Annotated in this window: 45 protein-coding genes, 1 tRNA gene and 2 riboswitches (2 of these 48 only partly in view); of the genes, 27 read left to right on the forward strand and 19 right to left on the reverse strand. The window is 70.8% G+C overall.

Annotation, left to right across the window (positions count from 1 at the left end; all coding sequences use genetic code 11):
* The 8 genes from BM355_RS01840 to BM355_RS01880 form a co-directional block, all read left to right on the forward strand.
* Positions 1 to 1131: the 3' portion of a protoporphyrinogen/coproporphyrinogen oxidase gene (locus BM355_RS01840; RefSeq protein WP_245760523.1), read on the forward strand. Its footprint begins 468 nt before the window's first position; the window shows 1131 of its 1599 coding nt (coding positions 469-1599); its start codon lies beyond the left edge, outside the window; the stop codon is at positions 1129 to 1131.
* Positions 1128 to 1721 (forward strand): VanZ family protein, encoded by a 594-nt coding sequence (locus tag BM355_RS01845; protein WP_091693415.1) that lies wholly within the window; start codon positions 1128 to 1130, stop codon positions 1719 to 1721. Before BM355_RS01840 ends, BM355_RS01845 begins: the two co-directional genes overlap by 4 nt.
* A gap of 237 nt (positions 1722 to 1958) precedes the next feature.
* Positions 1959 to 2708, forward strand: coding sequence for a hydrogen peroxide-dependent heme synthase (gene hemQ / locus BM355_RS01850; RefSeq protein WP_091693419.1), 750 nt, complete (start codon positions 1959 to 1961; stop codon positions 2706 to 2708).
* Between the two features lie 95 nt (positions 2709 to 2803).
* Positions 2804 to 4024 (forward strand): ferrochelatase, encoded by a 1221-nt coding sequence (locus tag BM355_RS01855; RefSeq protein ID WP_245760545.1) that lies wholly within the window; start codon positions 2804 to 2806, stop codon positions 4022 to 4024.
* A 5-nt stretch (positions 4025 to 4029) separates the two neighbouring features.
* Positions 4030 to 5109, forward strand: coding sequence for a hydroxymethylbilane synthase (gene hemC, locus BM355_RS01860; protein WP_091693427.1), 1080 nt, complete (start codon positions 4030 to 4032; stop codon positions 5107 to 5109).
* Between the two features lie 9 nt (positions 5110 to 5118).
* A complete protein-coding gene (locus BM355_RS01865) occupies positions 5119 to 5919 on the forward strand; it encodes a uroporphyrinogen-III synthase (protein WP_245760524.1) in 801 nt (266 codons plus the stop codon).
* Positions 5916 to 7250, forward strand: a complete 1335-nt coding sequence (locus tag BM355_RS01875) for an ASCH domain-containing protein (RefSeq protein ID WP_218154293.1) — start codon at positions 5916 to 5918, stop codon at positions 7248 to 7250. Before BM355_RS01865 ends, BM355_RS01875 begins: the two co-directional genes overlap by 4 nt.
* A gap of 158 nt (positions 7251 to 7408) precedes the next feature.
* Entirely contained in the window at positions 7409 to 7948 is a 540-nt protein-coding gene (locus BM355_RS01880) for a GNAT family N-acetyltransferase (RefSeq protein WP_091693936.1), read from the forward strand.
* A gap of 10 nt (positions 7949 to 7958) precedes the next feature.
* Here BM355_RS01880 and BM355_RS01885 read toward each other — a convergent pair whose 3' ends face one another.
* The 5 genes from BM355_RS01885 to BM355_RS01905 form a co-directional block, all read right to left on the reverse strand.
* On the reverse strand, positions 7959 to 9527 hold the full coding sequence (locus tag BM355_RS01885) for an MFS transporter (protein WP_091693430.1): 1569 nt from the start codon (positions 9525 to 9527) through the stop codon (positions 7959 to 7961).
* The gene (locus BM355_RS01890; RefSeq protein WP_091693432.1) at positions 9527 to 10975 is read right to left on the reverse strand and encodes a M20/M25/M40 family metallo-hydrolase; all 1449 of its coding nucleotides are present in this window, start codon (positions 10973 to 10975) and stop codon (positions 9527 to 9529) included. The genes BM355_RS01885 and BM355_RS01890 overlap by 1 nt, the downstream gene beginning before the upstream one ends.
* Before the next feature lie 158 nt (positions 10976 to 11133).
* Complete coding sequence (locus BM355_RS01895) at positions 11134 to 11979, reverse strand: NYN domain-containing protein (RefSeq protein WP_091693435.1); 846 nt, start codon at positions 11977 to 11979, stop codon at positions 11134 to 11136.
* Between the two features lie 21 nt (positions 11980 to 12000).
* Entirely contained in the window at positions 12001 to 12834 is an 834-nt protein-coding gene (locus BM355_RS14505; protein WP_143109380.1) for a GNAT family N-acetyltransferase, read from the reverse strand.
* A 169-nt stretch (positions 12835 to 13003) separates the two neighbouring features.
* Entirely contained in the window at positions 13004 to 13195 is a 192-nt protein-coding gene (locus BM355_RS01905) for an addiction module antidote protein (protein ID WP_245760525.1), read from the reverse strand.
* 249 nt (positions 13196 to 13444) lie between these two features.
* On the opposite strand from BM355_RS01905, the gene BM355_RS01910 reads away from it, so the two are divergent.
* The 3 genes from BM355_RS01910 (at position 13445) to hemL (ending at position 18638) form a co-directional block, all read left to right on the forward strand.
* Positions 13445 to 16165 carry a hypothetical protein gene (locus tag BM355_RS01910; RefSeq protein ID WP_177227795.1) on the forward strand — a complete coding sequence of 907 codons (2721 nt, stop codon included), beginning with the start codon at positions 13445 to 13447 and terminating at the stop codon, positions 16163 to 16165.
* A 152-nt stretch (positions 16166 to 16317) separates the two neighbouring features.
* Positions 16318 to 17304: a porphobilinogen synthase gene (gene hemB / locus BM355_RS01915; RefSeq protein WP_091693450.1), complete on the forward strand. Its 987-nt coding sequence runs from the start codon at positions 16318 to 16320 to the stop codon at positions 17302 to 17304.
* Positions 17304 to 18638, forward strand: coding sequence for a glutamate-1-semialdehyde 2,1-aminomutase (gene hemL / locus BM355_RS01920; protein WP_091693454.1), 1335 nt, complete (start codon positions 17304 to 17306; stop codon positions 18636 to 18638). Before hemB ends, hemL begins: the two co-directional genes overlap by 1 nt.
* Positions 18639 to 18732: 94 nt before the next feature.
* Here the strand turns inward: hemL and BM355_RS01925 are convergent, their stop codons facing one another.
* The 6 genes from BM355_RS01925 to BM355_RS01950 all read right to left on the reverse strand — a co-directional run bounded on the left by BM355_RS01925 (position 18733) and on the right by BM355_RS01950 (position 23375).
* Positions 18733 to 19089: a type II toxin-antitoxin system PemK/MazF family toxin gene (locus BM355_RS01925; RefSeq protein WP_091693457.1), complete on the reverse strand. Its 357-nt coding sequence runs from the start codon at positions 19087 to 19089 to the stop codon at positions 18733 to 18735.
* Between the two features lie 2 nt (positions 19090 to 19091).
* Positions 19092 to 19313: a hypothetical protein gene (locus tag BM355_RS01930; protein WP_091693459.1), complete on the reverse strand. Its 222-nt coding sequence runs from the start codon at positions 19311 to 19313 to the stop codon at positions 19092 to 19094.
* Positions 19314 to 19624: 311 nt separating this feature from the next.
* The gene (locus BM355_RS01935; protein ID WP_091693465.1) at positions 19625 to 20509 is read right to left on the reverse strand and encodes a MetQ/NlpA family ABC transporter substrate-binding protein; all 885 of its coding nucleotides are present in this window, start codon (positions 20507 to 20509) and stop codon (positions 19625 to 19627) included.
* A gap of 98 nt (positions 20510 to 20607) precedes the next feature.
* Complete coding sequence (locus BM355_RS01940; protein ID WP_091693468.1) at positions 20608 to 21288, reverse strand: methionine ABC transporter permease; 681 nt, start codon at positions 21286 to 21288, stop codon at positions 20608 to 20610.
* Positions 21285 to 22349, reverse strand: coding sequence for a methionine ABC transporter ATP-binding protein (locus BM355_RS01945; RefSeq protein ID WP_091693939.1), 1065 nt, complete (start codon positions 22347 to 22349; stop codon positions 21285 to 21287). The genes BM355_RS01940 and BM355_RS01945 overlap by 4 nt, the downstream gene beginning before the upstream one ends.
* Positions 22350 to 22414: 65 nt before the next feature.
* A riboswitch (SAM riboswitch) is annotated at positions 22415 to 22515 on the reverse strand.
* Between the two features lie 104 nt (positions 22516 to 22619).
* Positions 22620 to 23375, reverse strand: a complete 756-nt coding sequence (locus tag BM355_RS01950) for a 3'-5' exonuclease (protein WP_425435577.1) — start codon at positions 23373 to 23375, stop codon at positions 22620 to 22622.
* 74 nt (positions 23376 to 23449) lie between these two features.
* Here BM355_RS01950 and arfB point away from each other — a divergent pair, with 74 nt between their 5' ends.
* From arfB to BM355_RS01990, 8 genes are all read left to right on the forward strand, one after another.
* Complete coding sequence (arfB, locus tag BM355_RS01955) at positions 23450 to 23893, forward strand: alternative ribosome rescue aminoacyl-tRNA hydrolase ArfB (protein WP_091693474.1); 444 nt, start codon at positions 23450 to 23452, stop codon at positions 23891 to 23893.
* Positions 23894 to 23954: 61 nt separating this feature from the next.
* Positions 23955 to 24049, forward strand: a riboswitch (TPP riboswitch).
* Positions 24040 to 25653: a bifunctional hydroxymethylpyrimidine kinase/phosphomethylpyrimidine kinase gene (locus BM355_RS01960; protein ID WP_091693478.1), complete on the forward strand. Its 1614-nt coding sequence runs from the start codon at positions 24040 to 24042 to the stop codon at positions 25651 to 25653. It overlaps the preceding riboswitch by 10 nt.
* Complete coding sequence (locus BM355_RS01965) at positions 25650 to 27035, forward strand: MFS transporter (protein WP_091693481.1); 1386 nt, start codon at positions 25650 to 25652, stop codon at positions 27033 to 27035. The genes BM355_RS01960 and BM355_RS01965 overlap by 4 nt, the downstream gene beginning before the upstream one ends.
* Positions 27032 to 27811 (forward strand): hydroxyethylthiazole kinase, encoded by a 780-nt coding sequence (thiM, locus tag BM355_RS01970; RefSeq protein WP_091693484.1) that lies wholly within the window; start codon positions 27032 to 27034, stop codon positions 27809 to 27811. Before BM355_RS01965 ends, thiM begins: the two co-directional genes overlap by 4 nt.
* A 5-nt stretch (positions 27812 to 27816) precedes the next feature.
* A complete protein-coding gene (locus BM355_RS01975) occupies positions 27817 to 28503 on the forward strand; it encodes a thiamine phosphate synthase (protein WP_091693943.1) in 687 nt (228 codons plus the stop codon).
* On the forward strand, positions 28500 to 28916 hold the full coding sequence (locus BM355_RS01980; protein ID WP_245760526.1) for an MGMT family protein: 417 nt from the start codon (positions 28500 to 28502) through the stop codon (positions 28914 to 28916). Before BM355_RS01975 ends, BM355_RS01980 begins: the two co-directional genes overlap by 4 nt.
* Positions 28917 to 28966: 50 nt before the next feature.
* Positions 28967 to 32344, forward strand: a complete 3378-nt coding sequence (locus tag BM355_RS01985) for an ATP-dependent helicase (protein ID WP_091693492.1) — start codon at positions 28967 to 28969, stop codon at positions 32342 to 32344.
* Positions 32344 to 35901 carry an ATP-dependent helicase gene (locus BM355_RS01990; RefSeq protein WP_091693495.1) on the forward strand — a complete coding sequence of 1186 codons (3558 nt, stop codon included), beginning with the start codon at positions 32344 to 32346 and terminating at the stop codon, positions 35899 to 35901. Before BM355_RS01985 ends, BM355_RS01990 begins: the two co-directional genes overlap by 1 nt.
* An 18-nt stretch (positions 35902 to 35919) precedes the next feature.
* Here the strand turns inward: BM355_RS01990 and BM355_RS14510 are convergent, their stop codons facing one another.
* Entirely contained in the window at positions 35920 to 37269 is a 1350-nt protein-coding gene (locus tag BM355_RS14510) for a macrolide 2'-phosphotransferase (RefSeq protein WP_245760527.1), read from the reverse strand.
* A 110-nt stretch (positions 37270 to 37379) separates the two neighbouring features.
* On the opposite strand from BM355_RS14510, the gene nudC reads away from it, so the two are divergent.
* Both nudC and BM355_RS02005 read left to right on the forward strand, forming a co-directional pair.
* Entirely contained in the window at positions 37380 to 38387 is a 1008-nt protein-coding gene (gene nudC, locus BM355_RS02000) for an NAD(+) diphosphatase (RefSeq protein ID WP_091693947.1), read from the forward strand.
* Entirely contained in the window at positions 38388 to 40562 is a 2175-nt protein-coding gene (locus tag BM355_RS02005) for an ATP-dependent DNA helicase UvrD2 (protein ID WP_091693498.1), read from the forward strand.
* A gap of 10 nt (positions 40563 to 40572) precedes the next feature.
* Here the strand turns inward: BM355_RS02005 and BM355_RS02010 are convergent, their stop codons facing one another.
* Positions 40573 to 41595 carry a TOMM precursor leader peptide-binding protein gene (locus tag BM355_RS02010; RefSeq protein ID WP_143109383.1) on the reverse strand — a complete coding sequence of 341 codons (1023 nt, stop codon included), beginning with the start codon at positions 41593 to 41595 and terminating at the stop codon, positions 40573 to 40575.
* Positions 41596 to 41755: 160 nt separating this feature from the next.
* Between BM355_RS02010 and BM355_RS02015 the strand changes: the two genes are divergently transcribed.
* Complete coding sequence (locus BM355_RS02015) at positions 41756 to 42412, forward strand: M48 metallopeptidase family protein (RefSeq protein ID WP_091693504.1); 657 nt, start codon at positions 41756 to 41758, stop codon at positions 42410 to 42412.
* A gap of 33 nt (positions 42413 to 42445) precedes the next feature.
* Here the strand turns inward: BM355_RS02015 and BM355_RS02020 are convergent, their stop codons facing one another.
* Positions 42446 to 43951 carry a zinc-dependent metalloprotease gene (locus tag BM355_RS02020; protein WP_091693508.1) on the reverse strand — a complete coding sequence of 502 codons (1506 nt, stop codon included), beginning with the start codon at positions 43949 to 43951 and terminating at the stop codon, positions 42446 to 42448.
* A gap of 202 nt (positions 43952 to 44153) precedes the next feature.
* Here BM355_RS02020 and BM355_RS02025 point away from each other — a divergent pair, with 202 nt between their 5' ends.
* The 3 genes from BM355_RS02025 (at position 44154) to BM355_RS02035 (ending at position 48728) form a co-directional block, all read left to right on the forward strand.
* On the forward strand, positions 44154 to 45287 hold the full coding sequence (locus tag BM355_RS02025; protein WP_091693512.1) for a YlbL family protein: 1134 nt from the start codon (positions 44154 to 44156) through the stop codon (positions 45285 to 45287).
* A gap of 310 nt (positions 45288 to 45597) precedes the next feature.
* Entirely contained in the window at positions 45598 to 48543 is a 2946-nt protein-coding gene (locus BM355_RS02030) for a UPF0182 family membrane protein (protein ID WP_091693516.1), read from the forward strand.
* A gap of 111 nt (positions 48544 to 48654) precedes the next feature.
* Positions 48655 to 48728, forward strand: a tRNA-Met gene (locus BM355_RS02035).
* Between the two features lie 170 nt (positions 48729 to 48898).
* Here the strand turns inward: BM355_RS02035 and BM355_RS02040 are convergent.
* Both BM355_RS02040 and BM355_RS02045 read right to left on the reverse strand, forming a co-directional pair.
* Positions 48899 to 49705 carry a PspA/IM30 family protein gene (locus BM355_RS02040; RefSeq protein WP_091693519.1) on the reverse strand — a complete coding sequence of 269 codons (807 nt, stop codon included), beginning with the start codon at positions 49703 to 49705 and terminating at the stop codon, positions 48899 to 48901.
* Between the two features lie 146 nt (positions 49706 to 49851).
* Complete coding sequence (locus BM355_RS02045; RefSeq protein WP_245760529.1) at positions 49852 to 51999, reverse strand: TPM domain-containing protein; 2148 nt, start codon at positions 51997 to 51999, stop codon at positions 49852 to 49854.
* A gap of 261 nt (positions 52000 to 52260) precedes the next feature.
* Between BM355_RS02045 and BM355_RS02050 the strand changes: the two genes are divergently transcribed.
* Complete coding sequence (locus tag BM355_RS02050) at positions 52261 to 53775, forward strand: S1C family serine protease (protein WP_091693522.1); 1515 nt, start codon at positions 52261 to 52263, stop codon at positions 53773 to 53775.
* A gap of 73 nt (positions 53776 to 53848) precedes the next feature.
* Entirely contained in the window at positions 53849 to 54616 is a 768-nt protein-coding gene (locus BM355_RS02055) for a PIG-L deacetylase family protein (RefSeq protein ID WP_091693955.1), read from the forward strand.
* 20 nt (positions 54617 to 54636) lie between these two features.
* Here BM355_RS02055 and BM355_RS02060 read toward each other — a convergent pair whose 3' ends face one another.
* The 3 genes in view from BM355_RS02060 to BM355_RS02070 are tightly spaced (at most 56 nt apart) and all read right to left on the reverse strand, a layout consistent with a single transcriptional unit that may run on beyond the window.
* Positions 54637 to 56220, reverse strand: coding sequence for an anti-sigma factor domain-containing protein (locus BM355_RS02060; RefSeq protein ID WP_091693525.1), 1584 nt, complete (start codon positions 56218 to 56220; stop codon positions 54637 to 54639).
* A 56-nt stretch (positions 56221 to 56276) separates the two neighbouring features.
* Positions 56277 to 56822 (reverse strand): tRNA (cytidine(34)-2'-O)-methyltransferase, encoded by a 546-nt coding sequence (locus tag BM355_RS02065; protein WP_091693530.1) that lies wholly within the window; start codon positions 56820 to 56822, stop codon positions 56277 to 56279.
* A gap of 2 nt (positions 56823 to 56824) precedes the next feature.
* A protein-coding gene (locus BM355_RS02070) for a J domain-containing protein (protein WP_177227796.1) crosses the window boundary here: on the reverse strand, positions 56825 to 57671 show its 3' portion. It continues 221 nt past the right edge of the window; the window shows 847 of its 1068 coding nt (coding positions 222-1068); its start codon lies off the right edge, out of view — the gene reads right to left on this strand; it ends in the stop codon at positions 56825 to 56827.

A 57671-nucleotide genomic window follows, 5' to 3' on the forward strand; every position in this document is an offset into this window, starting at 1 on the left:
GCCCGCCAGGACCTGAGCGACCCTGTGGACCGGTGGCGCACGGCCGTGCAGGAGGGCACCCCGGTCACGGTGGGTGAGCTGGTGCGCGACCGCCTGGGTGAGGGTGTGCTGAACACCCTGGTGGCCCCGGTGGTGGCCGGCGTGCACTCGGCCGACCCGGAGACCCTGGACATCCGCACCGTGGCCCCGCGGCTGCTGGAGACCCTGGTGGAGCACGGCTCCCTCTCCAGCGCGGTGGCCGCTCAGCGTGCGGCAGCCCCTCCCGGCGCGGCGGTGGCCTCCCTGGCCGGTGGCCTGCACACCCTGACGGATGCCCTGGCACAGCAGATCCACGACGACGGCGCTCACCTGATGCTGGACACCCGCGTGGCGCGTGTGGGCCAGATGGAGGACGGCTGGCAGGTGGAGACCCGTGGTGGCGACGACAGTTCTGTCCTGCGGGCCGACCGACTGGTGGTGGCCACCGACGGCCCCGCGGCGTGGGACCTGCTGGCCCCGGTGTCCGGGGGAGTGCTGGCCGCAGAGGACCGTCCGGCTGAGGGATCCGGTGTGGCCTTGGTGACCCTGGTGGTGGACCACCCGGGGCTGGACGAGGCACCCCGGGGGACCGGGCTGCTGGTGGCACCGTCCGTGGACGCGCAGACCGTGGCGGCCAAGGCCATGACGCATTCCACCTCCAAGTGGGAGTGGGCGCGCAAGGCGCTGACCTCGGACGGCACCCACCCGCACCGGCATGTGGTGCGCCTGTCCTACGGGCGGGTGACCGACGCCCCGGACTCCACCGCGCTGGGGTACCGGTCCCCGGATGAGGAGCTGATCGCCGCCGCTATGGCGGACGCCGCCGTGCTGACCGGTCTGACCGGGCCGGAGGGTTTGAGTCCTGGTGGGCGCAGCATCGGTGAGCCGGGGCACCCGGTGGCGGTGGCCGACGTCGTGCGCTGGCGCTCAGCCCTGCCCGTGGCCACGCCGGGACACCGAGAGAAGGTGACCGCGTTCCGTCAGTGGGTGGATGCCACTCCCGGGCTGGACGCCGTGGGCGCCTGGCTGTCCGGCACCGGACTCGCCGCCGTGGTGGGGGACACCCGCAGGCGCATGGCAGACGGTGTGTCTGAAGACTCCGGTCCGCGATGAGATCAGCCTTCTCCACCTTCCAAGGGGTCATCCCCGCGACCCTGCTGGCGGGCGTGGTCCTGGCGATCCTCATCTGGGCGATCCGGCAGCGCATCCCCGCAGGCCGCCGCTGGACGCCCACTCGGACGGTGCTGCTGTGGGTGGTCCTGAGCTGGCTGTCCGGCGTCCTGGCTCTGACCGTGCTCCTGCCGGCCGGAGGATCCGGCGCTCCCATGCTGGGCCCGGACAGCATGCGGGTGGATCTGGTGCCCTTCCGTGACCTGGTCGAGAACGGGGGAGGCCTGGGCGGGGTCGCGTTACTGGAACGGAGTGCGAACCTGGTGATGTTCACCGTCGGGGGACTGCTGGCCGCACTGGCACTGAACTGGGGCGTGGTGCGCACCGGGATCGTGTTGCTGGTGGGTGGGGTGGCCATCGAGACCATTCAGTACCTCGCAACCACCCGGTCCGTCACCGCCGATGACGTGCTGTGGGCCCTGTTCGGCGGGCTCCTCGGCGCCGCCATCGCCTGGCCGATCCGGCGATCGAGCTGGTACCGGACCCGCGTGCTGACCTCTGACCATCACGCAGCGGTCGCCCAGCCCGCGTGATCTGGCTGATCGATACCGATTGTCGCCGTGCTGTCGCTTCAGGGACGCCGAAGTGCGCTCAGAGCGACATCTTCGCGACAATCGACCGGTTCGGACGAGTCCCAGCCAGGCACCGGCATCCGTCCGCCCGGCCGGGTAGGCTGGGGACGCCCGTTCTACGCGTTGTAGAAGTGCGCGACGCCGTCGGCTCGAGTCCCGGCGCCAGCACCAGACCGTGACCTCACAGGAGCTGTGACGATGACAGAGCACCAGACCGCACCGGAGACCTCGAGCGCGCCGGCAGAGACCGCCGCTCCGAAGGACGGTGGGCATGTCGACTGGTTCACCACCTACACCGTGTTCGCCCGCGATGACCGTGGCGGCCGCGGGACCCACACCGCCGCCGAGCATGAGCGCGCTGTGAAGGAGTACGAGTCCCTGGTGGCCGAGCTGGAGCAGGGCGGGGTGACCGTGCGCGGCACCTATGACGTCTCCGGCATGCGCGCTGACGCGGATGTCATGGTCTGGATGTACGGCCACGTGGCCGAGGACCTGCAGGCCGCCATCCGTCGTCTGCGCCGCACCGAGTTGCTCTCTGGGACCAAGATCGTGCTCTCGGCCATGGGTTCGGACCGGATGGCCGAGTTCACCAAGGACCACATCCCGGCCTTCGCCATGGGACGCAAGCCGCTGAAGTGGCTGTGCTTCTACCCGTTCGTGCGCTCCTACGACTGGTACACCCTGGAGCCCAAGGAGCGCGGCCGGATGCTGCGCGACCACGGGCTGCTGGGCCGGGAGTTCCCCATGGTGTGGGCCAACACCACCAGCGCCTTCGCCCTGAACGACTGGGAGTGGCTGCTGGGCCTGGAGGCCCCTGAGCTGAACAACCTGGTGGACATGATGCGCCACCTGCGCAACAACGAGACCCGTCACTATGTCCGTGAGGAGGTGCCCTTTTACACCGGGCGCCTGATCACCGCTGAAGAGATCGCCGAGGTGCTGTCCTGATGACCGAGACCGTGAACACTCCGAACGCCGCAGATTCCGTGGAGTTCCCCCCGATCGCCGACCAGGCCGGACCGGACTATGACCGGTTCGGCGTGATGGAGCCCAAGGCCTACGACGCCATCCTGCTCGCCTCCTTCGGTGGTCCCGAGGGTCAGGACGACGTCATCCCGTTCCTGCGCAACGTGACCAAGGGCCGCGGCATCCCGGATGAGCGTCTGGAGGAGGTGGCCACCCACTACCGCGCCAACGGCGGGGTGAGCCCCATCAACGCCCAGAACCGTGCGCTCAAGGCCGCCCTGGAGGCCGAGCTGTCCTCCCGCGGGATCGAGCTGCCGGTGTACTGGGGCAATCGCAACTGGGACCCCTACATCCCGCAGACCCTCCAGCAGATGCACGACGACGGCCACCGCCGAGTCTTGACGGTCGCCACCTCTGCCTACTCCTGCTATTCCTCCTGCCGTCAGTACCGCGAGGACATGGGCATGGCCCTGCGCTCCACCGGTCTGGAGGGCACGATGGACCTGGACAAGGCCCGCCAGTACTTCAATCACCCCGGATTCGTGGAGCCCTTCGCCGAGGGGCTGGCCGCCGGCCTGAAGGAGATCCGCGAGGAGCTGGCCGCTGCCGGCAAGGGGGAGGAGAACGGCGGGAAGCTGCACATCCTCTTCGCCACGCACTCCATCCCCACCGCGGACGCCGAGGCCGCCGGACCTCGCCCGCTGGCCGCTGAGCTGTGCGAGCGCACCGGTGCCCAGCCCGGTGAGGCCAACGGCGCGGACGTGTACTCCGCCCAGCACCTGGACGTGGCCGAGCAGATCCTGGCCCGCGTGCCGGAGGCCGAGGGCGTCGAGTGGTCCCTGGTCTACCAGTCCCGCTCCGGGGCACCCCACGTGCCGTGGCTGGAGCCGGACATCAACGATGCCATGGAGGACCTCGCGCAGGGTGAGGCAGGCGCGGACGGTGCGCTGGCCGGCGTCGTGGTGGTTCCCCTGGGCTTCGTCTCGGACCACATGGAGGTGGTCTGGGACCTGGACACCGAGGCCAAGGAGACCGCCGAGGAGCTGGGGCTGGCCTTCCGCCGCACCCCCACTCCCGGCACGCACCCGAGCTTCGTCTCCGGTCTGGTGGACATCGTGGAGGAGCGGCTGGGCACCCGTGAGGGCCGAGCGGCCGTGGGCTGCTTCGGCGCCTGGTATGACGTGTGCCGCCCGAACTGCTGCTCCAAGGTCATGCGTGACGGCACCGTGCGCCCCACCACCTCCGCCGTGGATGCGGACGTGAAGGGGACCGCCGCCGCCAGCACCGTGGAGGGCTGACCTGTATGACCGGATTCCGCGTGGGCACCCGGGGCTCGGCCCTGGCCACCACCCAGACCACCACGGCGGCGCAGGCGCTGAGTGAGATGTCCGGGCTGGAGCACGAGCTGGTGATCATCCGCACCGAGGGTGATGTGCGCACCGGGTCCCTGGCCCAGTTGGGCGGCACCGGCGTGTTCGCCTCCGCCCTGCGCGCAGCTGTCCTGGACGGGCGGGTGGACCTGGCGGTGCACTCGCTCAAGGACCTGCCCTCCGCCCAGCCCGAGGGCCTGGTGATCGCCTCCGTGCCCGAGCGCGCCGACGTGCGGGACGCACTCTGCGCCCGGGACGGCCTGACGCTGGCCGAGCTGCCGGAGGGGGCCAAGATCGGCACCGGCTCCCCGCGCCGGGTGGCCCAGCTGCTGGCCGTGCGCCCGGACCTGCAGATGGTGGACATCCGCGGGAACGTGCAGACCCGGCTGGCCCGGGTGCCGGGACTCGAGCACCATGACGACAACGCCCCGGCCGCCGCGGGCTCCCCGCGCGGGGACCTGGACGCCGTGGTGCTGGCCTGCGCCGGGCTGGACCGCCTGGGCATGGGGTGGGCCATCACCGAACGGCTGGCCCCCACCGTCATGCTCCCGGCGCCCGGTCAGGGTGCGCTGGCGCTGGAGACCCGTCCGGTGACGGCCGAGGTCCCGGGCGCCGGCGGTTCTGCGGCGGATCAGCCCGCGGCCGACCGGCTGGCCCGGGCGCTGGCCGAGTACGACGACCCCGCCACCCGTCTGCAGGTCACCGCCGAACGCGGGCTGATGGAGCGTCTGGAGGCCGGCTGCGCCGCGCCCCTGGGTGCCCTGGCCCGGGTGGAGCGGCCCGAGGACGCCGACGAGCAGAGCCCGGCACGGCTGGTGCTGCACGCCGTGGTGGCCTCCTTGGACGGGACCCGGATGCTGCGCAAGCACGCCTCCGTGGAGCTGGCCGAGGTGCGGATCCGTCACGAGGACGGCACCCCGGACGTGGGCGTGCTCTCCGCCGCACGCCAGCTGGGTGTGGACGTGGCCGAGCAGCTGCTGGCCGACGGCGCGGACCTGCTCGACCGAGCCTGAGCGGCCACCATGGACCCGGATCCGCAGGGCGGCGCCATGCCGGTGGTCCTGACCCGTCAGCCGGTGCAGGCCGGACGGCTGGAGCAGGACCTGCGCGAGGCCGGGCACCCGGTGCGGTTCCTGCCGCTGACCGACTTCGAGATCCCGTCTGACCGCAGCGGCCTGCAGGCGTGCTTGGAGCGGCTGGGTGCGGGGGAGTACGCCTGGCTGCTGCTCACCAGCCCCAACTCCGCACGCGCCCTGGCCCGTGCCGGGTGGAACGGCTCGCTGCCGCACGGCACCCGGGTGGCGGTCACCGGCCCGGGGACGGCCCGCGTGCTGGAGCAGATGGGGTGCCGGGTCGCCCCGTGGATGCCCGACGGCGACCAGTCGGCTGCCGGGATCGTGGCCGAGTTCCCGGCGGGGCCGGGTGGGAGGATCCTGCTGCCGCAGTCCCAGCTGGCCAGCGACGAGGTGCCCTCTGGGCTGGACGCTGCAGGGTGGAGCGTGGAGCGGGTGGAGGCGTACCGGACGGTTCCCTATCCGGCCGATCCGGAGCTGCGTCTGCTCGCCGGGACGGGCGAGACGTCTGCCGGGGACCGGGATGTGGTGGGCCCGGAGGATCTGGAGGGCGCCGTCGTCGTGCTCACCAGCCCGAGCGCTGTGCGCGAGGTGGCCCGGCAGGCCCGGGGGAGCCTGGAGGGGGTGCACTGGGTGGCGATCGGGCAGCCGACGCGCCGGGCAGCCGAGCAGGCCGGCCTGCCGCTGCTGGGGACCGCACGGACACCGGACGCCCGGGGGATCCTGGACGTGCTCCGGGGCGTGCGGTGACGGAGCTGCCTCGGGAGGAGTTCGCGAATCCGGGGCCGCTGCGTGATGCCCTGGTGGCGGCGATCCTGGACGGGACGAAGACGAGCACCACCTCCCTGCACGCCGACTATGCCGCTGAAGGCGAGGTGTTGCCGCAGGCGGGCGGCCGGGGCGCGGTGGTGGACTCGGCTGACCAGGTGGTGGCGGTGATCGAGACGACCGCTGTGGACGTGGTGCGCCTGGCCGAGGTGCCGTGGGAGCATGCGCGTGCCGAGGGTGAGGGGCACCGCACGGTGGCCGAGTGGCGCTGTGACCATGAGCGGTTCTGGGCCGAGTGTGGGGTGGCCGTGGATGACGACACCCTGGTGGTGCTGCAGGCCTTCCGGGTGGTGGAGATCCTCCAGGGGGATACAGCTGACCTGACCCGGCGGCGGTACCGGCGGCGGGCTCAGGAGTACACGGATCAGCTGGGGGCCATGGACGCCGTCGCCGAACCGGACCGCGTGCTGGTGGAGCGGTGGGCGCAGACCGTGCAGGGCCGGATCCTGGACGCCGGGTGCGGGCCCGGACACTGGACCGGGCACCTGGCAGGGCTCGGCCATGACGTGGTGGGCATGGATCCGGTGGAAGAGTTCGTGGCGCATGCACGCCTGGCACATCCCCGCGTCCCGTTCCGCGTGGGCTCGTTCGAGGACCTGCCGGACGGGGAGACCTACGGCGGAGTCCTCTCCTGGTATTCGCTGATCCACCTGCCCCCGAGCGAGGTGAGGGAGACTCTGGCCCGGTTCCGAGACACGGTGCCCTACGGCGGGTCCGTGCTGCTGGGGTTCTTCACGGCCGACGAGCTGGAACCGTTCGATCACCTGGTGGCCCCGGCGTGGGTGTGGCCGGTGGAGCAGATGATCGAGCTGCTGGAGGAGCACGAGTTCGAGGTGCTCCACCAGGAGCGGCGGCAGGACCCCGGCGTTCGGCGCGAGCATGCTGTGGTGGTCGCCGTGCACCGTCGCACGCGAGGGTTCCATGCGAGCGGCCCCCAGCGCCTCCGGATGTTCAACGAGTATGGCGTGGACTGGCCGTTCTGGGACGACGACGGGCCGATGGACGTCGATGACCTGCCCCTGCCGGAGGAGCTGACCTCGCGCGTGCTGAGGTGGGCGGCAGGCTTCAACGACGAGTTCGACTGGGACCGGGGGTGGCCCAGTGCCGCGCAGCGGGATGCGCACGTGGCTGAGGGGCATCAGCTGTTCCGTGAGGTCCAGGCCGCTCTGCCGGCACACCTCACCGTCGAACTGGACCTCTGGGAGACGATCGTGGCGCCACCGGGATCGGTCAGCCCGCCGCGTGGACGATGAACAGGTCACGCTCAGCGCAGCCATTGCCGCGAGCGATCCCCTCGTGGTTCCCCGGTTCGCGATAACCACCACCGAAGCTGCGATGCGCATGGCTCACTGTCCCACGTGCGGGGCCGCAGGGGACGTGCCAGGGCCGGGCGGATGTAGCGTCTGTGAGCATGATGGTCACTCTGGAGCCCCTGGATGTCATGCGCGACCGCAGGCAGCTCGTGCAGTTTTTGACCGCGAACGCTTTCCCGTTCCACGTTCATGCGGGTGTGACCGAGGAGGAGGTGGAACGGGCGATCTTCGCAGGGCGCTTCACCGGAGACGGTGTGGAGACGCACTGGGTGGTCGATGTGCCAGGCGAGCGCACGGGGCTGGTGATCTTCCAGGACCTGGCCGACGAGACGGCGATGCTCGATCTGCGGATCGCCGAGGGCCGCCGCGGCCAGGGGCTGGGCCGTGCTGCGCTGAGGTCCGCCGCCGACTGGCTGTTCACCCACCACGCCCACGTGACCCGTTTCGAGGGGAACACCCGGGCGGACAACGCGGCCATGCGCCGCACCTTCACCGTCTGCGGGTGGGTCCAGGAGGCGCACTACCGCCAGGCGTGGCCGGTGGCCGGCGGTCCTGCCGCCGACTCGGTGGCCTATTCGATCCTGCGCTCGGACTGGCGGAACGGCACCGTCACGCCCGTGCCGTGGGACGGGCGCTGACGCCGGCGGCTCACACCCGCACCGGCGCTTCCGGGGTCACGCGGTCTGAGAACGCACGCCGGGGCACGAACAGCAGCAGCACCGCGGCCACCAGAGCCGTGGACGCGCACACGATCCACACGGTCAGGTACCCGGTGAAGGATCCGGCGGTCCCACCGTCCACCCCGTCCACCACGCCGCCCACTCCGGCCGCTCCGGTGGCCAGTGCCAGCCCGAACACGCACGAGGCCACCGCCCCGCCCACGGTCTTCACCGAGTTCGTCAGCCCCGTGGCCACCCCCGTCTGCTCGGCCGGGGCTGCGGCCACCGCAGCGGAGGGCAGGGAGGCCACCAGCGCGCCGGACCCCAGCCCCACGATCACCATGTTGATCATCACCTGGTCCGTGGAGTGGCGGAACGGCAGGAACATGGCGAACCCCGCGGCCACGCACAGGCAGGCGATTACCAGCGCCCACCGCGGCGTGGTCAGCCGGGACACCAGCGGCAGCAGCAGCGCGCCAACCACCATGGCCACCAGGTACACCCCGATGATCAGCGAGGTCTGGAACCCCGTGGTCCCCAGTCCGTACCCGTACACGCTCGGATCCGTCCGCGCGAACGTGGACAGCGGGGCCTGCGCCCCCAGCACGGAGACGCCGAACAGGCCCGCCGTGGCGAACACCGGCCAGAGCGCGGGGTCGGCGAACATCCGCACATCGATCATGGGGTCCGGGTGGACCCGCTCGTGCCGGATGAACACCCCCAGCCACCACAGTCCCAGCGCCACCATCACGACGGCGGCCCAGAACCCCAGGTGCCCGGCGTCCAGTCCGGTGCCGCGCACCACGAACAGTGCACCGAGCAGCATCACCAGGGACAGGGTGACCAGCACCAGGCCGCGGGTGTCGAAGGCGTCCCGGCTGAAGTTCTCCAGGCGCGCGCCCGGGGTCTCCTCCACGCCCAGCAGGATCACCACCCAGCAGATCCCCACGATCACCGCCGGAACCGCCAGCACCACCTGCAGAGGCAGTGCGTCCACCAGGGCCCCGGCGGACAGGGCGCCGGCGATCGCACCGAGCTCCAGTGCCCCCACCAGCACGGCTGCCGCGCGGCGGGTCACCGTGGCCGGGCCCACCTGGGCCAGTGCCGAGGCCCCGGCCAGCCCCTCGCGCTGCTGGTGCACCGTGCGGATGTAGATCAGCGCGATCTCCAGGGGCAGCCACACCACATAGAACCCCTGCAGCGCCCAGGCGATCAGGAACAGCCAGAACACCGGGGCCACCACCAGGGCCACCGAGGCCAGGAAGGTGACCGCCGTGGACCACAGCAGCACCCGGCGGTGCCCCACCAGATCGCCCAGCTTGGACAGCACCGGCACCACCAGGGCCGAGAGCATCAACTGGCTTCCTTCCAGCCAGTTCACATCTGCGTCATGGATGCCCAGGTGCCGGGCGATGTCCGTCAGCAGCGGGGTGTAGTACCCCTGCAGCACCCCGGAGGTGAACTCCACGAACGCCAGGAACCCCACCACGGCGGCCAGCCCGCCGAACAGCAGTGCGCGGCGCGAGTGAGGCCGCTCGGCCCCGCTCCGCAGGTCCATCACGCCTGGCCCTGACCGGACGCGCCGAACTCTCCACCACGGCCGGTGATCAGGGCACGGTGGAACAGCTCCCCGCGCTCCAACGAGTCCACGCTGACCCACTCGTTCTCCCCGTGGATCCCGGTCCGCTGCTCGGCGCTCATCTGCAGCGGCGCGAACCGGTACACGTTGCGGCACCAAGTGTGGAAGTGCCGGGAGTCGGTGGCGGCCATCAGCAGGTAGGGCACGGCGGTGGCCTCCGGCCAGGAGATCCCGACGGCGTCACGCACCGAGGCGAACGCCTCGCCCTCCGCGGGGGATTCAGGGGAGGGGCCATGTCCGTCCGAGGTCTCGATCCGGATGTCCGGGTCCTTGATCCGCCGGCGCAGCCCGTCGATCACCGACTCCACGGTGTCCCCGGGGGCGATCCGGCAGTTCAGGGTGGCGGTGGCCTCATCGGGCAGGACGTTGTCCGCCGAGCCGGCCTGCAGCCGGGTGACCGCCACGGTGGTGCGGACCAGGGCCGCCGCCTCCCCGCCCATCGCCGCCAAGGCGCGGGCGGTCACGGGACCTGCCTGAGCCGCCGTCGGGAGGATCTTGGAGGCCGCGCCTGAGGTGAGCGGGGCGAAGGCACCCAGCATGGCCGCCGTCGTGCTGTTCAACCGGGCGGTGAAGGGAGACCGTTCGATCCTGCGTAGGGCACGCAGCAGGCGCGAGACCGGGGTCTGGGCGGGCGGGGAGGAGGCGTGACCGCCGCCGCCGGTGGCCGTGAGGCGGACCGTGAGCACGCCCTTCTCAGCCAGGCCGATCATGGCGCAGGTGCCGTCCACGAAGCTCAGCGGGGAGTCGGTGACCGCACCGCCCTCGTCCAGCACCAGCCAGGGCTGGGCTCCGTTGAGCTCGGTGCGGATGAGCTCGGAGATGGCCACAGCGTCGGTGCCCTGGACCTCCTCGTCTCCGCCCAGGACGAGCCAGACGTCGTGCGCGGGGGTGAAACCGGCGGCCAGGAGGTTCTCCACCGCGTCCAGCAGGACCACGAGCGGGCCCTTGTCATCCAGCGCGCCGCGCCCGCACACGGCGGGGCCGGTCTCGGTGGTGAAGTGCTCGCCGGTGACGGGCGGGTGGTCCAGCAGCTGCCCGGCGAACGGGCCGGACTGCCAGCCGGTGCGCTGCCACTGGGTGGGTGCGGGGACCACGTCCCAGTGGGCCATCAGGACCAACGGCTCCGTGGGGGAGGTGCCGCGCCAGTGGAAGAGCAGTCCGGTGCCGTCCACGATCCGCCGGTCCAGCCGTTCGTGGATCAGCGGGTAGAGCCGGGCCAGCTCCTGCGGGAAGCGGATGAACGCGTCCGTGTGCTCGCGCCGTTCGGCCGAGACCGTGGGGATGCGCAACAGCGTGGCCAGCCGGTCGGCGATCCCGGGACGCGGGGTGATCTGCGTGCTGGAGCCTGGGTGCGAGTGGAGGTCCATGCCCCGAGCTTAGTGTGGCGTGGGCCACGGGGGAGCGGGTGGGCGGGCGGGCCGCTGGGGTGGGGACCTGTTCGCTCTACCCCCTTCCCGGGACAACCTGAGGTCGAATTCGGGCTCGGTGTGTCCTGGGAAGGGGGTGGACACGTCTGGAGTGGCGCTCAGGCGCGGCGGGGGCGGCCCTGCTTGAGGCTGACCTGGATGGTGCGGCCCTCGGCACGGGTCTGCAGATAGGGCTGCTCGGCCACCAGGGTGGAGAGCTTCTGGTGCCCGAAGTCGCGCGGATCGAAGTCCACATGGGCGCGGGAGAGATGCTGGCCGACCTGGCCCAGCGAGGTCCAGCCGTCATCACCTGAGGTGGCGTTGACGGCCTTGACCAGGGCCGACTGCAGGTTGATGCGGGGGGCCTCCTCGGCCGAGTCCTGGCCTCGACCGTTGCCGCCGCCGGAGCCTCCCCGGCGGCCCGAGCCGCGCGAATCCGGGGGAGTGGGATCCTCACCCTGGCTGCGCGCCTGAGGTGACCGGCCGTCGTCGGGAATCTCGGCCTCAGCCTCATCCGAGGCGCCCAGCAACTCCAGGTAGACGAACTGGTCCACGGCGTTGCGCAGGGAGGCCGGGGTCTTGCGCTCGCCGAGGCCGATCACGCGCTTGCCGGACTCGCGCAGTCGGGTGGCCAGGCGGGTGAAGTCCGAGTCCGAGGAGACCAGCGCGAAGGCGTCCACGTGGCCCATCCAGAGCAGGTCCATGGCGTCGATGATCAGTGCGGAGTCGGTGGAGTTCTTGCCGTAGGTGTAGGCGAACTGCTGGACCGGCTGGATGGCGAGATCGTTCAGGGCCTTCTTCCAGCCGCCCAGATTGGTGGTGGTCCAGTCCCCGTAGGCCCGCTTGATGGTGGGGATCCCGTGTGTGGCCAGCTCCTCCAGGACGGCGGCGGCGTGGGTGGGCGAGACGTTGTCGCAGTCGATCAGGACGGCGATGCGGGTGGCAGTGGTGCTGGGAGAGGACATGCCTCCAGCGTAGTGGGCCGCTCAGCCGCGGCGGAGGTCCCGCACCGTGCCCAGGGACCGGAACCCCGCGGCGCGGTAGGTGGCGAGGGCCGCTGGGTTTGAATCCTCCGCGGCCACCACGGCGCTGGAGGCTCCGGCCAGCTGGAGCGCTCGTGCCCCGGCCACCGTGATGGCGGTGCCGTATCCATGGCCGTGATGGTCGCGGTGGACGCCCATGGGTTCGATCAGTCCGGGCCTGCCCTGGTCGGCACTCCAGACGGTGGCGACGGCGACGGGTTGTCCCTGCTCGTCGTACCCCATCAGGCACTGCGCACGGTCGGCCAAGGGGCCGGTCAGCATGGTCCCCCACCGCGAGGTGAACCGGTCGCGGCGCTCGCCGGTGAACGGGGTGCCCTGGAATGCCGACCAGTGGACGCTCGTCCAGTCCTCAGCGGCTTCCAGGCCGACACGCTCGACACGCAGGGTTCTGGTGGGGAGCGGGAGCCGGGTGACTGACAGATCCAGGGCGAGGGGACTCCAGGGCTCATCATCCGTCCAACCACTGGCGATGAGCAGGCGCCGCAGGGCGGTGGCTCCCCGGGCTTCGACCAGCCACTCCCCGTCAGAGAACAGGTCCTGGGCGGAGTCCTCCAGTGTGCAGGCGAGGTGCGCGGCGGCGTCATCGTCGTCAGCTGCCGCCAGGTCCAGCGCCAGACGCAGGACACCGTCATCGATCAGGCCGACGGCCACCGTGCGCGCGCCCACGGACCAGACGCGCAGGTCCTCCGCGGTGGCCTCGGCGCCCACCAGTGTCCGCCAGCCCAGATCGCCAGGGTGTAGATGCCCGACCCACGGGTCGGTCTGCCAGGTGCTCATCAGATCGGCGATCCGGACGAGTTCCGCCCCGGAAGGAGTCCTCAGTTTTAGCCGCATGGCCACAGTCAACACCACGATGCGGACAGGACAGGGGGGGCGGCCTCGTCCATGCAACCGCGTGGAACGTCAACTTGAGTCCCAGTGCATCGGACACTTTGAGCACGGTCTTTCACGTCGGATTGCCCTGATCTGACAGCGCTTTGTACAGCCCGTCACGGCTCATTCCCACGCGACGGGCGAGCTCGCCCATGTTCCCGGAGCGTGCGATCACCCCCAGTGCACGGGGCACTGCGGTGGGATCCTCTGCCGATTCATCCAGAGCGATCTGGAGATACGAGGCGACATCCTCGATGACATCCATGAGCATCTCGAGGAGGACTACGGCCCTGGCTGGTACAGCGTCGAAGCGTTGCTCTCAGGTTGCTTCGAGGTCGTTGACTCCCACGTGGGGCGGACGGGGATCTACGGCTCCTCCGCTGGCACGGGACCAGACCGAGACCGGCTGTGGAACCAGCTGGACCACGGCACAGAACCGCACGAGCGGATCGGTGCTGCAGACTGCTGACGCGCGACGACGAAGGGCGTGCCCGGCGATGTCAGACTGGGAGTCATGACCGCCGCATCCTCCAGCCCCGCTTCACGACCCCGCGGCGTGGGGCTGCCCTGGTGGGGGATGCTCTGGGCGCTGCTCACGCTCGTCTTCGGCGGCACGGCCCTGCACCAGGCCACAGTCCAGCCCAGCCACCCGGTCACCTTCCGCATCCAGGAGGACCTCCAGTTCGCCGATCCGGCGCTGGGCGGCCTGAACATCACCCAGGAGACGGTCGACCTCACCGCGGAGCAGCATGGACTGCTCACCTATGAGCCGCTGACCGTGGAGGTCGTGGACCGGCAGCTCTCCTGGCAGGAACGTCAGGGCGGGGAGTCCCCGCAGGAGGGGCCCGACGACGGCCAGTCACCTCCCGCGGACATCCTCCTGAGCGTGGGGGAACCTGAGCTGCTCACCGAGCTGACCCTGCCCCCGCACACCCCGATCGCCGTCCGCCGGGAGTTCAGCGACGCGCAGGAGCAGTTCACCACGAGCACGGCGATCGTGGAGGTCCTCCAGCGCAACATCACCGCCGGCCACGGTCCCGGAGCCGTGGTGGCCGCCGCCGAGATGGCCGCCACCCGGCTGCACGGGCAGCCGATGCCCCTGCCGTGGGCAGCTGCCGCCGCCATCACCCTGGGGTTCACGTTCTTCTCCTTCCTGGGCTGGTACCGCCGCCGTTCAGCCTGGGAAGCCCTCCTGCGCACCCTGACCACCGCCCAGCATCGCCTGGCTCGCGTGGTGCTGGATCTCGAGGCGCTCGAGGCCACGTATCACGCCGTGGACCAGCAGAGCCTGCCGGACTCCGTGCAGCAGACCTGGGATCGGCTGCAGCAGACCACCCGGCGGATGCTGGAGCAGCAGCCCGCGCTGGAAGCCGCCGTCCACCGGGGTGATCCGGTGGGGGAGGACACCGCTGACCGGGACACCGTCTACCCCCTGGAGTGGTTCGCCGACGACGCCATGGAGCTCACCGCCCTGGCCAACTCCTTGATGGAGTCGGTCTCCGTGCACGGCGGGCTGGCCGGCTCCAACCGTCCTCTGGAACAGCTGCTCGCCCCCATCCACGCGGCGGTCCGCGAACTGGAGACCCGTCTGGACGAGGTCCTCGGTCAGACCCCGTGGACCGAGCCAGCGGGGCTGACCACGGCCGATCGGACGGCGCTGTCTGCACGGCTGGCCGAGATCCTGCAGGCCCGTGGCGAACTCCTGGCCCTGGCCGGAACCCGGTCCACTCAGGGGCAGGACCTGCCGCCGGCCCAGCTGCTGGCGCAGTGGCAGACGGCAGAGCAGCGGCTGCTGAAAGCCACCCGCAGTGCGGCCCACCGCCTGCGCCGCCGGGGCGGCCGGGTGATCATCCACCTGCGCGATGTCCGCCATCTGACCGAGCAGCAGCTGGCCCGCCGCCTGGCCGAGCACGCCACCCCGCAGGACTCCGGCCTCACCGCTCAGCAGGAACGCGCCCGGCTGCGCGAAGCGCTCGGGCTGCCCACGGACCAGGCCGAACGTCCTCTGGATGCCCTGGAGTCGGCCTGCCTGGTGGCCCGCGCCCGCTTGGGGGACCACCCGCAGCTGGACGCCACCGGGCCACGGCTGCAGGTCCCCGGGGTCAGACCTGAGGGCGAGCGCATCACCCCGCTGTATGCACCCACGAAGAACGAGCTGCGCGAGCGCGAGCGCAAGAGGACCAACCGGGGCATGGCGGTCTGGTCCGCCGGTGTCCTGGCCGTGTTCGCGCTCGCCGTGGGCACCGGGTGGTGGGCAGCCACCAGCGTGAACGAAAGCCGCCCGTTCTTCGAGCTCACCGGGGAGGAGCAGCTGGCCGGACTCACCATCGACGACCTCACGGGCAATGAACTGGATCTGAGCGAGGAGTCGCTGCGCACCCACCTGGAGGACCGCTTCACCGAACCGGTGCATCTGACCTTCGCCGTCCGCTATCTGGACAACTACCTCTACGCTCGGTCGAACCCGGACCGTGAGGACTACCTGCAGATGGACTACCCCGAGTCCGTGGCGGCCATGTGGGATCTGAAGGAGGAGTTCCCCGAGCTCACAGACCCGGTGACGGGGGAGATGCGTCCGGGGCAGGTGATCCTCCCGGTGATGGTCCTCCCTGGCGAGGGCTACGCCGTTCTTCCCCCTCTCACCGGGACGCTGAGCCTGGGGGACCAGGCGCGCTTGGGCGCCTACCACTTCCAGCTGTCCGAGCCGCTGGTGCGGCCCACCGAGGACTCCCGGCTGCTCACCTATGAGATCGAAGGGGTCTCCCGGGCCCTGCAGGCCAACGCCGTCTACCTGGACCAGACCGACCCGGACACCCTGTTCTGGGTGGTCTTCGGCGCCGTCTCCACCCTGGGCATGGCCGCCCACCGCATCCTGGAGTGGGTCGGGCGGATGGCCGCGGGGCTGGGCGGATTCGGCCGTCACGGTGCGCGCCTGCGCGAGGCCGCTCGCCGGGCGAACCTGCTGGCCCTGGACGCGGACGACTCCCGTCAGTTCGCCGTGGCGGTGGGGGACACCGAGGAGGCGGTGGGCCAGCGGCTGTTCGAACGCACTCTGGTGCTGGCTCTGCGCGAGGTCGAGTCTCTGCGCATGGTGCCCCGCGCCGAACGGCTCAGCAAGGAGTACGCCCACCGGGTGGAGATGCTGGAGCGGCGCGTCCACATGCTCGAGCACTGGGATCAGCAGACCGCCGACCGCACCGAGGAGCTGCTCGCCGCCGCGCGCGAGCGATGGTGAGCCGCTCCACCCGAGCCTGGACCTCCAGCCCCTCGCGCCGCCACCGGGCCCCGCCCGGGGCGAGGCTCACTAGACTGGTGAGGTGCCGTCGTCGTGAAGTCCCCGGTGACGCGCGCCCACCCGCCCTCGACCCAAGGATGGATGCCAGCCTCATGGCCTTCCCCACTCATCGTCCCCGCCGACTGCGCCAGAACCCGGCCTTCCGCCGACTGGTGGCTGAGGTCCGGCTGCACCCGGCCGAGCTGATCCTGCCGGTGTTCATCAAGGAGGGGGCCGCCGAGCCGATCCAGATCACCTCCATGCCCGGGGTGGTCCAGCACACCGAGGACTCGCTCAAGGCCGCCGCCGCCGAGGCGGTGGAGCTGGGCCTGGGCGGGATCATGATCTTCGGCGTGCCCGAGCACCACGATGCCCTCGGCTCCGGCGCCGTGGACCCGGACGGCGTGCTGAACAGGGCCATCGCCTCCGTGAAGTCCGAGGTGGGCGAGGGCCTGGTGGTGATGTCGGACCTGTGCCTGGACGAGTTCACCGATCACGGCCACTGCGGGGTGCTCACCGAGTCCGGTGCCGTGGACAATGACGCCACCCTGGAGATCTACGCGCAGATGGGTGTGGCCCAGGCCGAGGCGGGCGCGGACATGGTGGGCCCCTCCGGGATGATGGACGGCCAGGTCGCGGTGATCCGCCAGGCCCTGGACGAGGCCGGACACCAGGACACCGCCATCCTGGCCTACGCCGCCAAGTACTCCTCCGCGTTCTACGGGCCCTTCCGCGAGGCCGTGGACTCCCAGCTCTCCGGGGACCGCAAGACCTACCAGATGGACCCGGCCAACCGCCGTGAGGCCATGCTCGAGGTCTCCCTGGACCTGGAGGAGGGCGCCGACCTGGTCATGGTCAAGCCGGCCATGAGCTACTTGGACATCCTGCGGGACGTTGCCGAGATCTCCGACGTCCCGGTCTCGGCGTACCAGATCTCCGGAGAGTACGCGATGATCGAGGCCGCCGCCGCCAACGGGTGGATCGACCGGGACAAGGCGATCGTGGAGTCCGTCCTATCCATCCGCCGTGCCGGAGCCGACTCCGTGCTGACATACTGGGCCGCCGAACTGGGCCGCTGGATCAAGGAAGGCCGCATCTGATGACCGAGAACCTGCAGAACACCACATTCCCGACGACGAACGCCGAGCAGTATGAGGCCGCGCGTTCCGTGATGCCTGGCGGGGTGAACTCCCCGGTGCGTGCGTTCGGATCCGTGGGCGGCACCCCGCGCACCATGGTCAAGGCCGCCGGCCCGTACCTGACCGATGTGGAGGGTACCGAGTACGTGGACCTGGTCTGCTCCTGGGGTCCGATGCTGCTGGGCCACAACCACCCCGCCGTGGTGGAGGCCGTGCACCGGGCCGTGGACGCCGGACTGTCCTTCGGCGCCTCCACGCCGGACGAGGCCCGCCTGGGCCGGCTGATCATGGACCGGGTCCCCGTGGAACATGTGCGCATGGTCTCCACCGGCACCGAGGCCACGATGACCGCCATCCGCCTGGCCCGCGGCGCCACCGGACGCAACCTCGTAGTGAAGTTCGCCGGCTGCTACCACGGCCACTCGGACGGACTGCTGGCCGCCGCCGGCTCCGGACTGGCCACCCAGTCCCTGCCCGGCTCGGCCGGAGTGACCGAGGCCCAGGCCGCCGAGACCCTGGTGCTGCCGTACAACGACCGTGCCGCCCTGGAGGCCGCGTTCGCCCAGCATGGCGAGCGGATCGCCGCGGTCATCACCGAGGCCGCCCCCTGCAACATGGGCGTGGTCACCCCGGAGGACGGCTTCAACCTATTCCTGCGGCAGATCACCCAGGACCACGGCGCGCTGCTGATCTGGGACGAGGTGCTCACCGGGTTCCGTGCTTCGGACACCGGATACTGGGGACTGTCCGGACGGCTGGAGGGCTGGACCCCGGACCTGTGGACCTTCGGCAAGGTGATCGGCGGCGGACTGCCCACGGCAGCGGTGGCCGGACGCGCCGAGCACATGGACCTGCTGGCACCGCTGGGCCCGGTCTACCAGGCCGGCACGCTCTCCGGGAACCCGGTGGCCATGGCCTCCGGTCTGGCCACGCTGGAGAACGCCACCGCCGAGGTGTACGAGACCATCGGACGCCGCTCCGAGCAGCTGGAGTCCATGCTGGTGGATGCGCTGAACGCTGAGGGCGTGGACCATTCCATCCAGCGCGCCGGGACCCTGTTCTCGGTGGCGTTCGGCACCTCGGAGAACGGCGTGCACAACTACGCCGACGCCCAGGGCCAGGAGGCGTTCCGCTACGGTCCGTTCTTCCACGCCATGCTCGAGCACGGGGTGTACCTGCCGCCGAGCGTGTTCGAGGCCTGGTTCGTCTCTGCCGCCCATGACGACGCCGCCATGGAACGCATCGGAGCCGCCCTGCCGCACGCCGCGAAGGCAGCCGCCGCCGCCCAGGCCTGAGCCCGTCTGAACCGTTCGTCTCACCCTCTGCGACTCGTCAGGCCGGCAACCGCTCTGACGAGTCGCAGAGGGTGAGACGTTTGGGCGACTCTGGTCAGTCCACCGCCCGCGGGGCGCGGTCCATCAGATAGTGGTGGATCCACTCCCGGGTCTGGCCCAGACATGACGGGGTGACAGTACCGGCCAGGCGGTCCAGGCGATCCCTGGAGACCACGCGGATCTGTTCGGACATGGCGAAGCTCTGACCGGACAGGTCGACCTGCCCCTGGATGGGAACGTGGTTCGGCCATCCGCGGTCGGTGGTCGTCAGTGGGACCACCAGGGCGAGTGTGGTCATCAGCCCCAGGTAGTCCGAACCAGCCACGATCATCACCGGACGTCGACCTGCCTGCTCTCGACCCACCGAAGGGTCGGGCCGCGCCCACCAGACCTGCCCGGGAGACAGATCCACCGTCACGTCCACGCCCCGGATTGCCACTGACCGGCTTCGTCCCGGTACTGACGATCCGGCGGGGTGAGCTCCATGGCGCGCCGAAGCTCCTCGAACCGCAGTCGGCGCTCCTCGTCCGCAGCGAGCTGCTCCAGGTGGGCACCCAGGGTTCGACCGGCAGCTGCGGCCTGTCCCTTGAGGATGTTTCGCAGCTCAGCGGAGACCTTGATCGTGGTGAGGGTCATACCAGAAGTATGACCGTTCGAGCGAGGGGCGTTCAAGGTCTGGGCCTCGCTGCGCGGATGCGCACGGCACAGCCACGGGCGCGAACCCGCCCTGCCCCAGCCGGAATGCGTCACGCCTGCGACTTTGCGTACCGACCGCCGGTACGACAAGTCGCAGGCGTGACGCAGAACGCCGGGGCAGCGTCCAGACGGCCACGGCACCCCCACAACGAGGCCGGCCCAGCACCTGCCCAGCGTGGTGCTGGGAGGAGCTGGGCCGTCGTCGGGAAACCGGCGGAGCCGGGGCCGGAACTGCGGGCGTGCCTGCCGGATCAGAAGGCGGGGGTCACGTCACCGTTGGGCCAGGTCTCCTCGATGTAGTCCTTGACCTCGGGGGAGTGGAGCAGCTCGTCGAGCTTCTCGATCGCCGGGGTCTTCTCGCCCGCGCGCCAGGCCAGGAAGTTGGCGTAGGGGTTGTTCTCCACCGACTCCACGATCACGGCGTCATCGGTGCTCATGCCGGCCTGCAGGATGAAGTTGCCGTTGATGATGGCCAGGTCGATCTGCGGGTCCTGGACGATCTGGACCAGGATCTCGGGCTGGTTCTCCTCGAACTTCAGGCCCTTGGGGTTCTGCTCGTCGGTCAGGGACAGGGCGGCGGAGTCCTCCTCGATCCCGGAGAGCAGCCCGGCGGTCTCGAGCATCTTCAGGGCGCGGGGCTGGTTGCCCGGGTCGTTGGTGATGGCGATGGTGGCGCCGTCCGGGATGGACTCGGCGGAGTCGTGCTTCTCCGAGAACCCGGCGTAGGGCTCGATGTGCACCCCGGCGCCGTGCTCGAACTCGTAGCCCTTCTCCTTGACCTGGGCGTTGAAGAACGGCTCGTGCATGTAGTAGTTCGCGTCCGTGGAGCCCTCATCCAGGGAGATGTTGGGCAGCTGGTAGTCGTCGAACTCCTCGATCTCCAGGTCGATCCCGGCGTCCTCGGCCAGGTTCTCGTCCACGAACTCCAGAACCCGGGCGTGCGGGACAGGGTTGGCGCCGACCTTGACCACGGTGGGGTTGGCCGGGTCCAGGGTGACGTCAGCGGACGGAGCGGTGTCCCCGCCACCGGCGCCGCAGGCGGCCAGTGCGCCGGCCAGGGTCAGTCCGCCCAGGCCCAGCATCAGGCGGCGGTTCAGGGGAGTGCGGGGGGTATTCAGATTCGACTGGTTCGACATTGTCTTGGCCTTTCGTGCCGAGGGTGCGGAGGGGTACAGGACGTTCAGGGTGTGCAGGAGGTCGGGACGTGCGGGCGGGGCGGCCGGGGCCGTGCCCGTCAGCGGTGGTCCACGCGGCGGATGATCAGGTCGCCGATCCACTGGATCAGCTGGACCAGCAGGACGATGATCACGATGATCACCAGCATCACGCCGGGGTCCCAGCGCTGGTAGCCGTAGTTGTAGGCCAGTCGGCCCAGGCCGCCGCCGCCGATCAGACCGGCCATGGCCGAGTAGCCCACCAGGGTGACCAGCGTGGTGGTCACCGAGGCGACCAGGCCCGGCATGGCCTCCGGGAGCATGACCTTGCGGATGATCTGACCGCGCGTGGAACCCATCACCCGGGCGGCGTCCACCGTCCCTGAGGGCACCTCCCGCAGCGAGGTCTCCACCAGACGCGCGAAGAACGGCACCGTGGCGATCGTCAGAGACACGCAGGCGGCGATCGGCCCGATGGCCGTGCCCACCAGCCACTGCGTGAACGGGATCAGCGCGAGCATCAGGATGGCGTACGGGATGGACCGGGTGATGTTCACCACCACCGCGGAGAGCAGCGCGTTCAGCCAGCGCACCGGACGCAGACCCGCGGGCGAGGTCACGTGCAGGATCACGCCCAGGGCGCCGCCGATCAGCACGGTCAGCACCCCGGAGATCGCCACCATCTGCAGGGTCTCCACCAGTGCCTCGGGCAGCGCGTTGGTGATGACGGGGTTCTCGATCAGCTCGGTCAGCCAGTTCACTGGGCACCTCCAAGGGTCTGGGCGGTGTCCTGGGCGGCCTCCAGCTGGGTGCGCGTGCGCACCTGGACCTGGAAGCCCCACTCCTTCAGGAAGTCCACGACGACGGCCGCATCAGCAGGTGCCTCGGCACCGGTTGGGCTGGGGCCCGGGTCAGGCAGGGAGAGCAGATAGTGGGAGAAACGCTCCCCGGCCAGGTCCTCAATGGACCCGGCGACCACTCGGACGGGCTGGTCGAAGCGGTTCTCGATCAGGCTGGCCACCGGGATGCCGGCGCTCTCACCGCGGCCGAGCACCTCCACCAGGGTGCCCTCGGTGTCCAGGGCGGACTCGGGCAGGGGCAGCAGCGCCGCGGAGAGCCGGTGGTCCAGGCGGGAGGCCACATCGGCCAGGGGGCCGCCCTCCACGATCCGCCCGGCCTCGAGCAGGGAGACGGAGTCGCACAGGCGCTTGACCACGTGCATCTCATGGGTGATGACCAGCACGGTCAGTCCCAGGCGGGAGGAGAGGTCTCGGATCAGCTCCAGGATCCCGTCCGTGGTGGCCGGGTCCAGGGCGGAGGTGGGCTCATCGCACAGCAGGATGTCCGGCTCGGTGGCCAGGGCCCGGGCGATGCCCACGCGCTGACGCTGACCGCCGGAGAGCTGGGCGGGGTAGGAGTTCTCGAACCCCTCCAGGCCCACCAGGCTCAGCAGCTCCTGGGCGCGGGCCCGGCGTGCGGTCTTGTCCTTGCCGGTGACCTCCAGCGGGTAGGCCACGTTGTCCAGGGCGGTGCGGGAGGAGAGCAGGTTGGCGTGCTGGAAGACCATCCCGATCCGGCGGCGGGCGTTGAGCAGGTCCCGGTCGCTGCCGGAGGCCAGGTCGGCGCCGTTGATGGACACGCTGCCCTCGGTGGGGCGGTCCAGCAGGGTCAGGCAGCGCACCAGGGTGGACTTGCCGGCGCCGGAGTGCCCGATGATCCCGTGCACGTCACCGGCGGGGACCTCCAGGTCCACACCGTCCAGGGCGGTGATGGTGCGCGAGCCCTGGGGATAGAGCTTGCGCAGCCCCTGGATGGAGATCATCGGCGCCGCCGTCGCGGCAGCGCCGGGCGGGGTGTTTCGGGCAACGTCAGACACAGTGGAAACTCCTTCCATCGTTCCTGGCGGTAGCACCTGCGCCGGTCCCTGTGGGGGTGCGTGGTTGCTGCGGCGTCCTCGATCCAGGTCTCTCAGCCGCTCTTGATGGCATGCGGTGCGCTGGGCAGAGGACCGTTGGGTCCTACGCCGGCAACGTGCCGCGTCGAGTCAGTCTAGCGGCCGAGGGGCCCGCTCATGCGCACAGTGTCATGGACGTCACAGAGCGCGCTGGACCGGCCATTCGCCGTTGACCACGGCTGCGGGGTCCTTGCGGCGCAGGTACTCCTGGAAGCTAGCCGACTGCTCGGCCTTCCACCGGATCTGCTCCTGGTGCAGCTGCTCCAGGGCCACCTGGACCTGCGGGTAGCGCCGGGCCAGGGCATCAGCCACCCCGACGGCGGCCAGCGAGTCAGCCGCGGAGGTGTGGGCATCCAGCAGGGGCACCCCGTAATGGGCGCTGACGTCCGTCAGGGTCCGCTTGCCCTTGCGGAAACGGTCCACCTGCTTGTCGATCACATACGGATCCACCACCGGGACAGGGGAGAGCGGGGGCAAGCCATGACGGACCAGCTCCCGGTCCATCACCGTGAAGTCGTAGACGGCGTTGAACGCAATCACCGGGATGCCGGTGGTGAACATGTCCCGCAGGGTCTCACCGATCTCGGCCACCGCCACCGGGGCGGGCATGCCCTCGGCCTGGGCCTTCTCCGTGGTGACCCCGTGCACGGCAGCGGCCTCGGCGGGGATCGGCACTCCCGGGTCCACCAGCCACTCATAGGAGGCGGCCGGCTGACCCGTGGGGTCCACGAGCACCAGGGAGGCGGTCACGATCCGCGCGGTGTGCGGGTCCCGCCCCGTGGTCTCCAGATCGAAACCGGCACGCAATCGCTCATGCCAGGGGCCGTCGTCGTGCCCGGGGGGAACGGTGGCGGGCGCGGCGTGCTCAGGGGCGGCAGGCTGTTCGAAGCTCACCTGGCCCACGCTACCGGCAGGGACGGACATCGTGACGTCACCCACAGGGGGATGTGCACGCCTACCCTGGACGGATGCGCCCGTTGAGCATCGAGCCCGGCCCCGGGATCCCCGGGGGAGCTGTGGTGCCCGCGGCCGAGCTCACGGAGCAGTTCGCCCGCTCGTCCGGACCCGGCGGGCAGGGCGTGAACACCACGGACAGCAAGGTCCAGCTCTTCCTGGACCTGGCCACCACCACGGCATTCACCGAGGCCCAGCGCCAGCGGGTGCTGCGGAACCTGGAGCATCGGCTGGCCGGCACGGTCCTGATGGTGGAGGCCTCCAGGCAACGCGCCCAGGTGCGCAACCGGGCCGCCGCCCGCCAACGGATGGCCGAGCTGCTGCGTGAGGCCCTGGCACCGCCACCCCCGGCACGGCGGGCCACCCGTCCCACCCGGGGATCGGTGCGGCGCCGACTGGCGGCCAAGCAGCGCCGCTCCGAGATCAAGGACGCCCGGCGCAAGCCCCGCGACGACTGACCCTGTGACGTCACGGAGCCCACCCGGATTCGTGGTCCAGCTCACTCTGTGTCTAGGGTGGGCCTCGGACACGGGGTGCGCCGGTCCGGCGCTGAGAACAGACCCGTGGAACCTGATCTAGTTCGTACTAGCGAAGGGATGTCCTCGTGGCTTCTTCGTACCCTGCCCACCTCTCCTCACGCACCGCGGCTGTTCCCCGGGTGCTCTCGATCGCCGGGACCGACCCCTCCGGAGGCGCCGGCACCGCCGCCGACCTGAAGTCCATCACCGCCGCCGGGGGCTACGGGATGAGCGTGGTCACCGCCCTGGTGGCCCAGAACACCCACGGTGTGCGCGCCATCCACACCCCTCCCACCGACTTCCTCACCGCCCAACTCAGAGCCGTCAGCGACGACGTCACCCTGGACGCGGTCAAGACCGGGATGCTGGGCACCGCCGAGACCATCGCCGCGGTCTCCGCCTGGCTGGACGAGCACCAGCCGCAGGTGCTGGTGGTGGACCCCGTCATGGTGGCCACCAGCGGGGACCGACTCCTGGAGCCGGACGCCGAAGAGGCCATGGTCCAGTTCTGCCACCGCGCCACCGTGGTCACCCCCAACATCCACGAACTCGCCGTGCTGACCGGTGAAGACTGTGCGCAGGATGAGCAGCAGGCCCTCGCCCAGGCTCGCCGCTGGTCCGCGCAGACCGGTGTGGCCGTCGTCGTGAAGACCGGGCATCTGACCTCACGCCGGGTGACCAACACCTGGATGGCGCCCAACGGGACGCAGACCCCCGTGGAGTCCACCCGACTGGACACCACCAGCACCCACGGCACCGGCTGCTCACTGGCTGCCGCCCTGGCCACCCGGCTGGGCCGCGGGGACACCCCGGAGGCGGCGCTGACCTGGGCCACCGGCTGGCTGCACGAGTCGATCGCGCACGGGGCCGCACTGCAGGTGGGATCCGGGCACGGCCCCGTGGACCACTCCCACCGCGCTCGCCGGCTCCAGGCTGCCGGGCTGGCCACACCGTGGCTGGCACCGGACACCGTGCCCGCCGCGCTGGAGTCCCCGGAACAGCTCGCCGCCGTGACGGTGGGGGTGAACCCGAGCGAGCCGATTCACGCCGCGGTGCCCCCGGCAGGACCCTGGACCGCATCACTCTGGGCCGCCGGGCAATACATCACCGCCCAGATCGCCGACTGCGACTTCGTCACCGCCCTGGTGGATGGCACGCTCGCGGACCGCTCCTTCCGGTTCTACCTCGCCCAGGACGCGCTGTACCTGGGGCAGTACGCCCGGGCCCTGGCCGCGCTGGCCGCCCGATCCGAGGGGTTGGAGGCGCAGGTGTTCTGGGCCGAGAGCGCCGCCGGGTGCCTGAAGGACGAGGCCGAGCTGCACCGGACCTGGCTCGGGGAGGGGCTGGAGACGGTCAGCGGTCCGGTGACCCGGGCCTACACCGACTTCCTGGTGGCCACCGCGCTGGGGCAGGACCGCGTGGTGGGCGCCGCCGCCGTGCTGCCCTGCTTCTGGCTGTACGCCCAGACCGGGGCCACCCTGCCGGAGGTCGCCCAGGAGCACCCCTACGCCGCCTGGCTGGGCACCTACGGGGACCCCGCGTTCGTCACCGCCACGCAGGGCGCGCTGGCCCACGTGGAGCGCGAGTTCGAGCAGGCCTCGCCCACCGCTCGCGCCGAGGCGGCCCGGGCCTACCTGACCGCCTGCCGGCACGAGCTGGAGTTCTTCGACCAGGGCCTGCGGATCGAGCCCGGGCAGTGAGCACCCTGCAGACACAGGGCCCGACGACGGCCACGCACCTTCCGCGGGAAGGTCGCGCCGCGCTGCGGGCAGGGGTGGTGGGCAACTGGATCGACAACATCCACGTCTTCCTGCCGCTGACCGCTCTCGCCCCGGCGATGGTGGTGCTGGCCGGGCCGGCCGCCGCGGCGGGGACCGGGGCGCTGATCGTGATCGCCATGCTGCTGGGTCGGCCGGTGGGCGGGATCGTGTTCGGGCGCCTGGCCGACCGGCTGGGGCGGACCCGGACCACCCGGATCGCGATCGGCGGGACGGCCGCCTGTGCGCTGGCGATCGCGGCCATGCCCACCCATGAGCTGCTGGGCCCGGGCACGGTGGCGCTGATCCTGGCGTTGAGGTTCGTGGGCGGGATCTTCGTGGCAGGGGAGTACTCGGCGGCCATCCCCCTGGCCATGGAGTGGTCTGCACCACGCTGGCGCGGGCTGATGAGCGGACTGATCCTCTCCATGGCGCCCTGGGCGCAGGCGACCATCGCGTTCAGCGTGGCCGGGCTGCTCGTGCTGCTGGGGCCGGACGCCTACGCCGCGTGGGGCTGGAGACTGCTGTTCGTGCTCGGCGCCCTGCTCTCCGTGGGGATGCTGCTGTACTACCGGCGCCAGGTGGCCGACGCCCCCGTGTTCCACCGCCGGGCCAGCCAGGTCCCGGTCCGCCCGCGCGCCGGACTGAAGGACGTGCTGGCCGGACGGTGGGCGCGTGCGTTCTGGCAGGTGTTCCTGCTGATGACCGGGCTGTGGCTGCTGACCAACAGCACCGTGCTGCTGCTCACCGCCCGCCTGGCCACCGACGCCGGGCTGCCCGCCACCGGGGTGTCCGTGGTGATGGGCGTGGCCTCGGTGTTCCAGGCGATCGCCATGGCCGCCGCCGGGCACCTCTCCAGCTGGACCGGGCGGCGTCGGCTGTTCCTGATCTGGGGCGTGGTGGCCGCGACCCTCGCCCCGTTCGTGTGGTGGCTGGCCGTGACCTCCGGATCCCTGGTCCAGGCCGCCGCCCTGGCGGCACTGCTGCAGGTGCTGACGGTGGCCGCGTACGGACCGGTGGCGGCCTACCTCTCCGAGCGGTTCCCCACGGAGGTCCGCTCCACCGGCTACGGGATGGGCTACAGCCTCTCCCTGGTGCTGCCCGCGCTCTACCCCTTCTACCTGCCGGTGGTGGAGCCGCTGCTGGGGCGTCACGGCTCGGTCATGGCCATGGTGGTGTTGGGCGGTGCGCTGCTGGTGCTGGGCGCGGCTCTGGGGCCCCGGCTGGCACCGCGGGAGTTCGACGCGGACATCGACACCGTGGCTGAAGGACTCACCGGGGACGTCGCCGTCAGAGGTGCCGATGCGGAAGGATCGAGGGCATGACCAACACCGCCGACCCGGACCTGCAGCGCGTGCAGCACACCATCCACGCTGTGCGCGAACAGGCGCCCCTGGTGCACTGCATCACCGCCACCGTCTCCATGGGGGTCGTGGCGGACGGACTGCTGGCCGCCGGCGCCCGCCCGATGATGACCGAGACCGTGATCGAGGCCCCCACGCTCACCACCGTGGCAGACGCCCTGCTGATCAACCTCGGCACCCTGAGCACCGACGCCGTCGAGGGGATCCCCGCCACCGTGGAGGTCGCCGTGCGGCAGGACCGCCCGTGGGTGCTGGATCCCACGGCCATCGGCTTGGCACCGGTGCGCACGCCCCTGGCGAGGGAGCTGCTCAACTCTGGGCCCGTCGTCGTGCGTGGCAACGCCTCCGAGGTGCTGGCCCTGGCAGACCAGGGCACCGGGGGCCGCGGTGCGGACTCCAGCGCCACCACGGACGCCGCCCACCAGGCCGCCCTGACGGTGGCCGGGCAGACCGGGGGAGCGGTGGCGGTCTCCGGCGCGGTGGACCTGATCCTGGACGGGCACCGCGAACTCCGGCTGGAGCGCGGCACCCCCCTGCTCACCCGCGTCACCGGGACCGGCTGCCTGCTCGGCGCTCTGACCGCTGCCTGCGCCGCCGTGGAGCCGGACCCGGTCCAGGCCGCGCTCGCCGCCACCACCTGGATGGACCTGGCCGGGGAGACCGCCGCCGCACGGGCCGCCGGTCCGGGCAGCTTCCGCATGCACCTGCTGGACGCCCTGGACGAGATCGGACGATGAACCCCATGAACCCCATGAACCCCATGAACACCCCCGACCCCTTGGACCTGCGCTGCTACCTGGTCACCTCCGGCACCGGCCAGCACACTGTGGACGTGGCCGCCGAGGCCGCCGCCGCAGGGACCGGAGTGGTCCAGGTCCGCGCCAAGGACGCCACCGCCCGGGAGCTGCTCAACCTGACCGTGGCGGTCGCGGACGCCGTCCAGCAGGCCAACCCCACCACGCGCGTGCTGGTGGACGACCGCACGGACGTGGCCGCCGCCGCCCGCCTGGCCGGAGCCGCCGTCCACGGGGTGCACCTGGGACAGACCGACCTCCCGGTCACCGCCGCACGGCAGATCCTGGGGGCCGGCGCGGTGATCGGGCTGACCACCGGCACCCCGGAGCTGGTCCGGGCTGCGAACGAGCTCGCCGAGGTGATCGACTACATCGGTGCCGGCCCGTTCCGCCCCACCCCCACCAAGGACTCCGGCCGCGACCCACTCGGTGTGGACGGCTACCCCCAGCTCGTGGCCCTGACCGGCCTGCCCGTGGTGGCGATCGGCGGCATCACCCCGGCAGACGTCCCCGCGCTCGCCGCCACCGGGATCGCCGGCGTGGCGATCGTCCGCTCGATCATGGACGCCGAACGCCCCGGCGCCGTGGTGCAGGACGTGCTCGCCGCCTTCCAGGCCCACCGCCCATGGACGTGACCGGCGCACCGGACTCCCTCTGGCCCACCGACTGGCCGGACGGGCCGCTCGAACTGGATGAGGCCCTGGCGCTCGCGGCCACCCTCATCCCACCGGGCCAGGCGACCAGCTACGGCGGTCTGGCCGCCGCGCTGGGTGCCGGCGGCCCCCGTCAGGCGGGGCGCGCCATGTCCCGCGCGCCGGAGGGGACCCCGTGGTGGCGGGTGGTGCGAGCGGATGGCTCGCTGCCGCCGTCGTTGGCCTCCCGTGCCGCCGCGCACTGGCGCGCTGAAGGCACGCCCCAGCGCGCACACTCCTCCGCAGGCCTTCCCGACGACGGCCGGCACCTTCGCCTGGACCTCGCCTCCGCGCGGTGGTCACCCGGCGCGGAGGACGAGCGGCTGCTGCGGGCGCTGCGGGAGCGGATCGGCTGATCTCCGGGGCGGATCCTTATCCTGTCCGGCCCGGCTGATTGAATGACCGTATGGCCCAGCAGACCCCCCAGCAGCCCACCGAGCAGCCCACCCTCCGCCTGACCGTCCCCCGTCAGACCGAGGCCGCCGAGCTGACCCTGGACGCCGAGCAGCAGGCCGTGGTGGACCTGGCACAGTCGCCCGGACACGGCTCCGTGCTGGTGCTGGGCGGGCCCGGCACCGGGCGCAGCACCGTGGCCGTGGAGTACGCCGCGGCACGGATCGAGGCCGGACTGGTCCCGGACCGGCTGCTCATGCTGGCCCCCACCCGCCAGGCCGCCGCCCGGCTGCGGGATGCCCTCTCCGTGCGGCTGGACCGGGGCGGTGCGGGGACCCGATCGTCCACACCGGTGCGGACCTGGGCGGCCTATGCCTTCGACCTGATCCGGCGAGCCCGGGTGGAGGGCTTCCTGCCGCAGGTGGAACGCACACCGCGGCTGCTCTCCGGCGCCGAGCAGGACACCGTGATCGCCGAACTGCTGGAGACCTACGCCGCAGGGGAGCGGCCCGGACCGGACTGGCCTGAGGAACTGGACGAGGCCGTGCAGACCCGCGGCTTCCGCCAGGAGGTCCGCGAGCTGATCGACCGCACCAGTGAGTACGGGATCGAGCCCGGGGACCTGCAGGAGCTGGCGGCCCGGCACGGCCGTGCGGAGTGGGATGCCGCAGCGGAGCTGCTGCAGGACTACCGGGACCGGCTGGATCTGGGCATGGCCGAGGCCTTCGACCCCGCCGGGCTGATCACCACCGCGCGCCAGCTGCTGCAGGACCAGCCCGAGCTGGCCGAGCAGGAACGCGAACGGCTCTCGGTGCTGGTGATCGACGACCTGCAGGAGGCCACCCCCGCCATCCACGCCCTGCTGGGCGTGCTGGGCCACGGGCAGGACGTGGTGGCCACCGCCAACCCGGACACCGTGGTCCAGGGCTTCCGCGGCGCCCGTCCGGACCTGCTGCGGCAGTACCCGGACGCCCTGGTCCTGGCCCAGACCCTTCCGGGGTTCGAGGCGCTGGCCGGATCCGGAGGCGGGCAGACCATCACCCTGACCACTGGGCACCGGATGGCCCCGGACCTGGTGCAGGCCTACCAGCGGGTGACCCGGCGGATCCCGGCGGACCGGCGCACGGCAGAGCTGCGCGCCGGACTGATTCCCGTGGAGCCGGGAGAGGACTCGGTCCCGATCACCGGTGCCGCCGTGCACCTGGTCGCCTCACCCGCACACGAGGACCAGCTGGTGCTGCAGCAGATCCTCGAGCTGCACCACCGGCACCAGGTCCCGCTGCACCGGATCGCGGTGATGGCCCGCTCCGGACCCCTGGTGGCCGATCTCGGCCGGTACCTCGAGGCCGAGGGCATCCCCGTGGACCGCACCATCAGCGACTCCGTGCTCAAGACCGAACCCGCCGTGGCACCCCTGCTCGGGATGCTGCGCATGGTCACCGAGGCGCCCGCCGAGGATGAGCCCACCCTGGACATCGACGCCGTGCTGGACCTGATCAGCGGCCGCTACGGACGCTCCACCGCCCTGCACGTGCGCCAGCTGCGCCAACGGCTGCTCGCCGAGGAACGCGCCGCCGGCGGGCGCCGCTCCAGCAACGAGCTGCTGCTGTCCGCCCTGGAGGATCCCGCTCTGCTGGAGGGCATCCGCGTGGTGGGTGACGGAGTGGCCCGGATCGGGCGGATGCTGCGCGCCGGCCGCACCGCTGCGGCAGACCCGGCAGCCACCGCTGAGACCGTGCTCTGGGCCCTCTGGGACGCCACGGACACTCCTGCGCGTTGGCAGGATCTGGCTGTCACCGGGACCGGGCACGCCGCCCGCCGGGCCGATATGGACCTGGACGCCGTCGTCGGGCTCTTCCAGGCCGCCGAACGCTACGTGGACCAGTTCCCAGGATCCGGCCCCGCCGCCTTCGCCGACTTCATGGAGGCGCAGAACCTGCCCATGGACTCCCTGGCGGCCCAGTCCCGTCACGGCGAGTCCGTGTCCGTGCTGACCCCCGCCTCGGCCGCCGGCCGGGAATGGGACGTGGTGATCGTGGCCGGCCTGCAGGACGGGATCTGGCCCAACACCCGCCTGCGCGGACAGCTGCTCGGTGCCACCGACCTCGCCGAGATCGCCTCCGGCCGTGCCACCACCTCCAACCACCGCACCCGTGTGGCCGAGGTCCGGCAGGACGAGCTGCGCAGTTTCGCCACCGCACTCTCCCGTGCCCGGGTCCGGGTGGTCGGGATCGGTGTGGCCTCGGCCGATCTGCTGCCCAGTGACTTCCTGGACCTGCTCGCGCCCTGGCACCCCACCCCCGAGCAGGCGGAGCAGGGGATCCTCTCCCGTCCCGTCACCGCCGTGCCCACCCCGCTCACCGCCAGCGCCCTGGTGGCCCGGCTGCGCCGCGAACTCGAGGAGACCGCCCACCGGCTGCACCGTGATCCTGCTCAGGAGCTCACGGAGGCGGACCAGCAGCACGTGGCGCTGGTGGCCGCCGCCCTGGCCCGGCTCGCCGCGTCCGGCCTGCCTGGAGCCGCCCCGGACCACTGGTGGGGTCTGCTGCCGCTGAGCACCGAGGCACCCCTCACCGAGCCCGGCGGACGGATCGCCGTCTCACCCTCCCGCGTGCAGGCCGCTCTGGACAACCCGCTGAACTGGTTCATGGACCAGATCGGCTCCCAGCCCGTGGCCACCGCCGCCCAGTCGATCGGCACCCTGGTCCACGCCGTGGCCGAGGCCCATCCCAGCGGACCCTTGGAGGCCCTGCAGGCGGAGCTCGAACGCCGTCTGCCCGAGCTGGACCTGGAACCGGGCTGGGAGACCGACCAGGCCCTGGATCGTGTGCGTGACATGGTGGCCAAGCTCGGCATGTACCTGCTCACCCTGCCCGGTACGGGCAGACGCATCGCCGGTGTGGAGGTCCCCTTCGCCGCCGAGATGGACCGTGAGGACCTGCACGTCACGGTGCGCGGGATCATCGACCGCCTGGAGATCGATGCGGAGGGCCGCCCGTTCGTGGTGGACCTCAAGACCGGCAAGTCCACCCCCACCGTCGCCGAGATGGAACGCCAGGCCCAGCTGGGCGCCTACCAGGCCTCCATCGCCGCCGGCGGTCTGGACGAGGCACTGGAGAAGATCGCGGACGCCGGAACGCTGCGCGCCCACGAGCCCGGAGGGGCAGCCCTGGTCCAACTGGGGGCCACCACGGCCAAGGTCAAGGTCCAGGAGCAGGACGTCGTCGGACCGCAGGACACATGGGCCCAGGACCTGGTCTTCACCGCCGCCGAACGCATGGTCGGGCCCCGGTTCCTGGCCATCCACCCGCCCGGCCGGGTCTTCTGCCGTGTCCCGCAGGTGTGCCCACTGTGCAGCCAGGGACGCCAGACCACCGAATGGAGCCGCTGATGAGCACCTGGACGCACGCCCCCCGCTACACGCCCGAGCAGCTCGCCCAGGTCTTGGGCGGCAACCCACCCACCCCCGAGCAGTCCGAGGTGATCAGCTCGGCCCTGGAGCCCATGCTCGTGATCGCCGGTGCCGGCTCGGGCAAGACCGCCACCATGGCCGACCGCGTGGTCTGGCTCGTGGCCAACGGCTACGTCCAGCCGGATGAGGTCCTGGGTGTGACCTTCACCCGCAAGGCCGCCGGTGAGCTCGCCGAACGGATCAACGGCAAGCTCGAGAAGCTCGCCGAGGCCGGACTGGAGATCCCGCGGGACGCAGCCGAACCCACGCCGGAGCAGGACGCCGACCCGGACGATCTGCTCCTGGAGGACGGGCCCGGCCGAGCCAGCGTCTCGACCTACCATTCCTATGCCAACACCCTGGTCCGGGACCACGGCATGCGCATCGGGATCGAACCGGACGCCGAGCTGATCGGTGAGGCCCAGGCCTACCAGCTCGCCGCGCGCCTGGCCCGCTCCTACGAGGGCGATCTGTCCTTCCTCACCAGCTCCTTCTCCACCCTCGTCTCCGGGATCATGCGCCTGGCGGGGGACTGTGCCGAGCACCTCGTCGCCCCCGAGCAGGTCCGCGAGCACCTGGACCGGATCGTGGAGCACGGACTGTCCCTGCCGTACACGGAGAAGAAGGTCGAGGGCACCAGCAAGGAGGTCGACGCCCTGATCTCCTCGCTGCGTGCCCGGGCCGCCATGGCCGATCTCGTCGCCGCGTTCCAGCAGGCCAAGGCCGAAGCCGGCGTCATGGACTACGGCGATCTCGTCCGCCACGCCGCGGACATCGCCCAGCGGATCCCCGCCGTCGGAGCCGCTGAACGGTCCCGGTTCAAGGTGGTGCTGCTGGATGAATTCCAGGACACCTCCCACGCCCAGATGGTGCTCTTCCGCGGTCTCTACGGCAACGGCCACCCGGTGACCGCCGTGGGCGACCCCAACCAGTCCATCTACGGCTTCCGTGGGGCCTCCGCTGGCCAGCTGTTCTCCATGCCCACCCAGTTCCCCCGCCTCACCTCAGACGGCGAACGTGCGCCCGCCGCCGTCCGGCACCTCACCGTGGCCTGGCGCAACTCCCTGAACGTGCTCCAGGCCGCCAACACCGTGGCCGCTCCGCTGCGCCAGACAGGTCAGGAGGGGATCGAGCTCAAGCCGCTCGGTCCCTCGCCCTTCGCCGTGGACGGAGAGGTCAGGCTCGACTGGTACCCGGACTCGGTCACCGAGGCCCGGGCCGTCGTCGCATCCCTCCAGGCCGCCGGTCGGGCTCATCTGGCCGAGCAGGGCACGCCCGCCACCCGGGCCATCCTGTGCCGCCAGGGCAGCCAGTTCCCCGCGCTCATGGACGCCCTGGACGACGCCGGCGTGCCCTACGAGGTGCTGGGCCTGTCCGGACTGCTGGCCGTGCCCGAGGTGGCCGACCTCGTCTCGGTCCTGCAGGTGATCGCCGACCCCACTCGCTCGGACCACCTGCTGCGCATCCTCACCGGCCCCCGGTGGCGGATCGGACCGGCCGACCTGACCGTGCTGGCTGAACGCGCCCGGGAGATGACCCGCCGGCAGACCCGGAACGGCCCGAACAGCACCGCCGCAGACACTGCTGTTGATCTGCAGGACACCTCGCCGGAGGAGGAGGCCGAGTCCGCCTCCCTCATCGAGGCCCTGGACTTCCTGCCCGGCCCCGAGTGGACCGGCCGGTCCGGCCGCACCCTCAGCGCCGAGGGCCACTCGCGTCTGACGCATCTGCGCCGCGAGCTGCGCATGCTCTCCACCCAGACCAGCCTGGACCTGGTGACCCTGATCCGGCTGGTCGAGCGCACCATCGGCCTGGACGTGGAGGTCGCCGCGCGCCCCGGAGCCGCAGCCCGCCGCCACCTGGATGCGTTCCTGGACGCCGCCGACGACTTCAGCCCCGCCCAGGAGGCCGCCGCCGGGCACGGCACCGACCTGGCCGCCTTCCTGTCCTGGCTCGAGTCCGCCGAGGAGCACGAGAAGGGACTGAGCCTGGTCGGATCCGGCGTCGTGCCGCGGACCGACGCCGTCCAGCTGCTTACCGCCCACGCCTCCAAAGGGCTGGAGTGGGACCTGGTGGCCGTGCCCGGACTGGTGGTCGGACAGTTCCCCAGCTCCACCGTGGACCTCTGGACCGGCCCCTCCTCCGGACACCTGCCCTGGGACCTGCGCGGTGACCGGGAGAGCCTGCCCCAGTGGGACCGTGACTGGTCCACGCGCCGCGACTGGGCCGACGCCGCCAAGTCCTGGACCCTCAAGCACCAGAAGGAGGGGTACCCGGACGCCTACCGGGACCTGGTGGCCGCCCACCAACTCTCCGAGGAGCGGCGACTGGCCTATGTGGCGTTCACCCGGGCCCGGACCCTGCTGCTGCTCAGCGGCAGCCACTGGCGCGGAGAGAACTCCAAGCCCACCCAGCGCTCGGCGTTCCTGGACGAGCTGCACGAGCTCGCCCAGACCACCGGCGCTGCCACCCTGGGTGTCTGGACCGAGCCCGAGGACGCGGGGGAGACCAACCCGTTCGCGAAGCGCAGCACCGCCGCCATCTGGCCCTTCGATCCCCTCAACGGTCCCGAGGTCGTGGTCCTGGACCCCGAGCACCCTGAGGACCTCACCCTCGCCACGCCGGTTCCTCCTCGGTCCCGCCCCCGCCGCGCGGCGGTGGAGACCGCGGCCGCCTGGGTCTCCACCGCTGATCCGCTGGACGCGGCCAGTTCCCTGGCCGCCCCCTCCGCAGACCGTCCCGACGACGGCCGGTCACCTCAGGAGGCCGAGCTCGCCCGTCAGGTGGGCTGGGTGCTGGATCGCAGCACCGGCGTGGGACAGGAGGACACCGGAGCGGTGGAGCTGCCCAGCCACCTCAGCGCCTCGGCCTATGTGGACCTGGCCGGCGACCCCGCGGCTCTGGCCCGCCAGCTGCGCCGTCCCATGCCCCGTCCGCCCGCGCAGGCGGCGCGCCGAGGCACCGCGTTCCACGCGTGGGTGGAGGACCGGTTCGGCGCCACCGCCATGCTGGACTTCGAGGACCCGCAGGACGCCGCCGACCACTGGGTGGACGACTCCCTGGACCTGGCTCCCATGAAGGACTGGTTCCTGGGCAGCCGCTGGGCCGATCGCGTCCCGGCCGCCGTCGAGGCCGCGGTGGAGACGACCGTCGGGGGGATCACCCTGCGCGGACGGATCGACGCCGTCTACCGTACCGGGGGAGACCCGAAGGTGCCCTTCGACCCGGAGGCGCAGTGGGAACTGGTCGACTGGAAGACCGGTGCTGTTCCCTCTGGCCAGACCCTGGAGATCCGTGGACTGCAGCTGGCCGTCTACCGCCTGGCCTGGTCCAGACTCCACGGGATCCCGCTGGAGAACATCAGCGCGAGCTTCGTCTACGTGGCCCACGGGACCGAGAAGACCGTCCATCACCTGGCCGGAGAAGAGGCGCTGGAACAGATCCTGCGCCAGGCCACCGGTCAGGAGACGGAGGGATCACCGGCACGGCTGCACTGAGCCAGTGGGCTCGACCTCTCAGTAGTCCGTCCGCCGCTGACGGAGTCGGGCCAGGGCCGCCTGTGAGGCCGAGCGCTCCGCCTCTTCGCGCTCCGCCGTCTGGGCGGCTGACTCTGCGGGCTCGTCGGTCGATGCGCGGGGGGCCTCACCAGCGGCGTGGGACCCGGTTCGAGCATCGGCATCGGTGATCACCGCGCCGTCCTCGAGATCGTCATCCTCGTCGGCATCCTCGAGATCCTCGGGTTCAGACTCGACGTCCGCGGACACGTCCTCACCCGCGTGCGCCAGCGGGGCATCGGCGGGCAGCGGCACCGGTTCGCTCAGGCTGATCTCCTGACCGCCGTGCTGCTCCACGTCCAGCTGGAGCTCACGCAGCATCTCCTGGGCCTCGCTGGCCATGCCCTCGTCGCCGGCGTTGATGCCGCGCACCAGCCACTGGGCCAGCGCGAACTCCGCGGCCAGCGCGGCACGGCGCAGCAGATGCTCATCGGGCCCGGACCGGGGGATCACCGGTGCAGGCGAGCCGAACGGATCAGCCGGGATGTCGTCGTCGGGAAGGCCTGCACCTGACCTGCCGGGAATCTCCGGGGCGGTGCCCGTGCCGCCCTCACCCGTGAGGTGCCCGGTGTACTCGGCGAGCACGGACTCGGCGAAGTCCTGGTCACCGGCCGAGGCCAGCCAGGCGAAGTCGTCCGCGGGGTCGCCCACGTGCAGATCCGTCCAGCCGGTCACTGCCACCAGCCGGCCACGGTGCACCAGCAGGTTGTCCTCATGCAGATCACCGTGGACCACCACCGGGGTGAAGTCCCACAGCTCCTTCTCCTCCAGCGCGTTCTCCCAGCGGCGCAGCAGCACCGGAGGGATCCGGCCCGTGGTGGCGGCCTGGTCCAGCTCGTTGAGCCGGCGCTGGCGGAACTGCTCGGCGGTGTAGGAGGGCAGATCGGCGTTCTCCACCACTGCGGCGGGCAGCGCATGGATCGCGGCGATCACCCGTCCGATGTCCGCCACGATGTGCTCGCCCAGCCCGGTCAGCTCCTCCAGGTCCAGCTCACGGCCGGGGAGATCGTGATAGACGAAGGTGCGCAGCCCCTCCAACCGGACGGCACCGGCCACCGAAGGGACCCGGAACGGCAGCCCGGCGCGGACCCGAGGCGTGAACCCGGAGAGCACCTGCAGCTCCGTCTCCAGGCGCATGGCCGCCTCCTGGTTGCGCGGTGAGCGCACCCGCCAGTGGCTTCCCTCCTGGTCCAACACGACGGCGGCGTCAAAGTCCCGCGGATCATCCGGGGACCCTGCCACACCGGTGGGGGACAGGCCCGGGATGGCGGCACTGGCGAGGGCGGCGAGCTCCATGGGCGTACGATTCACACCCACCACGGTACTGGCACCGCGCGTGCCGGTGCTGTCCTGGCACGCCGTGGGCGGACAGCTGTGGAGACCGCCACTGCGTGTCCGGGGTCGGCGGTACGGTGGAGAACATGAGCTCCGCACACCTCCTGCCGCCCCTGGGACGGCTTCCCCTCGCCCGCGAAGACGTGGACCGAGGATGTGAGGTCCGCGCGCAGGACGGGTGGCTGCAGACCGTCTGGGCACAGCCCCAGACCCGCGTGCTGTGGCTGCTCGGCGGCCGGGCCCCGGTGATCGGCGGACAGATCGTGCTCGTCCGTCCGCAGGGGCAGCTGCCGGAGGGAGCGGTCTACCTGGGCCGCTCGGAGCATCACGCCGGAGCCAACGGGACGGATGAGCAGCCCCACGCCGAACTGGTGCTGGTCCCCGTGGCCGACCAGCCGGACCTGACCGCCGAGGGAGCCCACCCGGAGGCGGGAGGCCAGCCGGTGGAGGACCCCGGTCAGATCTCCTGGGTCGGACTGCGGGACGTCTCGGCCGCCCTGACCGACCGCGACGCCGGGATCTTCGTCGAGGCCGTGGCGATCGCCAACTGGCACGCCACCCACACGCACTGCCCGCGCTGCGGCACCCCCACCGAGCCGGTCAGCTCTGGCTGGGTCCGGCGCTGCCCGGCGGACGGCTCCGAGCACTTCCCGCGCACCGATCCGGCCGTGATCGTCACCGTGACGGACCGGGACGGACGGGTGCTGCTGGGCAACAACGCCGCCTGGGCACCCGGACGCTTCTCCACCCTGGCCGGATTCGTGGAGCCGGGGGAGTCCCCGGAGACCGCCGTGGTCCGGGAGATCCACGAGGAGTCCGCCCTCGTGGTCCACTCACCTCAGTACCTGGGATCCCAGCCCTGGCCGTTCCCGCAGTCGTTGATGCTGGGTTACACCGCCGTCACCGACCACCCGGAGGACGCCCGCGCCGACCAGGATGAGATGCGCGAGGTCCGCTGGTTCACCCGGGAGCAGCTGCGCCGCACGGTCGAGTCCGGCGAGGTCACCGTCCCCGGTGCCGCCTCCATCTCCCGCGCGCTGATCGAGCACTGGTACGGTGGACCGCTGCCCGAACCCCGCACCCTGGAGAACTGAGTGAACCCGGCCTCCCCCCAGCACGACCCCCAGGACATCCTGGCCGGACTCGACGCCGAACAGCGCCAGGCCGCCAGCACCCTCCAGGGACCCCTGTGCATCCTGGCCGGCGCCGGCACCGGCAAGACCCGGGCCATCACCCACCGGATCGCCTACGGGGTGCAGACCGGCGTCTACGACCCCCACCGCACCCTGGCCGTCACCTTCACCGCCCGCGCGGCCTCGGAGATGCGCGCCCGGCTGAGGGACCTCGGCGCCCACGGCGTACAGGCCCGCACCTTCCACTCTGCGGCGCTGCGCCAGCTGCAGTACTTCTGGCCCCAGGCTGTGGGCGGGGCACTGCCGGAGGTGGTGGACCACAAGGCCCAGGTGCTGGCCGAGGCCGCCCGGCGCCTGCGCATGACCACCGACCGCGCCTCCCTGCGGGACCTGGCCGGCGAGATCGAGTGGGCCAAGGTCTCCCTGCACACCCCGGACGGCTACACCCGGGCCGCCGCCGGACGGGAGATGCCCGCCGGGTGGGACACCACCATGGTGGCCCGGCTCTACCAGGCGTACGAAGACGTCAAGACCAGTCGCAACCTGATCGACTTCGAGGACGTGCTGCTGCTGACGGTGGGGATCCTGGAGACCGAGGAGCGCATCGCCGCCCAGGTCCGGGACCAGTACCGCACCTTCGTGGTGGACGAGTACCAGGACGTCTCCCCGCTGCAGCACCGCCTGCTGGACCTGTGGCTGGGCGGACGCAAGGAGCTGTGCGTGGTGGGGGACGCCTCCCAGACCATCTACTCCTTCACCGGCGCCACCTCGAAGTTCCTGCTGGACTTCCGCTCCCAGTACCCGGACGCCACCGTGGTCAAGCTCGTTCGGGACTACCGCTCCACCCCCGAGGTGGTGGACCTGGCCAACCGGCTGCTGGCCGAGCGCACCGCCCAGACCGTCCCCGTGCCCGGCCCGGACGGACGCCGCGACCCCATGCCCCGTTGGTCCGAACCCCTGGAACTGGTCTCTCAGCGCGACCACGGTCCCGCTCCCGTCTTCGCCGAGTGCACCGATGACGAAGCCGAGGCCGGGTGGGTCGCCCAGCAGGCCAAGGCGTTGATCGAGGAGGGTGTGGCACCGGCGGAGATCGCCGTGCTCTTCCGCACCAACGGCCAGTCCCAGGCGTTCGAGCAGGCTTTCACCGCGGCCGGGATCGGCTACCAGCTGCGCGGCGGCGAACGGTTCTTCTCCCGCCGTGAGGTGCGCGAGGGCATCCTGCAGCTGCGTGCCGCCGCGCGGGCCGCCCAGGACGTGACCGGGGAGCAGGTGCCCGAACGGGTCAAGGACGTGCTGGCCTCCCTGGGCTACTCGGACACCGCCCCGGAGGTCTCCGGTGCGGTCCGGGAGAAGTGGGAGTCCCTGCAGGCGCTGGTGGCCCTGTCCGAGGAGCTGGCCGCCACCCGGGGTGAGGGGTTCACCCTGACCGACCTGGTGGCCGAGCTGGACGAGCGTGCCGCCAACCAGCACGCCCCCACCGTCCAGGGTGTCACCCTGGCCTCCCTGCACGCCGCCAAGGGGTTGGAGTGGGACGCGGTGTTCCTGGTGGGACTGTCCGAGGGGCTGATGCCGATCAGCTTCGCCGACACCCAGGAGGACATCGACGAGGAACGCCGACTGCTCTACGTGGGCATCACCCGCGCCCGCACCCGGCTGCACCTGACCTGGACCCTGGCCCGCGGCACGGGCGGCCGCTCCACGCGCAAGCCCTCCCGGTTCCTGGCCGGCCTGGACCCGCAGGCCTCCCAGCGCCACGGCGCCCAGCGCTCGGTCCAGGGCAGCAGACGCTCTCCCGACGGCGGCCGCACCGGCAGGCGGCGACCTCACCCGATGACGTGTCGCACCTGCGGCAAGACCCTGGAGACAGGCGCCGAACGCAAGATCGGCCGCTGCGCCGACTGCCCGGCCACCTATGACGAAGCCTTGTTCGAAGCGTTGAAGACCTGGCGTCTCACCACCGCGCAGGCGGCCTCCGTCCCGGCGTTCGTGGTCTTCACCGACGCCACCCTGGTGGCCATCGCCGAGTCCCGCCCGTCCACGCCAGCGGAACTGCTCAAGGTGCCCGGCGTCGGACGGTCCAAGCTGGAGAAATACGGGACGGATGTCCTGGAGCTGCTGGAGGGCCGGCACCTCTGACCCGGGTCCGTCAGGAGAAGGCGGCGGCGAGCAGGCAGCCGCAGTCCGGGTTCGGTTCCACGGTGCTCGTCCGGGCCTGACCGGTCGCGCTCAATCGCAGGACGTGTCCGCTGGCCCCTGCCTGCTGTCCAGCATCGACCCTGGCCAGCACCTGTCCGGCGGCCATCTCCCCGGCCGCATGGGACAACGCCGTCTCCTCCCAGCCGGCACGGGCGCTGGCCAGTGCCGCAGTGCGGTCGGACTGAGCGGGGTCTGTGCGGGTGGACCACAGATCCCAGCACTCGGGGCAGCCGGGCCGGGCAGGGTCTGCCCAGGGGCCGATCACCACGTCGTCGTCCCGCACCACCACCGGCAGCAGCGGATGGTCGGCGGCTCGGGCGGCCGCCACCAGGGACCGGTCCAGGGCGCCGAGGCTGACCGCCACCGTGAGGTCCCCCTGCAGTTCGGCGGGCCCCACGCCCACAGCCGGCCAGACCAGCAGCGATCGGTCCTCCGGATCCAGCCGCCGGGACAGGGCCACCGCACGGACTCGTCCGAGATCGGCAGAACGGTACCCGGTTCCCAGGTTCGCCACCGTGACACTGAGCGGGTCGACGAGCAGGAGCTGGCCGATCCCGGCAGCAGCAAGCACCTGGGCCACCACAGCACCGGTACGGCCGAGCCCGATGACCTGCACCGTGGAGCCAGATCGCCGCTCAAGCATCCGGTCGGCACTGCCGTCGCGCGCCCACGCTGCGGCCTCATCGGCGGACAGCAGGTCTCGCAGGTGCCCGAGCTGGGGTCTCGGCTGCTCGGCGGAGGGGACCAGCACCTCGGACAGCCGGGAGAGCAACGGTGCCACCGCCGGCTCCTTCACACCGCAGCGGCGCAGCAGCTCGAGCTCCGTCCCGTCCGGCACGCCGTGGGCCAGACGCTCCAGGACCTCCAGGACCGCAGGGGTGCAGTCGGTGAGCTGAACGGTCCGTGCGCCGCTGCCGATCAGGACGGTGCCCCCGCCGATAGGCACCACATGCAGTCCGGGATTCAGTCTCATGTCCGCTCCTCCTGGTCGACGTTCACTGCCGCACACCGGCAGGGGCTGCAGCCGGTGTGCCTCAGCACATCGTGTCAGGGGCGACGACCATGGTGCGGTGCCTGTCCACAGGGTGGGGACAAGGTCCTCGGGTGGACGGTGGCGGCGGCACAATGGAGGCATGACACCCGCTGCCCGGCCCGGAGGATCCCGCCGATCGCACCGCCCTGCCCGCTCCGCCGGACCGACGGTGCGCGAGAGCGTGGACGTGGAGGTGCGGGGCACTCCTGTCCGGGTGGTCCGGTCATCCAAGCGCACCAAGACCGTCTCGGCGGCCTGGCGTGAGGGGCGCCTGCAGGTGAACCTGCCCTGGGGGCTGTCCGAGCAGGCCGAACAGGACTGGGTGGACCGCATGCTGACCAAGGTCCAGGCTAACCCCGCCTCCCGTCCCGGGGCGAACCAGGACCTGCTGCAGCGTGCTCTCCGGCTGGCGCACACCCACCTGGACGGTGAGGTCCAGCCCACCGAGGTGGTCTGGTCCACCCGGCAGCAGCACCGGTGGGGATCCTGCACCCCCAGCACCGGTCGGATCCGCATCTCCTCCGAACTGGCCGAGATGCCGGACTGGGTGTTGGACGCGGTGATCGTGCACGAGCTCACCCACCTCAAGCACACGGGCCACACCCGTGCCTTCCATGAGATGGCCGGGCGCTACCCCCGCCAGGCCGAGGCGATGGCCTTCCTGGCCGGCGTCACTTACGCCCGGGGGCGGGGCGGAGCCGGGGCAGCAGCTGGCCAGAACGAGGTCGACCAGGTCCCGGAGGACCTGGTCGACTGATCAGCAGCGGTGGGGAGCCCACCTGCGGGGCACTCAGCCCTGCGGTGACGTGCCACCCTGGGGGCCGTCGTCGTACCCGCCCTCCAACAGGCGGCGCAGCTCGTCGTCCATGGACTGCGAGGCCTTCTCCTGCTCCTCGCGGCGAGCGAAGTATCCGGAGGGGTCGTCCAGGTCCTCCGCGGTGGGCTGCAGGCTCGGATCGCTCCAGATGGCGTCCCGGTACTCGGTGCCCTTCTCCCGTCCGATCAGCTCCCACAGGGTGGCCGCCTCGCGGAGTCGGCGCGGGCGCAGGTCCAGGCCGACCAGGGTGCCGAAGGCGTGCTCTGCAGGACCACCCGAGGCGCGGCGGCGGTTGATGGTCTCGCGCAGGGCCGCGTTGGACTCCAGCGGCTTCGCCGCCTCGGTGACCACCACATCCACCCAGCCCTCGATCAGGGCCAGGGTGAGCTCGAGGCGCTCCAGGGCGGCCTTCTGCGGCCCGGTCGGCTCGGGGATGAACATGCCGCCGGAGAGGGCCTCCTGCATGGACTCCGGGTTCATGGGGTCCACCGAGCGCGCGGCTTCCTCGATCCCGGCGACGTCGATGTGGATGCCGCTGGCGTATTGCTCGATCGCGGCGCGCAGATCCCGTTCGAGCCAGGAGGACCGCATGAACAGACGCATCCGGGCGGCCTCACGCAGGGCCAGGTAGATCCGGATCTGATCGTCCGGGACCTGCAGGCCGTCCCCGAACTCCTCGATGTTCACCGGCACCATGGCCAGGCGATGGCCGGCCACGGGGAACATCGAGTCGGTGCCGGAGAGGACCTCCTGGGACAGGGCGCCGATGGCCGATCCCAGCTGCAGGCCGAAGACCGTGCCGCCCATGTTCTGCAGCATCGGCCCCAGCCCGCCCAGCATGCCGCGCATCTCCTCGGGCACCTGGTCCGGGAGCTGTTCGCTCAGGGCACGGCTCATGGCCTCGGCCATGGCCACGGCGACGGGCTCGGTCATGGCACGCCAGTTGTCCATGGTGGCCTCGACCCACTCGGCGCGAGACCAGGCCACTCCCAGGATTCCTGGGGACTCGATCTCGGTGACACCGTCCAGCCAGAGCTCGGCCAGGCGCAGCGCCTCCTCGATCTCCCGGCGGGCGAAGGTGCCCACCGAGGGGTCCTGCCCGGCGCTGGCCTGACGTGCGGCCTGGCGGGCCAACGACCAGTTCACCGGGCCGTCCTCCGGCGAAGACTGCATCATCGCCTGGAACTGCTGCATCATCTGACCCATCATCTCCGGGTTCATCATGGAGGGGTCGAAGGGCAGGCCGCCGGGCATCCCCGGCATGCCGCCCTGGCCGCCGGCACCGGGCATCGAGGAGCCCGGCACGCCGGTGAACCCGGCGCCCGGTCCGCCCATCTCACCCAGTGCGCGGCGCAGCTCCTCAGGGTCCGGGGCGTTGCCGCCGAACATCTTGCGGAGCATCTCGGCGAGTGGATCCTCGCCTGCGCCCTCGTCGGAGCTGCCGGATCCAGAGCCAGGTCGGTTCGGGGGAGTCGTCATGTCCACCAGGGTAGTGGCGTGCCCTGGACGTGTCCCGAGTGGGCTGGGAGGTTCGCTGTGGGCACAGGCGAGCGGCCGTCGTCGGGACGTGGCCTGTCCAGCCCGTAGAATGGAGGGCAGACCTCTCCGCCCCGTGCATTGCCCACGCGTGCCTCATGCTGCGGAGTCGATCGTGAACAGCTGAGCAGACAGGTGCCCTGACGTGCCGCAGACCGGACACCCGCCGACGCCCTCGACGAGCGTGCCCGAAGATCGCGGTCCCCTCGGCACGGCTTCAGACCAGCATCGTCCCGAGCGCAGGCTGCGCCGACTGACCACAGCAGCGGGAGCGGTCGCAGGCCTGCTGGTGCTCACCGCTGTGGCCCTGCCCAGCCCCTACATCACCGAGTCTCCCGGCCCCACCTTCAACACCATCGGTGACTTCGACGGCTCACCGGTCATCACCGTGGACGGCGCCGAGACCTACCCCACGGAGGGCCGGCTCGACCTGACCACCGTCTACGTCTCCGGGGCGCCCACCGGATGGACCACCTTCGCGGAGGTCGCCCAGGCGTGGGTGGATCCGACGATCGCGCTGATGCCGCAGGAGGTGGTGTACCCCTCCGGGACCACCTCGGAGCAGGTGGACCAGCAGAACTCGCAGGCCATGGCCACCTCGCAGAGCTGGGCCGTGGCCGCAGCACTGGAGGAGCTGGGGATCGAATACCGCCAGGAGCTGTTCGTCGCCGGCTTCACACCGGAGACCCATGCGCAGGACCTGCTGCGGCCCGAGGACCAGCTGATCAGTGCCGACGGCCAGGAAGTCACCGGGCTGCAGGGACTCAAGCGCCGGCTGAACGAGTCCGGCGGGGAGCCGGTGGAACTGGGCATCATCCGGGACGGGCGCCAGATGACCGTGCAGATCCCCGTGTACCCCGGGCCGAACGAGACCTGGCTGATCGGTGTCTACCTGGACTCAGCCTTCGACTTCCCCCTGGACGTCTCCATCACCCTGGAGAACGTGGGCGGCCCCAGCGCCGGCATGATGTTCGCCCTCGGGCTGGTGGATGAGCTGACGCCCGGCGCCATGACCGGCGGGCGGCACATCGCCGGGACGGGCACCATCGACCCAGACGGGACCGTGGGGCCGATCGGCGGGATCGTGCAGAAGGTCTCCGGAGCCGCAGACGCCGGTGCTGAGGCCTTCCTGACCCCTGCTGAACACTGCGCTGAGCTGACAGGACGGGTGCCGGAGGGCATCACCGTCTACTCGGTCTCCAACCTGGGACAGGCACGGCAGGTCGTCGAAGACCTGGGGCAGGACCGGGAGCCGGAGGGCGCCCAGACATGCGGATGACAGAACGACCACAGAACGACCACACGCAGGACAAGACGGGCCGCTGGCTCGCAGATGAGGTAACAACGTGAGTTTCGGACAGGGATTCGGAGGGCTGTTCGGCGGCCCGGAGGACGGGCGGGGCGGAACGCCCGGCTCAGGGGGCCGCGATGGCGGGGCTCCCGGCGGACCAGGCGGTCCCGGCAACTGGTTCGGCGGCCAAGGACCAGCAGGGCCAGGGAACGGTGGACCGGGACGTCCCGGTGGTCCCCAGCGGCATGACGGGAGCTCGTCCTCCGGACCGCGGCGGCCCGGGCGACCGTCGGCACTGATGCTGACGATCATCATCGTCGCTGCCCTGGTGGCACTGTTCGTGCTGTTCTCCGGCGTGTACACCGAAATCCTCTGGTTCAACCAGATCGGGTACTCCGAGGTGTTCTGGACCGAGCACATCACCCGAGCCGTCCTCTTCGTGATCGGCGCGCTGGTGATGGGCGGAGCCACCTGGGCGGCCATGTGGCTGGCCTGGCGCTCCCGGCCCAAGAACCTGGGCGACCGCACGAGGGACACCTTGGCGCAGTATCAGCAGCAGCTCGAGCCGATCCGCCGTCTGGTGTTCATCGGCGTCCCGGCACTGCTGGCCTTCTTCGCCGGTTCGGCTGCGATGAGTGCCTGGCAGGATGTGCTGCTGTTCCTGAACCAGGTTCCCTACGGCAAGGTCGACCCCGAGTTCGGGATGGACTTCAGCTTCTACATGGCAACCCTGCCGATGCTCGGCATCCTGGTGGGCTACCTGATCTCCGTGGTGCTCATCGCTGGCATCGCCGGTCTGCTGGTGCACTACCTGTACGGATCCATCCGTGTGGAGGAGCGCGGCGGGATCACTGTGGAGAAGGGCGCCCGCATCCACCTGGGCGTCTTCGCAGCACTGTTCCTGATCCTGCAGGGCGCCAACTACTGGCTGGACCGCTACCGGACCCTGCAGTCCCAGTCGGGCCAGTGGGCCGGTGCCCTGTACACCGACGTGCACGCCGTGATCCCCACGAGCACCATCCTCGCCGTCGCCGCCGTGCTGGTGGCGATCCTGTTCGTGGTCACGATCATCACCGGCCGCTGGCGGATCTCGCTGATCGGCACCGTGGTGCTGATCATCGGTGCCATCGTGGCCGGTGGCGCCTACCCATTCGCCATCCAGGAGTGGCAGGTCAAGCCCTCGGAGCAGACTCGCGAGGCCGAATACATCAAGCGCAACATCGAGCTCACCCGTGAGGCCTACGGGCTCAACGAGATCGAGAACACCCAGTACGCCGGTGAGACCGAGGCGGAAGAAGGCGGTCTGACGGGGGAGAGTACCAACACGGCGAACATCCGCCTGATGGACCCGAACCTGCTCTCGCGCACCTTCGGTCAGCTGCAGCAGTTCCGCCCGTACTACGGGTTCCCGAACACGCTGCACGTGGACCGCTATGAGGTGGACGGGGAGACCAAGGACACCATCATCGCCGCCCGTGAGGTCAACGTGGACCGTGAGTCCTCCTGGGTGAACCAGCACATCATCTACACCCACGGCTATGGCATGGTCGCCGCCGACGCCTCCGAGGTATCGGCTGGTGGACGTCCGTCCTTCCTGCTGTCCGGCATCCCCTCACGAGGTGATCTGGGATCGGACGCCGACTATGAGCCGCGCATCTACTTCGGGATGAACTCGCCGCAGTACTCCGTGGTGGGTGCTCCGGACAATGCCCCGGAACGCGAACGTGACCGACCGCAGGACGCCGACAGCACCGAGGACACGACCTACACGTTCTCCGGTGACGGCGGTCCGAGTGTAGGCAACCTGTTCAACAAGCTGGTGTACGCCATCAAGTTCGGCTCCACCGAGCTGCTGCTGTCCACGGACATCAACTCTGAGTCCCAGATCCTCTACGATCGCAACCCCGTGCAGCGCGTGGAGAAGGTCGCCCCGTACCTGACAGTGGATTCCAACTCCTACCCGGCGATCGTGGACGGGCGGATTCAGTGGATCGTGGACGCCTACACCACCTCGGATGCCTTCCCCTACTCCAAGCAGGAGCAGCTGGATTCGGCCACTCGGGACGCCCTGAACACCGATGTGGCCGCGAACCTGAGCGGCCGGGTGAACTACATCCGCAACTCGGTCAAGGCCACCGTGGATGCCTACTCCGGAGAGGTCACCCTCTACGCCTGGGAGGAGGATCCGCTGCTGCAGGCCTGGCAGAAGGTCTATCCCTCCACGCTCAAGCCGTACTCGGAGATGACTGCCGAGTTGATGGACCATGTCCGCTACCCGGAGGATATGTTCAAGGTCCAGCGTGAGCTGCTGGGTCGCTATCACGTCACCAACCCCGGTGACTTCTACGAGAACAACGACGCCTGGTCGGTGCCGGCTGACCCCACGCAGGGCAATGCCGACGTGAAGCAGCCGCCGTACTACATGTCCCTGCAGATGCCGGGCAAGGATGAGCCGGCGTTCTCGCTGACCACCACCTTCATCCCGCAGCTGCGGGAGGCCGGTACCCAGCGCAACGTGCTGTATGGGTTCCTCTCTGCCAATGGCGATGCTGGTACGGGCAAGGACGGTGAGAAGGCCGAGTCCTACGGCCACCTGCAGCTGCTTGAGCTGCCGCGGTCGACGGCGGTTCCTGGCCCCGGCCAGGCGCAGGCCAACTTCGACTCGAACGACCAGGTCTCGCGTGAGCTGAACCTGCTGCGCCAGGGCGCCTCGGACGTGATCAATGGCAACATGATCACTCTGCCGGTGGCCAACGGCATCCTGTACGTCCAGCCGGTGTACGTGCAGTCCACGGGTTCGACCTCGTACCCGACCCTGCGCAAGGTGCTGGTCTCATTCGGTGACCGGGTGGGCTTCGGCGACACGCTGCAGGAGTCCCTGGACCAGGTCTTCGGTGGAGACTCCGGTGTGGACACCGGTGAACCGCCAGCAGCACCAGGTGAAGGCGAGCCCGGGGCAGACCCGACGCCGCCGCTGGCACAGAGTGATCAGGAGCGTCTGAGTGAGGCCCTGGCTGACGCACAGTCGGCGATCGAGGCCTCAGAGACCGCCATGGCCTCGGGTGACTGGGCGGCCTACGGCGAGGCCCAGAGCCAGCTCAACGACGCACTGAGCCGGGCCACTGAGGCCGACGACGCGATCCGTGACGCCACCGGTACGCCGGATCCCGCGGCCGAGGACAGCGCCGAGGGCGAGGCTCCCACCGAGGAGGCTGCGCCGGAGGGTGAAGGCAACGACGGCTGATCGGTGAACCCTGGGTGACGCCCCGCTGAGCATCGGCTGACCGGCCGGTGACCGGCGGGGCGTCCTCGATTTGAGATCAGCGCGCGAACCTCGTATAGTCATATGAGTCGCCGCGGGGTGGAGCAGTTCGGTAGCTCGCCGGGCTCATAACCCGGAGGTCGCAAGTTCAAATCTTGCCCCCGCAACGCAGAGAGAAGACCCGGACCATGAGGTCCGGGTCTTCTTGCATGTCAGGACCAGTTTCTTCGAACACACGCCGGGGTGCCTCCGCCCCACATGAGACGGGCCCCGGCCCGGTGCGAGCAGCACCAGGGCCGGGGCCCGATCTGTGGGCAGCGTCAGCCGCCGCGGGGGATCAGCGAGCAGTCGGGGTCTCGGTCGAGGCCCCCTCGGAGTAGTCCAGCTCCATCTCGTCGGAGGCCTGTCCGGAGGTGATCGCCTGGTTTCCGGAACGGCCGCCCTTCAGCGCGGCCAGACGGGCCTCGACCTCGGTCTTCTCACCCAGGTCCTCCAAGGACTCGAACTGGGCGTCCAGGGAGGACGCGGCCAGCTCGTTCTGCCCGCGTACGCGAGCCTCCTCGCGGCGGACCTTCTCCTCGAAACGGTTGACCTCGGAGCTGGGGTCCATGATGTCGATCGACTTCACAGCATCGTGCACCGCGGACTGGGCGTGGGCGGACTTGGCACGCGCCACCAGTTCGTCGCGCTTGGAGACCAGCTCCTGGCGCTTGCCCTTCATCTGCTCCAGACCGGTCTTGAGCTTCTCCACGATCTCGGACTGCGAGGCGATGGTCGGCTCGGCGGCCTTGGCCTGACGCTCAGCGTCCATCTGACGCTCGATGGCGACTTTGGCCAGGTTGTCGAACTTGTCCGCGGAGGCGGTGTCGCCCTGGGTGCGGAACTCGTCGGCCTTCTGGGAGGCGGCCAGAGCCTTCTGGCCCCAGCTCTTGGCGGCGTCGATGTCCTCGTTGTAGTCGTCCTGGATCATCCGCAGGTTGCCGATGGTCTGGGCGACGGCCGCCTCCGCCTCAGAGATGTTGTTCGTGTAGTCGCGGACCATCTGGTCCAGCATCTTCTGGGGATCCTCCGCCTTGTCCAGCATGGCGTTGATGTTGGCCTTGGCCAGGGTTGCGATGCGGCCGAAAATGGACTGCTTGACCATGGATGTCGCCTTTCGATCTGATCCTTGTGACCACCGGATGCTCCGGTCGCCGTTCTTCTCCCGCCCCCGGTTCCGGGAAGAGGGTCCTGAGGTGATGAGACCTCAGAGTCTGTGGGGTGATCTCCGGGTGGAGACCACCGGGTCTGTCAGAAGCTTCCTCCGGCGATGTCGCCGAATCCGCCGAAGTCGCCCCCGCCGAGGCCACCGCCGCCGAATCCGCCGAATCCGCCGCCGCCCCAGTCGCTGTGGTCTGAGCGGCCGCCGAGGACGCTGTCGATGAGGATGCCGCCGAGGATGGCGCCTCCCAGGCCTCCGCCGAAGCTGCCGCCGAATCCGCCACCGCCTCGGCGGGTGTAGCCTCCGCCGCCGAAGCCGCCACCACCGTAGCCGCCCCAGTCGTCCAGGTCCTGCTGGGCCATCCGGCTGGCACGTTCAGCCAGCGCACCGGCCTGCCGGGCCATGTTCAGTGCCGTCACCGGGTCGGAACCGGACAGCTGCACGGCCTGCTGCAGGGTGCGGTCGGCCTCGGCGAGCTTGGTGCGGGCCTGGCTGCCCACGGCGCCACGGCGAGCCGCGATGTAGTCCTGCGTGCCGTCGATCTGTGCCTGGGCCTGCAGGATGGCCTGCTGCAGCTGGGCGGCGGCACGACGGCTCTGCTCCTGCTGGTCGCGGATGCCGCCGAGCTGAGCGTCCAACTGACGATGGGCGTTCTCCAGGTCATGCAGCAGGTCGATGGGATCGGGCTTGCCACTGGCCATGCCGGTCTGGACCGAGCGCAGGGCCTGCTCCACACCGGCGATCGGCCCGGCCAGCTCGGGATGCTGTCCGGCGTTGACCAGGGCTTGGGCCTGCGCCAGGTCCTGCGCGGTCTGCCGCACACCTGTGGTGACGTTCTGCATGGTCCGGTCCAGGTGATCGCTGGCCTTGCCCACGGCCTCCACCAGGGTGGTGACCTGGGCTGCTGCCTCTTCCCCGGCTCGAATGGCCAGAGCGGCGGTGGACAGGTCCGAGGCCTCCAGCGACTGCCGCGCCTTGGCGACCGCCGAGGAGATGAACTCCAGGCGCTCCCGTGCATCGGAGGCGTTGTCATTGACCTCCACCAGCGCGCTGTCCGCGTAGCGGGCGTGCAGGTCGACCAGACGTCGTTCCGCCTCGTTGACCGGCTGGGCCAGCTCGCCGGCCCGCTGCTCCAGGGCCGTCAACGCCGCCGGGGCGTTCTTCTCCAGGTCGCGCAGCTCGTTGAACTCCTGCTGGTGTTCGGACAGCGAGGCTCCCACGGCTTCGCACCGGGCGATGATGTCCTTGAGCCAGGCCCGCTGCTGCTCCTCGGTGTCCGGGATGTGGTCATCGAGCTGATGCTGGAGCTTGAAGGACTCCATCATGTGCGCCTTGGCCGCCTCGATGTCCGACCGGAAGGTCGTCACCGAGTCGTCACCGTAGGCGGCCATGGCGAAGCCGAGCTCCTGCTCAGAGGACTTGATGGCATCATCCGCCGCGACCAGCATGGAGCCGGCCTTGTTGCGCAGATCCTCCACGGACATCGCATCCAGCGGATCCTGGGGTCCCTGCGCGGATTCCACGGAGCGTCCCCGAGAGCTGTCCTTGCCCTTCCTCTTCCGGCTGGCCAGAGCGACGCCGCCGCCCACCAGGGCCGCGGTGACCAGCCCTCCGGCGACCCATCCGCCAGCCCCGGTGTCACCGGAGCCGGTCTGCTCTCGCGACGCGCCGCCGTCGTTGGCTCCAGACCCGGAACCGGAGCCGAGGGCGCCGGTGGAGGCGGCCAGCACACCCTCGACCGCGGCGGACCCGGCCGCCGCCCAGTCATCCTCCCCGCGGGCCGGCAGGGCCGGGAAGACATAGTCCTGGATGATGTCGTCCTCGAAGACCTCGATGCTGTTGGCGTCATGCGCGGCGTAACGCACTTGGCGCTCGGCCACATCGATCACCATCATCGAATCGGACTGGCTGAGCCCCTTCTGGCGTGCCACGGCCGTGATCCACTGGTCCAGGGGCGCATTGGTGCCGTCCACGTACACCACGAACAGGCTCTGGCCCTCCTCGCGCCGCAGCTGGGCGATCTCCTCCTCGAGCTGGGTCTCCTCCAGGGCGGTGAGGACCTGGGCCTCGTCCACCACGAACACGCCCGGCGGGATCTCCACGGGAGCCGCCGCCTGGGCGGAGGAGGCCATCGTCAGACCTGCGCCCACGGTCACGGCAGAGCCGACCAGGGCTCCGGCAGTGAGCACCGCAGGGGAGAGGCGGACGGGCTGCCAGCTGTGAGAGGTCGCGGTCATCGATCACCCTTCGTGGCCCGGAGGCCGTTCGTGGCCGTCCAGGCCATAGCGTTCATTGGCAGTCTAGGGTGGCTCCGGGGGCGCACGCCACGGAATCGGGTGCGCCACCGGCGAACGGACGGCTCGCCCTGGAGATTCCCGACGGCGACCAGGAACCACCCAGCCAGCGCTCAGTCAGTGTTCGTTCAACGTCCAGCAGGGTGCACCATCATGGTGGGGCGCCTTCGGCGTGAGCAGGTGACGAGGCAGGAGATAAACACGATGTCAGATCCGTACGACCAGCAGTCCCGTGACGAGTCCACGGGAGGAGGGATCCCTCCTCGTCCGCACACCCCGCCGGCAGGGGCCCCGCACGCTGGTCCGGCCTCCGTCTCGGCCTCGCGAGAGCCCTCGGCGCAGACCCAGCAGTTCGGAGCCCTCGGCCCGGACGGCGCACACCCTGAGGCCACGCATGGACCTCATCCTGGCGTGACCGGTGCCGGCCAGGAGGTGCGCTCAGGACGCCGGACCGTGGGCGTGGGTGCCCTGGTGGCCGGCATGCTCCTGGCAGGACTGGCCGGCGGTGGTGTGGCCGCCGGTGTCAATGCCGCCCTGGACGACGGGCCGGGAACCGTGGAGCCGACTCAACAGGTCCAGCAGGGCACCGGCCTGGACATCAACCGCAGCGAGGACGCCACCGCCGTGACCGCGGCTGCCGCGAAGGCCGCCCCCTCGGTGGTCACGCTCTCCGTGACGAACGGCCAGGGCGCCGGGTCCGGTTCCGGCGTGATCCTGGACGATCAGGGGCACATCCTCACCAACACCCATGTGGTCACCATGGGCGGCCAGGCGCCGGACCCGAACATCACAGTGCAGACGGCCGATGGCCAGATCTACGCGGCGGAGATCGTGGGGCTGGACCCCGACTCGGACCTCGCCGTGGTCAAGATCGACGCTCAGGGGCTGACCCCCATCGAGATGGGCTCCTCAGGAGAGCTGAACGTCGGAGACCGGGCGATCGCCATCGGCGCGCCCCTGGGACTGACCGGGACCGTCACCGACGGGATCGTCTCCACCCTGGACCGCACCATCTCCGTGGCCTCCTCAGCCGTCCCGGAGGACAACGGCCAGTCCGGGCCGGGCGGCCCCGGTGAGTTCGAGTTCCGCATCCCGGGCATGCCCCAGCAGCGCTCCCAGGGTTCCATCTACATCAACGTGATCCAGACCGATGCGGCCATCAACCCGGGCAACTCCGGCGGCGCGCTGCTCGACGCCCAGGGACGGCTGATCGGCATCAACGTGGCCATCGCCTCCGCCGGGGGAGCCTCCGGCGAGGCCGGGAACATCGGCGTGGGCTTCTCCATCCCCGTGGACTACGCCCAGCGCGTGGCGAAGGACCTGATCGAGCACGGGGAAGCCACGCATGGACTGCTCGGCGTGACGGTCACGGCCCAGCCGGCCGTACCGGAGGGGCAGTCCCAGCCGAGCCCCGACGCCGAACAGGGCCCAGCCCAGCAGCAGGGTCCCGGCGGTGCCGCCTCAGGAGGATTCAGTGCCGGTGCCCTGGTGCGCGACGTCGTGCCCGGATCCCCGGCAGAGGACGCCGGCCTGCAGCAGGGTGATGTGATCACCGGCGTGGAGGGCCGCTCGGTCAGGGACAGCCGGTCCCTGACGGCGATCGTCAAGGAGTACCCGGAGGGTGGGACCGCCACCGTGCACTACCTGCGCGACGGACAGGAGCAGTCAGCTGAGGTGACCTTCGCCTCAGGGACCGCGCAGCAGCAGGGCGATGAGTGAGTGACACTCGGGGTGGCGGTATGGTCCCTCTGTGGCTACCGAGACTGTGATCGTGAATCCTGATGCGCCCCTGATGACCCCCGCCGAGGCAGCCGAACGCTTCGGCTGGCGTCGTGTCCTGGCATTCGGTGCCCACCCGGATGACCTGGACTTCGGCGCCGCCGCCACCGTTGCCGGACTGTCCCGGGCGGGAGTGGAGGTCACCTACTGCGTGATGACCGACGGCGACGCCGGTGGCTTCGATGCCCACACCCACGACACCATCATCGAGCGGCGCCACCAGGAGCAGCGTGATGCCGCCGCCCACCTGGGTGTGAGCGACGTGGAGTTCATGGGGGAGCGGGACGGGTACCTCGAGCCCAACCACCGCGTGCAGTCCCAGGTCGTGGCCCTGATGCGCCGGCACCGTCCGGATCTGGTGATCGGCATGCACCCGGAACGGGACTGGACCCGGCTGCAGCGCTCCCACCCGGACCACCTGGCCGCCGGTGAGGCGGTGGTGCGTGCGAGCTACCCGGCCGTGGAGAACCCGTTCGCCTACCCTGAGCTGCTCGATCAGGGCCTGGAGCCGTTCCATCTGCGCTGGCTGCTGCTCTTCGGCGGTCCTCACATCCACCACAACCTGTTCCTGGACGTCACCGGCCACGAGCAGGACAAGCTCGCCGCGCTGCGTCATCACCTCTCCCAGCACCCGGACGTGGCTCGCATGGAGGAGTTCGTGTTGGGGACCATGTCAGAGCTGCACCGCGGTGCAGCCGCACCCACGGACGAGTCCGTCCGCTACGCCGAGGCGTTCCATCTGGTGGAGGTCAACGCCGCCGACACCATCAGCGGATTCTGAGACGGCCCCTGCTCCGGAGATCAGTCGGACCCCTCGGCCGGCGTGCTGTTCGGCGCGGAGGGAGTGCTGTTGGGGTGCCCGCCGTACTGCAGTCCCCGGGTGACCTGATGCACCAGGTCCAGGCTGCCCAGCGCCTGGGTGGTGGGGGCCTCGGATCCTCCGTCCGGCTCCACGGTCACCGTCAGGTCCTGGTAGCCGGAGAGTCCACGGAAGGTCACCGGATCCTGGAGATCGTCCAACCCGTAGGTGCCCAGACTGGCCGGCGAGGACCCGTCGGCCGGGTGCAGCCACAGCTGGTACTCATGCCCAGCGCCGGGATCGGGCATGCCGGAGAAAGTCACATACGCCATGTCCCGCTCCTTGGAGACATGCCCCTGCATCACTCCGCCGTCGGTCAGCTGGTAGTCCTGGGTGGTGAAGGAGTCCTCCGCCCGATCCACCGTGGCCACCACATCTGGTCCCACGATCAGCCGCCACACCATGAACAGGCCGAGCGCCAGCACCAGCAGACCGGCCACCACCAGCATCCACTTCTTCAGGGGGCGGTTCTTCTCCGGGGTCGGACCCTCCTGGTCCTTCGGTGCAGACGGACCGAGCCCATCCACCAGCCCCATGCCCACGTCCTGGGCCGGCAGGCGCAGCAGCAGATCTTCCAACAGGTCCGACGGCGGCTCCGTCGCCTGGGATTTGAAGGCCCAGGTGACGGTGCGCCGCGCCGTCTCCAGGCGAGCCCGCCACAGGGTGGCGTTCTCCGGGCCCTGCCGGTCCACGGCCCCTTCGAGGGCGAACAGCTCATCACGGTCCAGGGCGTCCAGGGCTGCCACATCCGCCAGCTCGCGGCCCAGGCCGTTCTCCACGTCCTGGGCCAGGTCCAGGGTGAAGTTCCGGGTGCGTCCCGTCCGGGCGGCGATCTCCGGGGTGACCGCGCGCATCATGACCGGGTCCTGCTCCTGAACACGGCCCAGGAACTTCTCCTGGTAGCGGTGCGAGATGCGCTGGACGGCGTCACGCAGTCGGGACTTGACCGTGGGAACGGCCACGCCGAGCTCTTCTGCCACCTGGCGGTAGGTGCGTCCGCCTGACCAGGCTGCGTCCAGTGCGGCGAACTGCGCCGGGGTCAATGCCTCCAGGGGGCCCAGCTGTTCACGTTCGCCCAACGGGGCCGGTCCGGCACGGTCCGGCAGTAGCCCGTCCCCGACGCCCGGCAGGGAGTCATGGCGCAGCAACGAGGTCATGGTCTGGTGGGCCAGCACCTGCAGCCAGCTGAGCACTGCCCGGTGACGTGCTGCGGGGGTGTCGTCGTCGAACTGCGGTTCCCCGGCCTGCTCCCACACCTGCAGGTAGGTCAGGGCGGTGGCCTCGAAGGCGTCTGAGTCTGAGGCGAACATCGTGCTCGCCAGTCCGTAGACCCAGGGCGCCGTGGAGTCATAGAACGCGGCGAAGGAGGCCTGATCGCCTTCGGCGGCCAGTGTCAGCAGCTCGTCCAGCCCCGGAAGATCGCCGTATGCGGAGGCACCTGTGCGCTGATGCTGGGCGGTGCCGGCCGTCGTCGGGACGCCAGCAGAGGAGGAGGATCCGGGGCCACCGGGAGTGCGCTTGTCCATGGTCTCTCCAGGATAGGAAGAAGTGGCGCGCTCGGCGGGCTGCCACGCGGCGTGGGTCAGGGCTGGGCGGGGCCGGCTCCGGCGAACCCGTGCTGGCGCCAGGCCTCGTACAGCACGATCGAGGCGGTGTTGGCCAGGTTCAGGGAGCGGCGTGAGGGCTGCATGGGCAGGCGGACCTGGGCGGTGACATGGGGGTCGGCGAGCACCTCGTCCGGCAGGCCGGTGGACTCGCGGCCGAACAGCAGGACGTCGCCTGGGCGGTAGTCCACGTCCGTGTAGAGGGTGTCTCCGTGGGCGGTGAAGGCGAAGACGCGGGCCGGGGCGTCCGGCGGGGTGAGAGCGGTCCAGGCGGCGTCCAGGTCCGGGTGGATGGTGAGCACAGCCAGGTCGTGATAGTCCAGCCCCGCCCGGCGCAGCTTGGCGTCGGAGAGATCGAATCCCAAGGGCTCCACCACGTGCAGCTCGGCCCCGGTGATGGCCGCCAGACGGATGGCGTTGCCGGTGTTCCCGGGGATCTCCGGGGTGTGGAAGAGAATGCGGAAACCGGGCGTGCCGGGGGCAGGCTCGCGCGGGGCGGTCAGGTGGGGGTTCTGGCGGTTCATGGTCAGTACATCGCTCCCAGGAGTCGGGCCAAGACCCGGCGGTCCACGGTATGGGCCTGGGATCCGGTGCCCAGGAACATCTTCAGGTCCCGGCCCAGCTGCAGGGCGTTGGCCGGGGGATCGGTGAGGAACGCGGCGTCCGTCTCCAGGGAGCGGGTGCGGTCCAGCTCGATGATCGGCGCATGGGGGTTGTCCTCGCTGGCCAGCACCAGCACGAAGCCACCCACGGTGCACTCGGGGAACGCCCGCTGCAGGGCGACCATGGCCGGTGCGAGCGAGGGTGGGCTGACCGGGCGGTCTCCTTTCCACAGCTCAGCCCCGTCCCACCGGTAGACCCCGTCCGGCACCTGGAGTGAGCCGACCACGGCCAGTCGGTCTCCGCACAGCACCACGTGATCGATGGCGCCGGAGCTGACCCGTCCCGCTGAGAGCGAGAGCCCGGTGATCAGGCGGGCCGCCGGGAGGGCGTTGAGGACCTGGTTCTGCAGGACGCGGATGGTGCGGGCCTCACGGACCAGCCGAGCGCCGGCTGGAAGGATGCCGCGCTTGCGGGGAGCGCCATGGATCTGCTGGGAGCTGCGCTCCGCGTCGAGCGGGCCGTCCTCGCTGAGCGAGGGGTGATAGGTGACGGCAGGGCTTGAGGCGCCGTTGCGCTGGGAGGAGGGGCCCGACGTCGGGCTCCAGCGTTGGCGTGGACGTCTCGTCTCGCTGCGCACGCCAGAGGACCCAGCAGTGCTGGTGGGCCCGGTGGTGAAGGGGTTGGAGGCAGCGCTGCCGGATGCGGGGCCACGGTGCGAGGCGGTGGGGGCGCCGCGGACCGAGGCGCTGGCGAAGCTGCGGTCGTAGGCG

The sequence above is a fragment of the Micrococcus terreus genome, from assembly GCF_900116905.1.
Lineage (GTDB): Bacteria > Actinomycetota > Actinomycetes > Actinomycetales > Micrococcaceae > Citricoccus > Citricoccus terreus.

What these genes read in the sequence shown, in the direction of transcription:
- BM355_RS01845 (WP_091693415.1), top strand. Translation starts at nt 1,128, where the DNA reads ATGAGATCAGCCTTCTCCACCTTCCAAGGGGTCATCCCCGCGACCCTG.
- hemQ (WP_091693419.1), top strand. Translation starts at nt 1,959, where the DNA reads ATGACAGAGCACCAGACCGCACCGGAGACCTCGAGCGCGCCGGCAGAG.
- BM355_RS01855 (WP_245760545.1), top strand. Translation starts at nt 2,804, where the DNA reads ATGGAGCCCAAGGCCTACGACGCCATCCTGCTCGCCTCCTTCGGTGGT.
- hemC (WP_091693427.1), top strand. Translation starts at nt 4,030, where the DNA reads ATGACCGGATTCCGCGTGGGCACCCGGGGCTCGGCCCTGGCCACCACC.
- BM355_RS01865 (WP_245760524.1), top strand. Translation starts at nt 5,119, where the DNA reads ATGGACCCGGATCCGCAGGGCGGCGCCATGCCGGTGGTCCTGACCCGT.
- BM355_RS01880 (WP_091693936.1), top strand. Translation starts at nt 7,409, where the DNA reads ATGATGGTCACTCTGGAGCCCCTGGATGTCATGCGCGACCGCAGGCAG.
- BM355_RS01885 (WP_091693430.1), bottom strand. Translation starts at nt 9,527, where the DNA reads ATGGACCTGCGGAGCGGGGCCGAGCGGCCTCACTCGCGCCGCGCACTG.
- BM355_RS01890 (WP_091693432.1), bottom strand. Translation starts at nt 10,975, where the DNA reads ATGGACCTCCACTCGCACCCAGGCTCCAGCACGCAGATCACCCCGCGT.
- BM355_RS01895 (WP_091693435.1), bottom strand. Translation starts at nt 11,979, where the DNA reads ATGTCCTCTCCCAGCACCACTGCCACCCGCATCGCCGTCCTGATCGAC.
- BM355_RS14505 (WP_143109380.1), bottom strand. Translation starts at nt 12,834, where the DNA reads ATGAGCACCTGGCAGACCGACCCGTGGGTCGGGCATCTACACCCTGGC.
- BM355_RS01905 (WP_245760525.1), bottom strand. Translation starts at nt 13,195, where the DNA reads ATGGATGTCATCGAGGATGTCGCCTCGTATCTCCAGATCGCTCTGGAT.
- BM355_RS01910 (WP_177227795.1), top strand. Translation starts at nt 13,445, where the DNA reads ATGACCGCCGCATCCTCCAGCCCCGCTTCACGACCCCGCGGCGTGGGG.
- hemB (WP_091693450.1), top strand. Translation starts at nt 16,318, where the DNA reads ATGGCCTTCCCCACTCATCGTCCCCGCCGACTGCGCCAGAACCCGGCC.
- hemL (WP_091693454.1), top strand. Translation starts at nt 17,304, where the DNA reads ATGACCGAGAACCTGCAGAACACCACATTCCCGACGACGAACGCCGAG.
- BM355_RS01930 (WP_091693459.1), bottom strand. Translation starts at nt 19,313, where the DNA reads ATGACCCTCACCACGATCAAGGTCTCCGCTGAGCTGCGAAACATCCTC.
- BM355_RS01935 (WP_091693465.1), bottom strand. Translation starts at nt 20,509, where the DNA reads ATGTCGAACCAGTCGAATCTGAATACCCCCCGCACTCCCCTGAACCGC.
- BM355_RS01945 (WP_091693939.1), bottom strand. Translation starts at nt 22,349, where the DNA reads ATGATCTCCATCCAGGGGCTGCGCAAGCTCTATCCCCAGGGCTCGCGC.
- arfB (WP_091693474.1), top strand. Translation starts at nt 23,450, where the DNA reads ATGCGCCCGTTGAGCATCGAGCCCGGCCCCGGGATCCCCGGGGGAGCT.
- thiM (WP_091693484.1), top strand. Translation starts at nt 27,032, where the DNA reads ATGACCAACACCGCCGACCCGGACCTGCAGCGCGTGCAGCACACCATC.
- BM355_RS01975 (WP_091693943.1), top strand. Translation starts at nt 27,817, where the DNA reads ATGAACCCCATGAACCCCATGAACACCCCCGACCCCTTGGACCTGCGC.
- BM355_RS01985 (WP_091693492.1), top strand. Translation starts at nt 28,967, where the DNA reads ATGGCCCAGCAGACCCCCCAGCAGCCCACCGAGCAGCCCACCCTCCGC.
- BM355_RS01990 (WP_091693495.1), top strand. Translation starts at nt 32,344, where the DNA reads ATGAGCACCTGGACGCACGCCCCCCGCTACACGCCCGAGCAGCTCGCC.
- nudC (WP_091693947.1), top strand. Translation starts at nt 37,380, where the DNA reads ATGAGCTCCGCACACCTCCTGCCGCCCCTGGGACGGCTTCCCCTCGCC.
- BM355_RS02010 (WP_143109383.1), bottom strand. Translation starts at nt 41,595, where the DNA reads ATGAGACTGAATCCCGGACTGCATGTGGTGCCTATCGGCGGGGGCACC.
- BM355_RS02015 (WP_091693504.1), top strand. Translation starts at nt 41,756, where the DNA reads ATGACACCCGCTGCCCGGCCCGGAGGATCCCGCCGATCGCACCGCCCT.
- BM355_RS02020 (WP_091693508.1), bottom strand. Translation starts at nt 43,951, where the DNA reads ATGACGACTCCCCCGAACCGACCTGGCTCTGGATCCGGCAGCTCCGAC.
- BM355_RS02030 (WP_091693516.1), top strand. Translation starts at nt 45,598, where the DNA reads ATGCTGACGATCATCATCGTCGCTGCCCTGGTGGCACTGTTCGTGCTG.
- BM355_RS02040 (WP_091693519.1), bottom strand. Translation starts at nt 49,705, where the DNA reads ATGGTCAAGCAGTCCATTTTCGGCCGCATCGCAACCCTGGCCAAGGCC.
- BM355_RS02045 (WP_245760529.1), bottom strand. Translation starts at nt 51,999, where the DNA reads ATGACCGCGACCTCTCACAGCTGGCAGCCCGTCCGCCTCTCCCCTGCG.
- BM355_RS02050 (WP_091693522.1), top strand. Translation starts at nt 52,261, where the DNA reads ATGTCAGATCCGTACGACCAGCAGTCCCGTGACGAGTCCACGGGAGGA.
- BM355_RS02055 (WP_091693955.1), top strand. Translation starts at nt 53,849, where the DNA reads ATGACCCCCGCCGAGGCAGCCGAACGCTTCGGCTGGCGTCGTGTCCTG.
- BM355_RS02060 (WP_091693525.1), bottom strand. Translation starts at nt 56,220, where the DNA reads ATGGACAAGCGCACTCCCGGTGGCCCCGGATCCTCCTCCTCTGCTGGC.
- BM355_RS02065 (WP_091693530.1), bottom strand. Translation starts at nt 56,822, where the DNA reads ATGAACCGCCAGAACCCCCACCTGACCGCCCCGCGCGAGCCTGCCCCC.